The 57,671-nt window shown below is 40.6% G+C and carries 51 protein-coding genes, 2 tRNA genes and 3 pseudogenes (2 of these 56 cut by a window edge); 13 read left to right on the top strand and 43 right to left on the bottom strand.

Annotation, left to right across the window (positions count from 1 at the left end; translation table 11 throughout):
• From glmM to OHT75_RS13350, 30 genes and pseudogenes are all read right to left on the bottom strand, one after another.
• Positions 1-126, bottom strand: a pseudogene (gene glmM / locus OHT75_RS13495) (phosphoglucosamine mutase) (its annotated part extends 234 nt beyond the left edge of the window); the annotation flags it as partial.
• 127 nt (positions 127-253) lie between these two features.
• Entirely contained in the window at positions 254-1,267 is a 1,014-nt protein-coding gene (gene galE, locus OHT75_RS13490) for a UDP-glucose 4-epimerase GalE (RefSeq protein WP_264727439.1), read from the bottom strand.
• On the bottom strand, positions 1,267-2,154 hold the full coding sequence (gene galU, locus OHT75_RS13485; RefSeq protein ID WP_319803639.1) for a UTP--glucose-1-phosphate uridylyltransferase GalU: 888 nt from the start codon (positions 2,152-2,154) through the stop codon (positions 1,267-1,269). The genes galE and galU overlap by 1 nt, the downstream gene beginning before the upstream one ends.
• Positions 2,155-2,218: 64 nt before the next feature.
• Positions 2,219-4,150, bottom strand: a complete 1,932-nt coding sequence (locus tag OHT75_RS13480) for a polysaccharide biosynthesis protein (protein WP_264727437.1) — start codon at positions 4,148-4,150, stop codon at positions 2,219-2,221.
• A gap of 328 nt (positions 4,151-4,478) precedes the next feature.
• Positions 4,479-5,645, bottom strand: a complete 1,167-nt coding sequence (locus OHT75_RS13475; RefSeq protein ID WP_264727435.1) for a nucleotide sugar dehydrogenase — start codon at positions 5,643-5,645, stop codon at positions 4,479-4,481.
• Between the two features lie 24 nt (positions 5,646-5,669).
• Positions 5,670-6,224 carry a sugar transferase gene (locus tag OHT75_RS13470; protein WP_264727433.1) on the bottom strand — a complete coding sequence of 185 codons (555 nt, stop codon included), beginning with the start codon at positions 6,222-6,224 and terminating at the stop codon, positions 5,670-5,672.
• Positions 6,221-7,138, bottom strand: a complete 918-nt coding sequence (locus OHT75_RS13465; RefSeq protein ID WP_264727431.1) for an NAD-dependent epimerase/dehydratase family protein — start codon at positions 7,136-7,138, stop codon at positions 6,221-6,223. Before OHT75_RS13465 ends, OHT75_RS13470 begins: the two co-directional genes overlap by 4 nt.
• On the bottom strand, positions 7,135-7,854 hold the full coding sequence (locus OHT75_RS13460) for a glycosyltransferase family 2 protein (protein WP_264727429.1): 720 nt from the start codon (positions 7,852-7,854) through the stop codon (positions 7,135-7,137). The genes OHT75_RS13465 and OHT75_RS13460 overlap by 4 nt, the downstream gene beginning before the upstream one ends.
• Before the next feature lie 86 nt (positions 7,855-7,940).
• Positions 7,941-9,119, bottom strand: coding sequence for a glycosyltransferase family 4 protein (locus tag OHT75_RS13455; RefSeq protein ID WP_264727427.1), 1,179 nt, complete (start codon positions 9,117-9,119; stop codon positions 7,941-7,943).
• Positions 9,116-10,387, bottom strand: coding sequence for a hypothetical protein (locus OHT75_RS13450; RefSeq protein WP_264727426.1), 1,272 nt, complete (start codon positions 10,385-10,387; stop codon positions 9,116-9,118). The genes OHT75_RS13455 and OHT75_RS13450 overlap by 4 nt, the downstream gene beginning before the upstream one ends.
• A gap of 280 nt (positions 10,388-10,667) precedes the next feature.
• Positions 10,668-11,291, bottom strand: a pseudogene (locus OHT75_RS13445) (ISAs1 family transposase); the annotation flags it as partial.
• Between the two features lie 503 nt (positions 11,292-11,794).
• Positions 11,795-12,970 carry a TDP-N-acetylfucosamine:lipid II N-acetylfucosaminyltransferase gene (locus OHT75_RS13440; RefSeq protein WP_264727425.1) on the bottom strand — a complete coding sequence of 392 codons (1,176 nt, stop codon included), beginning with the start codon at positions 12,968-12,970 and terminating at the stop codon, positions 11,795-11,797.
• A 3-nt stretch (positions 12,971-12,973) separates the two neighbouring features.
• A complete protein-coding gene (locus OHT75_RS13435) occupies positions 12,974-13,540 on the bottom strand; it encodes an acyltransferase (RefSeq protein WP_264727423.1) in 567 nt (188 codons plus the stop codon).
• A 4-nt stretch (positions 13,541-13,544) separates the two neighbouring features.
• Positions 13,545-14,654 carry a dTDP-4-amino-4,6-dideoxy-D-glucose aminotransferase VioA gene (gene vioA / locus OHT75_RS13430; RefSeq protein WP_264727421.1) on the bottom strand — a complete coding sequence of 370 codons (1,110 nt, stop codon included), beginning with the start codon at positions 14,652-14,654 and terminating at the stop codon, positions 13,545-13,547.
• A gap of 31 nt (positions 14,655-14,685) precedes the next feature.
• On the bottom strand, positions 14,686-16,113 hold the full coding sequence (locus tag OHT75_RS13425; RefSeq protein ID WP_264727419.1) for a lipopolysaccharide biosynthesis protein: 1,428 nt from the start codon (positions 16,111-16,113) through the stop codon (positions 14,686-14,688).
• Positions 16,114-16,118: 5 nt separating this feature from the next.
• Positions 16,119-16,994 (bottom strand): glucose-1-phosphate thymidylyltransferase RfbA, encoded by an 876-nt coding sequence (rfbA, locus tag OHT75_RS13420; protein ID WP_264727417.1) that lies wholly within the window; start codon positions 16,992-16,994, stop codon positions 16,119-16,121.
• Positions 16,995-17,059: 65 nt separating this feature from the next.
• On the bottom strand, positions 17,060-18,130 hold the full coding sequence (gene rfbB, locus OHT75_RS13415) for a dTDP-glucose 4,6-dehydratase (protein WP_264727415.1): 1,071 nt from the start codon (positions 18,128-18,130) through the stop codon (positions 17,060-17,062).
• Positions 18,131-18,392: 262 nt separating this feature from the next.
• Positions 18,393-19,355: a Wzz/FepE/Etk N-terminal domain-containing protein gene (locus OHT75_RS13410; RefSeq protein WP_264727413.1), complete on the bottom strand. Its 963-nt coding sequence runs from the start codon at positions 19,353-19,355 to the stop codon at positions 18,393-18,395.
• A 133-nt stretch (positions 19,356-19,488) separates the two neighbouring features.
• Positions 19,489-19,839 carry a four helix bundle protein gene (locus OHT75_RS13405; protein WP_264727411.1) on the bottom strand — a complete coding sequence of 117 codons (351 nt, stop codon included), beginning with the start codon at positions 19,837-19,839 and terminating at the stop codon, positions 19,489-19,491.
• A 99-nt stretch (positions 19,840-19,938) separates the two neighbouring features.
• The gene (locus OHT75_RS13400) at positions 19,939-22,671 is read right to left on the bottom strand and encodes an SLBB domain-containing protein (RefSeq protein WP_406682023.1); all 2,733 of its coding nucleotides are present in this window, start codon (positions 22,669-22,671) and stop codon (positions 19,939-19,941) included.
• Positions 22,672-23,718: 1,047 nt separating this feature from the next.
• Positions 23,719-24,231 carry a transcription/translation regulatory transformer protein RfaH gene (gene rfaH, locus OHT75_RS13395; RefSeq protein ID WP_264727409.1) on the bottom strand — a complete coding sequence of 171 codons (513 nt, stop codon included), beginning with the start codon at positions 24,229-24,231 and terminating at the stop codon, positions 23,719-23,721.
• Between the two features lie 177 nt (positions 24,232-24,408).
• Positions 24,409-24,966, bottom strand: coding sequence for a DUF4136 domain-containing protein (locus tag OHT75_RS13390; RefSeq protein ID WP_264727408.1), 558 nt, complete (start codon positions 24,964-24,966; stop codon positions 24,409-24,411).
• 169 nt (positions 24,967-25,135) lie between these two features.
• The gene (gene ruvX, locus OHT75_RS13385) at positions 25,136-25,558 is read right to left on the bottom strand and encodes a Holliday junction resolvase RuvX (protein ID WP_264727406.1); all 423 of its coding nucleotides are present in this window, start codon (positions 25,556-25,558) and stop codon (positions 25,136-25,138) included.
• A gap of 79 nt (positions 25,559-25,637) precedes the next feature.
• Positions 25,638-26,249, bottom strand: a complete 612-nt coding sequence (locus tag OHT75_RS13380; protein ID WP_264727404.1) for a YqgE/AlgH family protein — start codon at positions 26,247-26,249, stop codon at positions 25,638-25,640.
• Positions 26,250-26,418: 169 nt separating this feature from the next.
• The gene (gene yciH, locus OHT75_RS13375) at positions 26,419-26,748 is read right to left on the bottom strand and encodes a stress response translation initiation inhibitor YciH (RefSeq protein WP_264727402.1); all 330 of its coding nucleotides are present in this window, start codon (positions 26,746-26,748) and stop codon (positions 26,419-26,421) included.
• A gap of 145 nt (positions 26,749-26,893) precedes the next feature.
• A complete protein-coding gene (gene hemH, locus OHT75_RS13370; RefSeq protein ID WP_264727400.1) occupies positions 26,894-27,907 on the bottom strand; it encodes a ferrochelatase in 1,014 nt (337 codons plus the stop codon).
• A gap of 265 nt (positions 27,908-28,172) precedes the next feature.
• Positions 28,173-28,736, bottom strand: a complete 564-nt coding sequence (locus OHT75_RS13365; RefSeq protein ID WP_264727771.1) for a glutathione peroxidase — start codon at positions 28,734-28,736, stop codon at positions 28,173-28,175.
• Between the two features lie 265 nt (positions 28,737-29,001).
• Positions 29,002-30,123: a hypothetical protein gene (locus OHT75_RS13360; RefSeq protein WP_264727398.1), complete on the bottom strand. Its 1,122-nt coding sequence runs from the start codon at positions 30,121-30,123 to the stop codon at positions 29,002-29,004.
• Between the two features lie 170 nt (positions 30,124-30,293).
• Positions 30,294-31,406: a PilT/PilU family type 4a pilus ATPase gene (locus OHT75_RS13355; protein WP_264727396.1), complete on the bottom strand. Its 1,113-nt coding sequence runs from the start codon at positions 31,404-31,406 to the stop codon at positions 30,294-30,296.
• A gap of 11 nt (positions 31,407-31,417) precedes the next feature.
• Complete coding sequence (locus OHT75_RS13350; RefSeq protein WP_264727395.1) at positions 31,418-32,455, bottom strand: type IV pilus twitching motility protein PilT; 1,038 nt, start codon at positions 32,453-32,455, stop codon at positions 31,418-31,420.
• Between the two features lie 24 nt (positions 32,456-32,479).
• Here OHT75_RS13350 and OHT75_RS13345 point away from each other — a divergent pair, with 24 nt between their 5' ends.
• The 7 genes from OHT75_RS13345 (at position 32,480) to OHT75_RS13315 (ending at position 39,783) form a co-directional block, all read left to right on the top strand.
• Positions 32,480-33,172 (top strand): YggS family pyridoxal phosphate-dependent enzyme, encoded by a 693-nt coding sequence (locus tag OHT75_RS13345; RefSeq protein ID WP_264727393.1) that lies wholly within the window; start codon positions 32,480-32,482, stop codon positions 33,170-33,172.
• A 196-nt stretch (positions 33,173-33,368) separates the two neighbouring features.
• Positions 33,369-34,187, top strand: coding sequence for a pyrroline-5-carboxylate reductase (gene proC / locus OHT75_RS13340; protein ID WP_264727391.1), 819 nt, complete (start codon positions 33,369-33,371; stop codon positions 34,185-34,187).
• A 149-nt stretch (positions 34,188-34,336) separates the two neighbouring features.
• The gene (locus OHT75_RS13335; protein WP_264727389.1) at positions 34,337-34,885 is read left to right on the top strand and encodes a YggT family protein; all 549 of its coding nucleotides are present in this window, start codon (positions 34,337-34,339) and stop codon (positions 34,883-34,885) included.
• Positions 34,886-35,107: 222 nt separating this feature from the next.
• On the top strand, positions 35,108-35,548 hold the full coding sequence (locus OHT75_RS13330) for a DUF4426 domain-containing protein (protein WP_264727387.1): 441 nt from the start codon (positions 35,108-35,110) through the stop codon (positions 35,546-35,548).
• Between the two features lie 212 nt (positions 35,549-35,760).
• On the top strand, positions 35,761-36,378 hold the full coding sequence (gene rdgB, locus OHT75_RS13325; RefSeq protein WP_264727386.1) for an RdgB/HAM1 family non-canonical purine NTP pyrophosphatase: 618 nt from the start codon (positions 35,761-35,763) through the stop codon (positions 36,376-36,378).
• A 44-nt stretch (positions 36,379-36,422) separates the two neighbouring features.
• Positions 36,423-37,559 (top strand): radical SAM family heme chaperone HemW, encoded by a 1,137-nt coding sequence (gene hemW, locus OHT75_RS13320; protein ID WP_264727384.1) that lies wholly within the window; start codon positions 36,423-36,425, stop codon positions 37,557-37,559.
• 376 nt (positions 37,560-37,935) lie between these two features.
• A complete protein-coding gene (locus tag OHT75_RS13315; RefSeq protein ID WP_264727382.1) occupies positions 37,936-39,783 on the top strand; it encodes a DUF885 domain-containing protein in 1,848 nt (615 codons plus the stop codon).
• A gap of 688 nt (positions 39,784-40,471) precedes the next feature.
• On the opposite strand, the gene OHT75_RS13310 is transcribed toward OHT75_RS13315, so the two are convergent.
• From OHT75_RS13310 to trmB, 5 genes are all read right to left on the bottom strand, one after another.
• The gene (locus OHT75_RS13310) at positions 40,472-41,413 is read right to left on the bottom strand and encodes a LysR family transcriptional regulator (RefSeq protein WP_188841233.1); all 942 of its coding nucleotides are present in this window, start codon (positions 41,411-41,413) and stop codon (positions 40,472-40,474) included.
• Between the two features lie 702 nt (positions 41,414-42,115).
• A complete protein-coding gene (locus OHT75_RS13305; protein WP_264727379.1) occupies positions 42,116-42,991 on the bottom strand; it encodes a YggN family protein in 876 nt (291 codons plus the stop codon).
• A 289-nt stretch (positions 42,992-43,280) separates the two neighbouring features.
• Complete coding sequence (gene glsB / locus OHT75_RS13300; RefSeq protein ID WP_264727377.1) at positions 43,281-44,195, bottom strand: glutaminase B; 915 nt, start codon at positions 44,193-44,195, stop codon at positions 43,281-43,283.
• Positions 44,196-44,522, bottom strand: a complete 327-nt coding sequence (locus OHT75_RS13295) for a 50S ribosome-binding protein YggL (protein ID WP_264727375.1) — start codon at positions 44,520-44,522, stop codon at positions 44,196-44,198. It lies immediately after the preceding gene.
• Positions 44,523-44,545: 23 nt separating this feature from the next.
• On the bottom strand, positions 44,546-45,262 hold the full coding sequence (trmB, locus tag OHT75_RS13290) for a tRNA (guanosine(46)-N7)-methyltransferase TrmB (RefSeq protein WP_264727373.1): 717 nt from the start codon (positions 45,260-45,262) through the stop codon (positions 44,546-44,548).
• A 154-nt stretch (positions 45,263-45,416) separates the two neighbouring features.
• Here trmB and mutY point away from each other — a divergent pair, with 154 nt between their 5' ends.
• From mutY to OHT75_RS13275, 3 genes and pseudogenes are all read left to right on the top strand, one after another.
• Positions 45,417-46,535, top strand: coding sequence for an A/G-specific adenine glycosylase (gene mutY, locus OHT75_RS13285; RefSeq protein ID WP_264727371.1), 1,119 nt, complete (start codon positions 45,417-45,419; stop codon positions 46,533-46,535).
• Between the two features lie 2 nt (positions 46,536-46,537).
• Positions 46,538-46,813, top strand: a complete 276-nt coding sequence (locus OHT75_RS13280) for an oxidative damage protection protein (protein ID WP_264727369.1) — start codon at positions 46,538-46,540, stop codon at positions 46,811-46,813.
• Between the two features lie 281 nt (positions 46,814-47,094).
• A pseudogene (locus OHT75_RS13275) lies at positions 47,095-47,798 on the top strand (sugar-binding protein).
• 206 nt (positions 47,799-48,004) lie between these two features.
• On the opposite strand, the gene OHT75_RS13270 reads toward OHT75_RS13275, so the two are convergent.
• On the bottom strand, positions 48,005-48,592 hold the full coding sequence (locus OHT75_RS13270) for a YceI family protein (RefSeq protein ID WP_264727365.1): 588 nt from the start codon (positions 48,590-48,592) through the stop codon (positions 48,005-48,007).
• Between the two features lie 127 nt (positions 48,593-48,719).
• Positions 48,720-49,268, bottom strand: coding sequence for a cytochrome b (locus tag OHT75_RS13265; protein WP_264727363.1), 549 nt, complete (start codon positions 49,266-49,268; stop codon positions 48,720-48,722).
• Positions 49,269-49,648: 380 nt separating this feature from the next.
• On the opposite strand from OHT75_RS13265, the gene OHT75_RS13260 reads away from it, so the two are divergent.
• The 3 genes from OHT75_RS13260 (at position 49,649) to OHT75_RS13250 (ending at position 50,724) form a co-directional block, all read left to right on the top strand.
• Positions 49,649-49,724, top strand: a tRNA-Phe gene (locus OHT75_RS13260).
• A 7-nt stretch (positions 49,725-49,731) separates the two neighbouring features.
• Positions 49,732-49,807: transfer RNA gene (locus OHT75_RS13255), tRNA-Thr, on the top strand.
• 398 nt (positions 49,808-50,205) lie between these two features.
• Positions 50,206-50,724: a thioesterase family protein gene (locus OHT75_RS13250; RefSeq protein ID WP_264727362.1), complete on the top strand. Its 519-nt coding sequence runs from the start codon at positions 50,206-50,208 to the stop codon at positions 50,722-50,724.
• An 80-nt stretch (positions 50,725-50,804) separates the two neighbouring features.
• On the opposite strand, the gene nagP is transcribed toward OHT75_RS13250, so the two are convergent.
• The 6 genes from nagP to OHT75_RS13220 all read right to left on the bottom strand — a co-directional run.
• Positions 50,805-52,103: an N-acetylglucosamine MFS transporter NagP gene (gene nagP, locus OHT75_RS13245; RefSeq protein ID WP_264727360.1), complete on the bottom strand. Its 1,299-nt coding sequence runs from the start codon at positions 52,101-52,103 to the stop codon at positions 50,805-50,807.
• Between the two features lie 161 nt (positions 52,104-52,264).
• Positions 52,265-53,425 (bottom strand): transmembrane glucosamine N-acetyltransferase NagX, encoded by a 1,161-nt coding sequence (gene nagX, locus OHT75_RS13240; RefSeq protein ID WP_264727358.1) that lies wholly within the window; start codon positions 53,423-53,425, stop codon positions 52,265-52,267.
• Positions 53,426-53,480: 55 nt separating this feature from the next.
• Positions 53,481-54,632, bottom strand: a complete 1,152-nt coding sequence (gene nagA / locus OHT75_RS13235) for an N-acetylglucosamine-6-phosphate deacetylase (protein WP_264727356.1) — start codon at positions 54,630-54,632, stop codon at positions 53,481-53,483.
• A gap of 36 nt (positions 54,633-54,668) precedes the next feature.
• Positions 54,669-55,079, bottom strand: coding sequence for a hypothetical protein (locus tag OHT75_RS13230; protein WP_264727354.1), 411 nt, complete (start codon positions 55,077-55,079; stop codon positions 54,669-54,671).
• Positions 55,080-55,178: 99 nt separating this feature from the next.
• Entirely contained in the window at positions 55,179-56,084 is a 906-nt protein-coding gene (nagK, locus tag OHT75_RS13225) for an N-acetylglucosamine kinase (RefSeq protein WP_264727352.1), read from the bottom strand.
• Positions 56,085-56,402: 318 nt separating this feature from the next.
• On the bottom strand, positions 56,403-57,671 hold the end of the coding sequence (locus OHT75_RS13220; protein WP_264727350.1) for a family 20 glycosylhydrolase. It continues 1,422 nt past the right edge of the window; the window shows 1,269 of its 2,691 coding nt (coding positions 1,423-2,691); its start codon lies beyond the right edge, outside the window; the stop codon is at positions 56,403-56,405.

The following is a 57,671-nucleotide window of genomic DNA, read 5'->3' as shown; positions in this document are numbered from 1 at the left end:
TTTTGTGCCAGAAGATGCTAATACCTTGCCAGCAGCCCAACCCAATTTCATCGCAAAATCAGGAGTGATAGGAAATGAACCTACTTTGCCGCGAACACCATCGGTGCCGAAATATTTACGAGTCATAAAAAACCTAGTTAAATTATAAATAACAAAATCATTGAAAAAATTAGATTAACGACAAAAATTAGTTTTAAGGTAAATAAATAGGCATTAGGTTTAGCCCATAATGCACTATTACATATAAACTTGATTAATCTTTATAACCATTTGGATTCATTGATTGCCATTTCCAACTGCTATTTACCATATCTTCAAGATTATGTGTCGCTGTCCAATTTAACTCAGCTCTCGCTTTTGTCGGATCGGCATAACAAGCACCAATATCACCGGGTCGGCGAGCAACAACTTCGTAGCTAATCGATTTCTGAGCGGCTTTTTCAAAAGCCTGGACCATATCAAGCACACTGTAACCCACTCCAGTCCCCAGGTTATAAGTCACAAACCCACAGTCTGTTTTAAGTTTGTCTAATGCTTTTAAATGCCCTAAAGCAAGATCGACAACATGGATATAATCCCTGACTCCAGTGCCATCATGGGTTGCATAATCATTACCAAACACCATTAACTTTTCTCTTTTACCTATGGCGACTTGGGCAATAAAAGGCATAAGATTATTGGGAATGTCATTCGGGTCTTCACCAATCAAACCACTTTTATGCGCACCAACTGGATTAAAATAGCGAAGGCATGCAATATTCCAACTAGGATCTGAATGGGCTAAATCGGCAAGAATATGCTCAACCGTTAGCTTAGACTGACCGTAGGGATTCGTTGCTGAAGTCGGGAATGATTCTAAAATAGGTAAACTGGCTGGATCACCATAAACTGTCGCAGAAGAACTAAATACCAAATTTTTAACATCAAAGTGAGCCATCACTTCACATAGCACAATCGTGCCTGTCACGTTATTGGTGTAATAGCGTAAAGGTTGAGCGACAGACTCACCCACGGCTTTTAAACCGGCGAAATGGATCACTGACTCAATCTGGTTTTCACTGAAAAGCGTTACCAATAAAGGTTTGTCTAAAATATCACCTTGATAAAACTTCACACCTTTACCCGTGATAGTTTTTACTCTAGCCAAACTTTCAACACTCGAGTTAGATAGATTGTCTAAAACAATCACCTCTTCACCCGCGTTAAGAAGCTCGACTATGGTGTGGCTACCAATATAACCCGCACCACCTGTAACCAAAACTGCCATTAGATATCCTTAACTAATTGTGTAATATTCTTTAAAAAATCAGCACCCAGTTTCTTATCACGGATGCCATATTCCACAAATGCCGTCATATAACCTAGCTTATCACCACAATCGTGTGATTTACCGGTCATGTTGAAGGCTTCAACAGTATCTTGTTCAATCAACATATCAATGGCATCGGTTAGCTGAATTTCATCACCTGCCCCAGCTGGCGTTTTTGCCAATAATGGCCAGATTTTTTCTGATAGCACATAACGGCCAACCACAGCCAGATTAGAGGGGGCTTCATCTACTGCAGGCTTTTCGACCATAGCGTTAATTTTTGCAGACTCACCAGGGGCAATACTAACGCCAGCACAATCCGCAATACCATACTTGTTAACTTCACTTATCGGTACTGGTGCCACCATAATTTGACTTGCGTGTGATGCTTTATAACGCGCTATCATGGCTGCTAGGTTTTCAGTTTTTTGATTCGCGGTATATTCATCTAAAATCACATCAGGCAACACCACTGCAAATGGGTTATTGCCAATACAAGGTTTGGCACATAAAACCGCATGGCCTAATCCTTTCGCTTCACCTTGGCGGACATGCATAATGGTGACATCTTTAGGGCAAATGGATTGAATTTCATCTAACAACTGACGCTTCACACGCTTTTCTAGTTGCGATTCCAATTCATACGATTTATCAAAGTGGTTTTCAATGGCATTTTTACTGGCATGGGTCACCAGTACGATTTCTTTCACACCAGCTGCAACACATTCATTGACGATATATTGAATAAGCGGCTTGTCGACAATAGGCAACATTTCTTTAGGGATGGCTTTCGTTGCCGGAAGCATACGGGTGCCGAGGCCGGCAACAGGAATAACAACTTTCATCAATAAAATCCTTAAAAAAATAAACCCAACATTGAGTCGGGTTTATAGGTTAACCATATAAAGTTTACGCTAATTTAATTACATTCTTATTTGAAACTAGATTTTTCTCGGTTTGCTGATATAGCAAATCACAAATACCATCGGTAGGTGCAAAACCCGTTGGCGTTTTCAGTAAAATATCGCGGATTGCTTCATGATCAAATTGATGACAAGCGGCATCTAAACGCTCAAGGATTTTAGCGTATTCATTCCAGGTTAAATGTAACTCGTTAGCCGTCATGATGCGTTCGTGTTCAGTGCCAGTGACATCATCACCAATCAGTAATTCTTCGTAAAGCTTTTCGCCTGGGCGAAGACCACTAAATTCAATGGCAATATCCCCTTCAGGATTGGTTTCATCGCGCACTTCGAACCCACTCAAGCGGATCATCTTAGCCGCTAAGTCGACAATTTTTACTGATTTACCCATATCTAATACAAATACATCGCCGCCTTTGCCCATCGCGCCCGCTTGGATGACAAGTTGTGAAGCTTCAGGAATGGTCATAAAGAAACGCGTGATTTCAGGATGGGTGACAGTAACCGGTCCGCCATTGGCAATTTGACTACGAAATAAGGGTACAACCGAGCCTGATGAGCCAAGCACATTACCAAATCGCACCATGCAAAAACGTGTACTGTGCTTTTCTTTAGCAAAGGCTTGTAACACTAATTCAGCCATACGCTTTGTCGTGCCCATCACATTGGTCGGACGAACTGCTTTATCGGTAGACACTAAAACGAATGTTTCCACTTTAGCGGCAATAGCGGCTCGCGCAGTATACAGGGTACCAAACACATTGTTACGCACCCCTTCAACCACGTTATGCTCAACAAGCGGAACATGCTTATAAGCTGCAGCATGATACACCGTCTGAACACCAAAAGATTCCATAATGGCTTGAACACGATTCTCACGCTGTACAGATCCCATCATAGGTAAAATACGCACATTTAAACCGAGTTCCGCAGCCGTGGCGTTTAATTCTCTTTCAATGGCATAGAGCGAATATTCGGACAATTCAAATAGCACTAACTTTTTAGGTGCCTGCTTTAAAATCTGACGACAAAGTTCAGAGCCAATTGAGCCGCCAGCACCAGTCACCATGACCACTTTATCTTTGATATTGGCGGTTAATAAGTCATGACGTGGCGCAACAGGATCACGCCCTAACAAATCATCAATCTCGACTTCTTTAATGTCACTGTAAAGCTTGGTGCCATTAACAAGATCTGCCATCGCAGGAATGGTTAACACCTGAACGGATAAGGGTTCAAGTCGATTGAGAATGTCCTGACGCTTGCTTCTGGTCGCACTAGGAATAGCAAGCAATACTTTGGTCGCTTTTCGCTGTTTGATCAATTTACGAATAATAGAAGGTGAATGAACATGCACACCTTGAATAACCGTGCCATGTAATGCTTCATCATCATCAACAAAAGCAAAGGGATAATATTCATGGCTAAGCACTAAAGAGGTGAGTAGTTGGCGACCACTTACACCAGCACCATAGATAATAACTGGCTCACCAATTCGCTTCACGCCAGAGCCGACAAGCGATCGCACTATCGCACGAGTGCCACCGATGAACACAATGGCAAAAGCTGCATAAATAATAGGAACGGTTCGAGGAAGTAGCGCATCAGTAAAATAAGACGCGATCACTAATGCAATAGTCGATACGACAACGCCTAAAAAGATAGCGCTCAACGCTTGCAGGCTCATATAACGCAATACGGCGCGATATAAACCAAGTTTGGTAAAAGCCACTAGACTAAAAGGCACCACAATAGCCACTAACAGCCAGTAACTCAGATCAGCTAATACGCTGATGTCATCAACTCTCACTAACAATGCCGCCCAAAAAGCAAAACAAAGAAAGATTGAATCAATAACTAAACTGACAACACGTTTATGTGAGCGTTTCAGCCCAAATAATGTTTGCAAAAAATCCATTTTCCGCTCCAAATTGATAAAAATCATAATGTATTACAACTTAAAATACTGACAAGATCAGCGCGTTCATTTTAGACGAACAACGTGATCATTGCACAAATTATGGTTTGTGCATTATACGTGAAACCACAGTGTGATGGTAAATAAAACCGCTAAAAAATGCGACAGAACAGGGAGAATTAAACACTCAGATTAAAAGGCCAGAGACAGTTTTTATCGCCATTTTTAAATATTGAGACAGAAATGAGAAACGCTAAGGCTTGTAAAACAATACCCTAGCGTCACAAAGCGAATAGATAGAACTATTCGGCCAGCATAACGACTAACATTAATCAGAGCCAAATAAATCCCGCGTATAAACTTTATCTGCGACATCACGGATTTCATCCACCATCCGATTTGACACAATCACATCGCAACTTGCTTTAAAGTCTTCGAGTGATTTAATCACTTTAGAGTGGAAAAATTCATCTTCATGTAAAACAGGTTCATAAACAACCACTTCAATGCCTTTCGCTTTCAAGCGCTTCATAATCCCTTGAATACTTGACGCTCTAAAATTATCCGAACCCGACTTCATAATGAGTCGATAAATACCAACACGATTAGGATTGCGCTTTAAAATTGATTCAGCGATAAAGTCTTTACGCGTTGTATTCGATTCAACGATCGCACCAATAATATTATTAGGCACATCGGCATAGTTAGCACGTAATTGCTTAGTATCTTTAGGTAAACAGTAACCACCATACCCAAAAGATGGGTTATTATAGTGATTGCCAATTCGTGGGTCTAAACCCACACCTTCAATAATTTGACGTGAGTCTAAACCATGCGACTCGGCATAAGAATCTAGCTCGTTAAAATAAGCAACACGAAGAGCAAGATAAGTATTGGAAAATAACTTAACAGCTTCTGCTTCTGTAGAGTCTGTAAAAAGGACTTCTATTTTTTCTTTTACAGCCCCTTCAACCAATAGATTAGCGAACACTTTTGCTCGCTGTGAGCGCTCACCGACAATAATACGAGACGGATGCAAGTTATCATATAAGGCACGACCTTCACGTAAAAACTCTGGTGAAAAGATGATGTTATCAGTATTAAATTTCTCACGAACGCTTTTGGTATAACCCACAGGAACGGTAGACTTAATTACCATTACCGCATTAGGGTTTATTAACAAAACATCTGATATAACCGACTCAACAGACTTAGTATTAAAATAATTAGTCTCAGGATCATAATCTGTAGGGGTTGCAATAATGACAAAATCTGCGTCTTTATATGCTACAGTTTTGTCTAATGTAGCTTTGTAGTTTAGAGTCTTATTAGCTAAAAAGTACTCAATTTCAACATCGACAATTGGCGATTTTTTTTCATTAAGCATCTTAATTTTTTCAGGAACGATATCAACCGCGACCACTTCATGGCTCTGGGCCAAAAGCATCGCGTTTGATAAACCTACGTATCCGGTGCCAGCAACAGCAATTTTCATTATTAATTATCTTCCTACTAAGAACTATTTAGGCTTTACCGCATCACCAGAACCACTGCCGGTGACAGTCATCATGATGTACTTGAAGTAATCTTTAACTGTTAAGCTATCAATCATCTGTTTGTCCGTTTTAGCTAACAAAGCCGGTGTAGACATATCGATATTTTGGACCTGAGCTAAACCAGTCACGCCAGGTAAGACATCATATACACCTAACGCATCGCGCTCTTTAATCAATTCTTCTTGATTAAATAAGTTTGGACGTGGGCCAACTAAACTCATTTCGCCCTTAACAACGTTAATTAATTGTGGTAACTCATCAATCTTAGTTTTACGTAAAAATGCACCTAACTTCGTGATTGAAGCATTACTAGCCAAATGACTTGCTACAGATTCTGTTTCAACTGACATAGTACGGAACTTAATCAGTTTAAATGGTTTTTTATTTCGACCTACTCGAGTCTGGATAAAAATCGGTGAGCCGGTGTCAAACAAACCTATAATGGTCACAATTAACAAAATCGGCCATAGAAACAGCAAACCCAAAAATGCTGCCAAAAAATCTATTATACGAATCATTTTCGTCCCTTATTCAGTTGCGACATGGCTTCTTCCATCGAGTGTGGAGGTGTCCAATCCAACAGTTGTTTCAAATTAGAATTATCAACGTGTAGATTACCAACTAGTTGTTCGACTAAGTGTGTCTTACCTGTCAGTCGACCAATAAGCCTAAATAAACTAATAGGGATTGGAAGTTGAATAATTTTACGATTCAAACCACGCGCAATTTGGTTAGTAAACTCGCCTATCGATACTGTCTCGCCTTCACTCGCTAAAAACACCTGACCACTGGCGTTTGGATGCGTAGCACAACGAACCAGAAGGTCAGCTAAGTTCTGAGCTGCGATAAAATCACGCTTATTCTTAATTATACCAAACGGAAGGAAAGGTGCTCTTTCTATGAGTTTGCTTAATAAGCCGAAATTACCCGGGGCATTTGACCCGTATACAAGCGTCGGTCTAACTATAACAACTTCAAGCCCAGTCTCGGTTGCAATTTGCTTCAACCCTTGCTCAGCAGAGAACTTAGAACGCGTATAATCATTATCTGGTATAAGTGGGCTATTTGGGGTCAATGGGGCTTCAAATGTGTTCGAACCATGCACACCAATCGAGCTGACAAAGACAAACCTTTTGACGCCATTCAGTGCAGCTTCCCGAGCTAAATGTAATGTACCATCCACATTTACCTGCTGGTAATCATCACTGGTGGATGCTCTTGAATGAGCGAGCGCTGCAAGATGAATTACGGCATCAATACTACTAAAAGCATCAGACCAATCCGTTTTCCCGTTAAGCGCGCTAATCGTAAACAGCTCACAATCCCAATGGTCACAGTTATCATTTTCACGTACGACAATACGCTTTATGTTGGTGGTGCCCCTGAGGTGGTTTCCTAAGAATCCACTACTACCTGTAAGTAATATCTTCATTTATATTTAAACCAAAGCACGTTGATCAGATATCTAATACAATAATACAGACTTACTGTTCTTGATAATGCTTCCTCATTCCTATAAATGTTCCAAAAATAACCTACTAGCTTTTTTTTATTTGATGATACAGACCCCTTCATTAGCCGATAGCAAGCCAATTTTTGCGGCAAACCTTCTACTGATTTGGATTCCTTGATCAACTTAAGCCAAAAAGAAAAGTCCTCATGCCCGCACACAGGAAATCTCATATCAGCCACCAATCTCCTATGAACAACGGCCGTTAAACATCCAACTGAGTTGTTCAAAAGTAATTGCCTATAACTTACTTTGGCAGGTGGTGTATATGATGATATGGGGACTAGATCACTATTGGCAATATCGTATCCAGTACACGAAAACAGACTACCGGAAGAAACCATGAACTCTATCTGAATTTCTAGTTTTTTTGAGTACCAAATATCATCGGAATCTAAAAAGGCCAAATATTCTCCCTTGGATTGTTCAATTCCAATATTTCTAGGAATTGCTGGCGACCCTGTATTTTTACTAAATGAGATGGTTTTGATCCTTGAATCTTTAAAATTGGAGACGACCTCAAGCGTTTTGTCTGATGATTTATCATCAACTACTATAAGCTCCCAGTTAACATAAGTCTGCTCACAAACTGACTTTATGGAGTCTAATATCGTATCTTCACTATTATAAGCCGGCATAATTATAGACACTAACGGCTTTTTGCTCTTTCTCACTTATCACATTGACCTATGCTGTTAATAATTTATAAATACATAATCTCATACTAACTAAGCAAATCATCTACCAAATTTCTCCATTCAAATTTCAGTGACCGCAAGTAAGATTGGTTCGACTTTTCGGCATACAATTTAGACTGAGGGCCAGGTAAAGCAGAAAATAAACTAGCCATGTCATCTGGCGATGTGCTATCAATTAGAAACAGTCCTTCCCCCTCAGTGATCTCTTTTGTTGCTGTGATTACACCATGCTCAAAAGCTAAAACAGGCAAACCACAAGAGATTGCTTCTAGTATAGTTTGACCAAGTGGCTCATACACTGAAGACATAAAAAAATAGTCTGAAGCTTGATAGAAATTATTTACATCATGCCTAGCACCAAAAAAAGATACTCTGTCAATGACACCAAGTTTAATTGCTAGGTCATTTAAGCTTTCATACTCAGGCCCATCTCCTACGATAACCAGATAATATGCGTCTTGTTGACATAAAGAGCGGATAGCCAGGTCAAAACCCTTTGCTTTGACGAACCGCCCAACACAAAGTAAGACTATTTTATCCTTTGGTATTTTAAGCTTATCTTTGACTGTGTTTTTCGTATCTTGGTCTACAGGATAAAATATTTCTTTATCAACTCCCGGTTTTACAATCTTTATTTCACTCAACGACCATTTACTTGAAAACTTTGAAGCAACCTCCTGTGCTTGAATCAGCATATTTTTTGAAAAAACAAACACACCACAGCTAAATCTTAAAGCGGCATAGTCAAAGTTCATATGGATGTAGCGTCGAAAAGTTAGCATACGACTATGGCTTGACATATTCTCACTTGATGACTGCCTATGACTAAAACCAGGAGCAAGGTAAAAATTTACTTTCGAGAAAAAAAGATTAACAAAAAAGCAAATAAACTGGTTTCGAGTAATGGATCTATCGACAGTATAATTCTTCTTTATCATGTACAAAGAAAACATCAGATCGAACACAACTAATGGAAAACAAAATAGGTTAATTAACCTATTTCGTGAAAACTCCCTTCTAAAGCTAACAAGCGTTAATTTATCCTTATTTATAACACGCTTGAATATTTTACCAGATGGCGATGCAGCAAGAATAATTACATTCATCCCTTGGCGAACCATTTCATTAGACATAAAGCGCAGGGAGTTCTCAACCCCCCCATAACGTCCTTCATAAGATAATGATGACAATAAAACAGTTTTCATAATAAATCTCTTTTACTCGAACGAGCGTCAAACATAGCAAAAACTATTCCGACGCAACCAAAAAATACAAATGGGATTCTAGATTGGTCAATAACGTTATTACCAAATCCGGAAGGAACAACGGAAATAAAAAAAACTAGCAAAATCAGACATAAAAACCGGTTTGATTCACTAAACCTGTAAACCAACATTACTATAGGCACCAAAACCCAACAAAGTAAAATTGGAATTGCAAACAATCCATATCGAAAAAAATAAAGGGGGTATAATGATTCAAATTTTAACGCTGAGTATTTATATGAACCGAAGCCGAAAAAAAGATTAAAATAACTAGAATCTAACATTGAAATTGCCAATTGAGCTTGTTCAAGCCTGATGCGACTTGACGTATCACCACTGCCGGAGAACAATCTTTCCAGACCATTAAAAAGATAAGAAAACGAATCAAAATAAAAAAGGAAAACAACAGAAGCAAAAAATATAATCATCGTTGGAAAAAAAAGCAATCTTCTGTAAAACGCCAGGTCAAATTTTAATTGAGATCGCTTAACTACAAAAACACACAGCAGCAACGAACAGGTTACGCCCAACGAAAAACTAGCAAATCCTGATTTACTTTGCCCAAAAAGGATTGTGATTAGCAAGATTGTAATGCCAATTAATTTCGAAAAACCACCATCTCTAACAAAGCTTGTCGTGAGGTAAACTAGCGGTAAAACTGCAATAAATGCGAAATCATAAGGGTTTTGGAAAGTACCTGTGAAGCGCCTAGCAGATAAAAGAGATGGCTTTGCATAAAATGACATCATCCATCGACCACCGTATTGATAAAAAATCAAACAAGCTAGACTAAATATAGCAGTACAAAGAATTACTTTCGAGAGGAATATAACTACCTCTTCAGGTTCAACTATTTCTTTAGTAACAAGTAAATAAAATAACAAAAAAGACATGGTGTAAAATGCAGGCCTAAACAGCTCAAACAAATCAGAAAAAATCAAATTTCGGTTACTCAAATTACCCAAAATAGTAGAAGCCAAGAACAAAAATGATACTAAAAGAAACATTTTTGCACTAGTGCCTATTATCACGCCCCCTTGATAATACAACGCTCCAACAAATAAAAAGGTTAAGGTAAACATTATTAGGTTTATAATAACTACACCAGTATCACCAGTCGCTTCGAAGTAATTATTAAATGTAGGGAAGAAGAAGTTAAAAATAACCATCAACTTAAGCAGGCTAGTATAATTTATCCTCGCACACATACTTACTCCAGAATGAGACGCGTATAATTTTCAACAAATTACGACAAACAAAAGTAACAAGTAGACAACTTACGGGTAAGTTCTACACATAAAAGCTCATAAAGTAACATCACAAGCACAACAGGCACTAAGTAATACAATCACAAAACAATTTCAAACTATAAAGTAAAGATATCAAACTTACTGATACTCAATGCAAGTACCAAAAGTATTAAAACTTTTCGAAATACCATCAATATAGTCACATATCATTCTATTGCCATATCCAAAATAATCTTCAGAAATAAGTCAGGAACAGCATGAAGATTTCAGCGAGTAATGTCGGTTGATTCAGCTTTATCTGTACCAACATATCACCGCTTTTATCGACTACTTTTGAAGCGTTTAAACCTGACAATGCTGAGCATCAGCGGTCAGCAAACAGCCCGTGATTCCAAAGTATCAAGCATATTTCTGATGGCTTCAATCTCCATCCCTTTTCCTTCAAGGGGGCGATGGGTAAGAACCAGACCTTGTTCAACATCAAAGGCGGATACCATATAGAGCGGATTATCGAGTTTACTAGCTTTGACACCTTTGAGGACTTTCCAACCCACACTGATGATGGGAACATTATTGTTTTCCCGATGCTCGTTGAACCAACCATTTCCTCTAAGAGTGCTTCAGGGACGGCGGTCCTCATGATATCTGCGATGTTGTGACGGGTTGGGCTCCCGTTTTCGTAGAGTAGATGTTGACGTAGCCAGTCCATATTACCCTCACCAAAATCTTTGATATCGGTCCATTTGTTTTGTCCGCAGATCATGGCAGATATGGCAAGGAAAGCGACTTCAATAACGGGGTATAACTGATTGATATGTGAGCGGGTATCGCGTACTTTGTCCAGGTGTACAATGAGGAGCATTTTGGTTTCCTGTAGTTCAGACTGAAAGATCTGATCGACATAATGCAAAAAGTTCACCGGATATTAAAATTTCTTTTTTCAGTAACTAAAGTTCGAATCAGCCCTAATTAGGTGAGGTTGGATGCTATTATTTTCTACAAAAATAATTTCCAAGTGCTTAATAAGTCTGATGACGAACACTTATAAATGTGTTACTGAACCCGATCACAAATAGGAATTACAACACTAATCTAATCTTGCGTTCATTTATTCACTAAATCATTCAAATAAAATGACACAAAAAAATAGATAAATATTGGAGTTATTACCACCCCTTTCAAACACTAATAATGAACATAAAAAAACAGTATATTTATTCACTCAACCACGAATTCAACATCTTAAACTAAGTCATCAATATATTACATATCAGTACACACCGCCATGGTTAACATTTGGGAATGATAATTACAAAACAAAAACATGTTATCAAAAACTTAATTGCATTAACATTAAATTAAAAGCTAGATAGTTGCCGTTTTTATCAGATTTTTCGTTCGTTGTAATATCACATCTTTAGACCATGTAGCTTTTAATATTTTTCGATTATGCTCGATCTGCTTATCAGTGAGATGTTCATCAAGTAAGCTTGAATCATTTTCTAATTCCTGCACAGAATAAATATAGGCATTTAAACTTTTATAATGTGCATAAAGCATTGACTCTTCACGTAAAAATATCTTAGAACCTCGATACATCATAGCAACGACATTACCCAAAGCTTGCTGACGTACATGATTCATGATCACAAAACCACAGTTATTAATAATTGCATTGTAATCAGTCAATGGCATGAATGTGTCCAACACTTGAGTACAACGTGCAAGTTTCTGGTTGTTATTTATGTAATCTTTAACCAGCTTAGCATATTCCATATCACCATAGCTTAGAGGCACATAAATAGTTCTTTCCGTCGTTGATTTTAGGATTGTGTCTAACGCTTCAAGGTGATTGTTCGTTGATGTAGCACTATTACCAAGCAGGATTGAGTTCGCTGAGTTTATTTCACCCAATTGCATATTTTTAATAATATGCCTCTCCAAAATTCCGTAGTTCCAAGGTGAATATTTTGTAAATTGTCCTAGCCCATATTTATGCTTAACTAAGTCATATTCTTGTGGCAGAACTGGCGAAAATACTTTTAAATTTTTCATCGCCAAGTTGTAAAAAAATTTACTGCCAACTAATCGTTTTACAAAACTTTTCATTATTCGGGATAAAATGCCAAATAGTGAAGTTGTTGCTTTTTTTCCGCTTATTTTTTTTATCTGTGCACTTGTTTTAGGTAAAGTCAGTGATTCACCTAATAAATCAGTATCGAAGGGACGACTGTAATAATCAAACCCCCAACCTAGCCATACATAGTTTTGCTTTAATAGCACCATTGGAATCAAATAAAAACTTGGTAAACTATGAAAAATGACCACATCATAGGCTTTTAACTCTTCACGTTGAGTAAAAAGCAATTGCAGCCATTTTTTTTTACTTAGCTGATGATATATTTTTTTGTCTTTTATAAAAGACCATGGTTTTGGCGTTGTAATATAAAAAGTGTTTTGCTCAGGATATGCCAATTCAAATATATCGACAGCAGTGTCTATAAATTTCTCATCTGCTGCAATGTGTGCAATTTTTAACATTAGTTATTCTTCACCATTAATCAGTTTTTCCTCAAGCATCAACAACTCCCGCTTGCGGTTTTTAATTTTCTTAGCGGGTGCGCCAATATACACTCCAAAAGGTTCACAATTTTTAGTTATAAGGGAAAGTGCACCAACGGCAGTCCCTTCAAATATAGAGACTCCAGGCAATATAACAGAACCACTTCCTATAATTGCATGCTTACCTATATATACATCTGCATGTGTAACGTTTGTATATTTGGTTGGTACAGTAGGATTTGTTAGAAAATTTCCAGAATAATCATCGTTACTAGAATAAATAGCAACTCTAGAAGATACTCCAGCGAAATCTGAAATTAAAATTTCACCAGCTCCAATAAGTAATGCATATACAGCGATGTGAACATAATTTCCAATATTTATTCCACCTTCACCAGCAGACAAGACGCAAAAATCATCAATTCGAACATTGTTACCAAGTTTGATACGTTGTGCACCATAAATTGAAGCTTTATCAGATATCAATACATTGTGGCCCAGTGCTGCAAACCCCATTTCATTTAACTGCTTTTCTGTTAAAAATGCCATCTAACTAATTTCCTTTAATTAATGCAATAACTTGTTGTTGCTGTTCAACTGTTAACTCATTGAAAATCGGCAAACACAATACCTTTTCAGCTAGGGCATTGGCCAGAGGTAAATGCGCAGTATCTGCAGATGCTACCCCCCGATACATAGGCATATTACTAATAATCGGGTAAAAATAACGGCGCGATAAAATACCATTAGCTTTTAGCTTTTCATAAAGCTCATCGCGGCTTAGTGGGTATTCTGCCTCCACTAATATTGGGAAGTAAGAGAAGTTGCTATTAGCATTGATATCATGCTGATACAGGGTAATGCCGGTAACCTCAGCAAGCTCTCTGCGATAACGCGAATCGACGGCTTGGCGCTGCGCCATTGCATCATCAATATGTTTAAGCTGCACTAAACCAAAAGCGGCATTGATTTCACTCATTTTACCGTTAATACCAGGCGCTGTTACAGTTAGCTCATCGGCTATACCAAAGTTTTTTAAGCGATCAATACGCTGCTTGGTTTTGGCATCGGGGCTAATAATAGCTCCACCTTCAAAGGTATTAAATACCTTAGTTGCGTGGAAACTTAAAATCGACAAATCACCCCACTTAAGTAAACTCTCACCTTTATATTTGACCCCAAAAGCATGAGCCGCATCATAAATTACCTTAAGGCCATAGTTATCAGCAATTTTTTGAATGGCTTCAACATCGCAAGGGTTAGAGTAGCAATGTACCGGCATAATGGCAGTGGTGCGTGGAGTAATCGCAGCTTCTATCTTGGCAGGATCAATATTAAAAGTGGTTGGATCAATATCGACAAACACCGGCTCTAAACCATTCCACATGATTGAATGGCTGGTTGCCACAAACGAATAGGGTGTGGTAATTACCTCGCCGTGAATGCGCATCGCCTGCAAGGCTGTTATAAGCGCAATGGTGGCATTATTAAATAAAGAGACATGCTCAACACCCAAATATTCTGCCAACTTGGCTTCTAGTTCTTGATGAAACGGGCCATTATTAGTTAACCAACGGTTATCCCAAATTTGTTCAAGATAAGGCACAAATTCACTTAATTCTGGCAAAAATGGCTGAGTGACGGGGATTGTTTTATTCGTCATATTTACATCCAAAGTAAAAATAATTAAACCATTAACGGTATAAGGTATCGCGCAGTTGCAGCAGCAGTGGCTTTTGCGCCAACACTAAATACATTCCATACGCTAATAAAGCCACACTCAAGTTAACCACTATTTGCGACCAAGCTTGCGAAAAATATAAACCAGCGCCATACCCCAATGCAGCGGCCACTAATACGGCAAACCAAATAGGTAAAATATCTTTACATTGTTGCCATTGGCTTAAATGCGTTAACTTGCCGGTGTAATAGGTGTTAAGTAATAAGGCTAAATAGGAAGTCAAGGTAAAACCGAGGCACATCGCTAGTACACCATAAGGAATGCTCAACAGTAGCACAGAAACGCCAATAATTTTTTTCATCACCTCAAGCTTTAAAAACAGATCACTGCGGCCAGTGACTTGCAATAAATTTAAATTAATGGAATGGATCGGGTATAGCATATAACCCAAACACAACACACTAAGCAGCGCTGCGGCACCCTGCCACTGCTCGCCTAAAAAATTAGTCAACAATGGCTTGGCAATTAACCCCAAACCAACTATTAATGGGAAGATCACTATCGATGATAATATTAAGGTTTGACGATAGGCGTTTGCCATTTTATCTGGATCATCTTGTAACTGACTAAACAACGGGAAAGTAACGCGCTGAATAATGCCCGTTAAGGTAGTCACTGGTACACTGGCTAATTGATTGGCTTGAGTATATTGCCCCACTACGGCAGGGCTAAATTTTTTGCCTATAATGATTTGATACAAATTGTTGTAGATGGCATCCAATAAGCCAGATAATAACAATTTGCTGCCATAACCAAATAGATAATTAAAAGCGTGCCTAGTAATATTGCCCCGGGGTAACCAAGGGACAAAAATATTAAATAACAATGTAGTACAAATAGCATTAAGCAAGGCTTGCACTACCAACGACCATACTCCATAACCGTTAATTGCTAATATTATCGCTGTTGGCCCACTAATGATCACGCTCAGTACTGATATTTTAGCTTGGGTCTTAAAGTCCATCGCCACATTAAGTTTAACGCGCGGAATTAACGTAAATGCGTTTATTAGCACCGCTAAACCTAAGACCCGCAACAGAGTTTGCAGCTCGGCTTGTTGATAAAAATCTGCTACGAATGGTGCACAGATAAACAAAGCAATGTAGCAGAATCCCGCCATTGCAATGTTGTAATAAAAGGCAGTTACCAAATCACTTTCTGTACGCTCGTTTTTACGAATTAACGCCGATGTAAAACCACTATCAACAAATACATTAGCAATAGCAATAAACACTGCCAACATCCCCACCAAGCCAAAAGCAGTTGGCCCTAATAATCGCGCCAAATATAAGGTGATTGCGAGTTGTATACCTTGGGTTAAAAAGCGTTCCAAGGCGCTCCATTGCAGACCTTTTTTAGTTTTGCTTGCAAGATCACTCATGTAAATTAGGGCTTAGTTAAGGTTAACAGATATTGGCCATAACTGTTTTTGCTCATCAAATCACCGCGCGCTATTAATTGTTCCTCTGTTAGCCAATGCTGTAAATAAGCAATTTCCTCTAAACAGGCTATTTTATAACCTTGGCGTTTTTCTAGCGTTTCCACAAACTGTGCTGCTTCTAAGAGGCTTTCATGGGTACCGGTATCTAGCCAAGCAAATCCTCGACCTAACATTTCTACATGTAAATTGTCGTCATTAAGATACATTTCATTCAATGTGGTAATTTCAAGCTCTCCACGTGACGAAGGTGTAACTAATTTCGCTTGTTTTACTACATTATTTGGATAGAAATATAGGCCAGTCACTGCGTAATGGCTTTTCGGTTTCTTAGGTTTTTCTTCTATTGATATCGCTTTTTGATTAATATCAAATTCTACAACACCGAAACGTTCAGGATCCTTTACTTGATAACCAAATACAGTTGCTCCTGAATGGTTATTCGCTATATCAACTGCTTTTTTAAGTTTAGAGCTAAAGCCTTGACCATAGAAAATATTATCACCCAACACTAAACAAACAGCATCATCACCAATAAAATCTTCACCAATAAGAAAGGCTTGAGCCAACCCATCAGGACTTGGTTGCACCGCATACTCTAGCTTAATGCCGAAACTAGTGCCATCACCTAACAAACGTTGGAATGAGGATTGATCTTCAGGTGTAGTAATAATTAATATTTCACGAATACCTGCAAGCATTAACACTGATATGGGGTAGTAAATCATTGGCTTGTCATAAACTGGTAATAACTGTTTTGAAACGCCCATGGTAATAGGATACAAGCGTGTACCTGATCCGCCGGCTAAAATAATGCCTTTCATATGTAAATAAATCCCTAAATTAATAAGCCCTAGGTTGTAGAGAAATAGGGCACAAAAACAAAATGCTAAATCCCTAAACGTTCGCGATGGTAGCTACCATCTTGCACATGTTGGCACCATGTTTTGTTAGCTAAATACCATTCAACTGTTTTGCTTAGGCCGGTTTCGAATGTTTCTTCAGGTTGCCAGTTGAGTTCTTTACTCATTTTACTTGCGTCAATCGCATAACGACGGTCATGACCAGGACGGTCAGTTACATAAGTGATTTGTTCCGCGTATGGCGTAGTTTTAGGTACTAGGGCATCTAAAATACTACAAATGGTGTTTACCACTTCAATATTTTGTTTTTCGTTATGGCCACCAATGTTATAGGTTTCACCTACTTTCCCCTCAGTAACCACTTTGTAGAGTGCTCGTGCGTGATCTTCTACATATAGCCAATCTCGAATTTGATCACCTTTACCATAAATTGGTAATGCCTTACCTTCTAATGCATTTAAGATAACTAAAGGGATTAACTTTTCAGGGAAGTGATATGGGCCATAGTTATTAGAGCAGTTGGTTATTATCGTTGGTAAAGCATAAGTACGTAACCAGGCTCTCACCAAATGGTCGCTTGATGCTTTAGATGCAGAATATGGGCTGCTTGGTGCGTATGAAGTAGTTTCAGTAAAAAGAGTTAACTCTTCAGCACTTTGTACTTCATCTGGATGAGGTAAATCACCGTATACTTCGTCAGTTGAGATATGGTGAAAACGAAATGCTTTTTTAGCATCATCCGCTAACGTGTTCCAGTAAGCTCTAGTTGCTTCAAGAAGTGTGTAAGTGCCAACGATATTGGTTTGGATGAAATCTGCAGGGCCTGTAATTGAACGGTCAACGTGAGACTCTGCAGCAAGGTGCATTACAGCATCTGGTTTATGGGTACTAAATACTCTGTCTAATTCTGACCGATTACAAATATCAACTTGCTCAAAAGAATAGCGCTCGTTTGATTCAACACTTACTAATGATTCTAAATTACCTGCGTAGGTCAATTTATCTAGATTGATCACACTGTCATTGGTGTTGTTAATAATATGACGAACGACAGCAGAGCCAATAAACCCTGCTCCACCTGTAACTAAAATCTTCATTTTGATGTTTCCGAGACGTGTAGAGTTGTCTATTTACGAGTAGAAATAGACTAAATGAATTGAATATTGTCATTTTTGTACCTCAGCCTTACAAACCAAGCTGAGACACTTTTTATCCATTTTGAGACAGGTCAACATTCGCTAACCTGCATAGAGCCTCGGTTTTATGGTTTTCTTTAAAACCGTCCCAATAGGCTCTTAAAAGAGTTGATTCTAGATTGCTAGAGCGCTTCGCTACTAGAAACTATAAAACCAAAGACTCTTAATTCTCTTTCCTAACAAAATGTCTGATTAATACCAACATAATTGCCAACATGCCGCCAAGCATGGTGCCTAATACACAGATGAGTGCGCGTTTAGGGCCTGCTTTTTCTTCTGGTACTAATGCTGGATCGATGGTTTTAAAGACATATTCTTCACGAACCTCGGCAAACATAATGGTTTTAGCTTGCTCTTCGATTAACTTGTAAAGAATTGAGCGGATATCGGCTACGTTGGTTTGTTCAATTTTACTTTCTAAAAACGCTGTGCTTTTAATGGCTTCTGCCACATCACGTTCTTTCATTACTTTATTGATGTCTAGAATTAACCAGTTAACCCATTGCTGGGCAATGAATGGCGATAAATGCTCAACTGTAATTTTCACCATGCCGGTTTCTTTGTCGGTATTCACTGCAACAATTTTACTGAATTCTTTGAAAGCTTCTTGCATTGAAGGTTCAGGTTTGAATGGTGCTTGTACTTCACGGATCCATTTATTGTCTGCAGCAAGGTACATTTCGTCATCATACGTTATGGTATTGTCTGCCATATTCCAGCTTTTAATCGCCATCAAATCAGGTAGTAGGTTATGACTTTGAATAAAAGCGCTAGTGAATTGACGTGACTTCATCACTTCGATGGCCATCTGGGTTTTATCAACACCACCTTTACCACCAAGGTTGATACCTGCCATTGATGCTAAACCGCCAAATTGCCCCGCTAACGCGGCTAAACCACCGCCACCTTGCTCTGCATCAGCTGGTGCCAATAAAGCTTCAGATTTGTAAGTGTTTGGTTGGCTAAGTGCAAAAAGGACTGAGCCAATGGCGAATACTCCGGTGATAGCAATGATGAGCCACTTGCCCTTCCAGATAACGGAAAAAAGTTCGCGGAGATCGATTTCATCGTCTTGATGTTGTGGAAATGTAACATCTTGTTGGTATTTTGTAACTTCTATAGACATTTATCTTTTGTCTCTTTTTTGTTCTGAAAAATAGAATGCTGCGCTTACGGAACGCTTCGCTAACAGATTATGGATAACGGATAACGGGTTACGGTAAAAATAGGAATAATACAATCTTGTAAATCTGAGCTTTTCATCGACTTCGGCTTTTTATGCTGTTAATCAAACCAGCAAGCATTGCAGATATTCGCTCAGCAATTTGTAGTTTTTCATCAACAAAGACTGCATCAAGATAACCAATCTCTGTCCCGATCATTAGCTGAGTCATTAACTCTGCAAGTGAAGCTTTAGCTATATACAAAAATTGAATTTGCTCTTTGGCACCTTGTCTCTCAATTCCCTCGGCAATATTGGAAGGTACCGATAACCCTGAACGTGTGATCTGATCCCTAAAGCCCCAATCTCGCATATCTTTAGTCTGCTGATAGATTGAGCAAGATAATCCATAACTCAGTTGCCAAACTTCTAAAGTTTGAAATTTCATAACCATCCTTGGTTGTAACATCGAACACTTAGCTTACGGTAAAAGCCTTGGGAGCGTAGCGTCCGTAGCGCAGCGTTCCGTCAGCGTAGCGTTCGCTTTTTAAAGTCCAGAAATAGCGGAGATGGCTACTGCGGTGTTGTAGATTATGCCTGTTACTTGTGTCCATAGCGTTAGGTTATCTTTGTATTCTGTATCCAGTGGCACGATGATAGTGTCGCCTGGTGATAGCGTGGCATTACCGCTGAACCATAAACTGGCAACGGGTAGCATGACTGAGCCATCAGCTTTAATGATATAGGTGCGGTCATCATCTGCACGCTCTCTTGGGCCGCCTGACATATCTAAATAGTTGTCTAACGTTAGACCCTCTTTGAATCGATGGGTTGCCTGATGCTGTACTTCACCCATAACTGCAACCGTTTGCTTAACCGTTGGCACATATAAAATATCGCTATTTTCTAATTGAATATCAGCTTCAGGAATGCCTAAACTAATGGCGTTGAGATCGACAACCAAACGGCCCACTGCTTTGATACTTTCTAAATCAGTTAACATCAATTGTGCATCAGCGTAGTTAACTACTGTGCCATCTTTTGATACACCACGGGTGGCGATGTCTCGACGTAATTGATCGGCGAGCTTTTTAATCTCTATTTGTTCTTGGTTTTTAATTGATTCACGAACAAATACTGCGGCACTTGGGAAAGCATAATCAGTAAAGCCGCCCGCTCGTGCTAGTACATCAGATAGGCGCTCACCGCGACGAATATTGTAGGTACCTGGGAATTTAACTTCACCACGAATTTCAATCACTTTACGCTCTTGCCACTCTGGGGTTGTCAGTACGGTTAACATATCGCGCGGTTGTAACATGACATTATCTTCCGGCATGCCGAGTAAAACACCATTAATGTTTACATTGGTGTGCGCAATATCGGCTAGTGCATCGGTGTCATTCGCTCTGGTGAGTTCAGCGCGTTCCACATAAGCGCCTTCAACTAATCCCCCTGCTGCAACAATCAAATCCGCCACGTGGGCATTTTGAGTGAGTGGGTATATACCTGGGTGTCGCACTTTGCCACCAATCGCGACAATATTTAGGCCTTGGTTTACTTTACGCTGCTGTGAAAGTTGGTTAAGTATCGGATAAAGCAATTCTGTTCTGCGCATGGATGAACTGAGCTTTATCAAATCACGGTCATCAAACAGGTTTGTCAGCATTTTTTCGACTTCGTTTCTAACCACGTCGTCTTTTTCTTCAATACTGCCCGTAATGGCTACACCCGCAATTGAACTTTTGTAACGGTTATCCAATGAGGTGTTCAAGGAGTTAAATCCACTTTCAAACGTGTCATCACTGACTAACGCTTCACCTTTTAATGACGAGATTTTTTTGATACGAGTTTGAACTAGTTTATTTAACTCATAACGATTCAATGTTTTATCATTGAAATTAAATACAATCACTTTATCGCGCGGTTGGAGTGACAAGTTTTCAGTAGATTGTGGCTCATTAAGTGCTTTACCTAATGAAAATTGAAACACTTTTATTTCACCATAATTATTGATTTCACGCACCACTAGCGCATATTCTAAATCAACATTTGCGGATAAATCACCCCAAATAGATGGTAATAAATGGCTAACCTTTTGCCCCGCGTGCCATTGATATTTGCCTGGGCGCACAACCGCACCAACAACCGTTACTGCATCTTCATATTGTAGTGAAGCATTTTTGACTCTCACAAAGTCGCCAGCTTTAGCCTTAACTTGGGCACCTTTACTGGTGGTTAAATCTACGTTTAAAATGGTTTTTAGGCCATTAGCGTTATATCGTTCAATGCTAGTTGACTTTGAATATGCCGCTTGAGTCACACCCGCTGCCATTTTTACAATATCAGCAATGGTTTCACCGGTTTTTAATTCATAAATAGCAGGACGACGGACTTCACCCGTTACCGAAACTAAACCACCCACGGATGGAATAAATACAACGTCACCAGAGCGAAGACCGATATCACCCGAGGCATCGCCCCTAAGTAATAAGTCATACATATCAAACGTACCAACTAGTTTGCCGCTACGCTTGACTTGAATGTTTCTGAGGCTACCAATTTCATTCACGCCACCGGCTACAAATAAAGCTTGGGTGATAGTTGATAAGCTGGAGACCGTATATGAACCAGATTTATACGCATCGCCTGCGACAAATATTCTTATGGTACGTAATTCACCCATAGAAATATTCGATTCAATACCAATCATTTGTTGCTTGATACGTTGCTGTAACTGTTCGCGCAGTTCAGAAAAACTTAACCCATTAACCGAAATGGGTCCTAATTCAGGAAATTGAATGGTGCCATCACGGTTAATACTCAGAGTATATTCTTTATTATCTTTACCAAATAATTGCACCTTAATGGTATCGCCAGGGCCAACCTTATAATCACTTGGTACTGGTACATCGGTCACAGGTGCAAAAGTAGATGGTTCACCGGCAAACATGTCATAACCAAAACGCTTTAACTCAGCTTTTTGGCTGTCATCAGAAAAATCAAAGTCGTTAGCTTGTTTTTTCGCATTGGCGATATCTTGCTCGGCATTGCGTTGAGCAACTACTTCAGGATTGGTGACTGGCGCCACTTGTTGACCACCAGCAAGCACTGCTGGGTCAATTCCGTATTGCTTAGCAATTCGCTGCTGCTCAGATTTTGGCAGTTGCTTGAACTGCTCGATCATTTGTGGGGATGGGGTAATAGCCAAGGCTGGCGAGCTTATGATAATAAGGGCAGATAAGCCTGCAATGAACATGTTTTTGGTTTTATGGAACACCAGGTCTCTCCGATATTATTGGTTTGAATTAGGTTGTAAAGCTTAGAGTCTAGAAGCTAGAGGCTAGAGGCTAAGCGCTTCGCTTATGGATTACGGTATACGGAATACGGAATACGGATAACGGATAACGGAATACGGATAACGGAATACGGATAACGGAATACGGATAACGGAATACGGAATACGGATAACGGAATACGGATTACAGATAACGGAATACGGATTACAGATAACGGAACGCTTCGCTTACGGTGATATTGGTTCTGGTTTGATTCAGCCCGTTTTCGTGTGTTTTAACATTTCGTCATGCTAAAGCTGTTATTAGAGTCTATTCATGTTATTGATAAATTTTAATTAGGTAATAAATTCTAATCAAATAATCAGGTCGTAAGGTTTGCCTAGCGTTGAAGATCTTTGCTACCGATCCGCGTGGCGGGCGAGACGCCCTGAGGAAATAAGTCCTGTATTTTCCCCTTAGGGCCAGCTGAAGCTGTTAATAATTGTTCTTGACAATTATTTTCGGCGTCCACTAAAAGACTAAAGACCTAAATTATCTGAAAGGTCACGACCTTGCTTTCAAGATCTTTGCTACCGATCCGCGTGGCGGGCGAGACGCCCTTCGGCTTATAGCTAAACGAATGAAACTGTTCATTCGATGTCCTGCGGACACGCTACCGCCCATAGATTTCGGCTTCTATATTGCCCTTCGCGCTGCGAAATTCTGATTTTGTTAACAAATTAATAGAATGATTAGTCTAAAACTGAACCAATCCTAAAAGTGCGCCGTATTATAGCTTAACTTTGTGCTTAAATATGCACATAATTCAGCCATTCAATATAAAATGACTAATTTGTTACAAATGCGATAAAGTAAATAGCGGCAAGTATGCTTCAAAAAACCTAAACACATGATTTTAAGAAACTATTATTTCACACCCTGTTAAACTCTGCTTTATATTGTAACAAGCCAATAAACAAAAATGGACAATGTCTTACACGATTGTGAGTGAATGTCTAACATGTGATTATTTTTCAAACAACGATAAATTACTTACCTTCACCATTTTCAGTAGTTCTTTTTATGCTGGTTTCATCAACTAAAATGCGCTTTTGTTGGCCCATTATATTGAACAACACATAGCAACGTTTTTCGGCATTGCGTTCTTCAAAAATGGCTTCTAAATCAATAAATGGGCCTTCAGTAAACTTCACTTTATCGCCCTTTTGTATGCCTTTTTCCTGTTTGGGAATGTGTTCATTCACGCGGCGTTTAATCTCATTGATCAAACGATCGTCAATAGGTGTCATGACCTCTTTGCAACCAATAATACGGCTTGCACCGCGGGTTGAATGGATCTTACTGACACTGAACTCTGTTGGGTCAAAATGAATAAATAGATAATTAGGGAATAAAGGCGTTTCAACCATTTTTGTGATTGATTTAACTTTTTTAGACTCTTTAATCATTGGCAAGTAGCTTTCAACTTGTTGAAGCGCTAGGTTTTGTTGCGCACGTAACTCTTCGCGCGGCTTACAGTACAAAAGATACCAAGATTTCATTGGGGCTCACTTAACTAAAGATGTGAAGGTCCTTATCACGGCCGAGGATTTTAGCAAACAGGGTATGGGGGGTAAAGCAAAAATGCATTAAAAATAGGGCTAGAGGCTAGGAGCTAGAGTCGAGAGGCAGGATAAATAAGCATGCTGCGCGGTGAAGCGCAGCACCTGATAAACGCTTTATTGTTTAGGTTGTGGTGGATACGCCAGCATCACCTGACCAATGGCGTTGTTGATTGCTTCAACTCGCTCTTGTGGGGTATTTTTGTCGCGGATAGTATCTGCAACACTGCCACGCCAAACTAATTTATCGGTTTTGTTGTCCACTAAATCGATGATCAAGGTACCAACCTCATATTCACGCACAGTGGTTTGAGTTTGCATAGTACCTGCCCATCCCCAACCTGGTCCGTAATAAGGGTTGTAGCCAAAATTATTATTAAAAGTGTCTATATTGATTTTCTTATCGACTTTAGTGAGATAATTAATCAATAAATCTGCATTTTCTGCAGAGGCTTTAGTTAATCCTTTAGCCGTCATTTGGCTATCAACGGCATCTCTTACGCGCTGATCAAGTAAACCATCTAAATGATAACCTTCATCTGTCGCTTTAGCTTCTACCCAAGCAAACGTTTTAAACTGGCTAAACGATACCGCAGGATCAAAATCAGTATCGGTTTTTAATGTGCTGCACGCACTTAAGGCTAATACCGCTGCGGCTAAGAACAACTTCTTCATAAAGACTCCAAATACAACACGTTAATTCATTGTAAGCTTATAGACAGCTAAATGATTGTCAAGTTCGATTTGAAAACTGATATATGAGGCGAGAATCTAGAAGCTAGAAGCTAGAAGCTAGAAGCTAGAAGCTAGAAGCTAGAAGCTAGAGGTTAGAATCTAAAGACTCTTATGAAAACTGGTTTTCAAAATAGCTTTCAATAATTAATACTGCTGATACTGCATCAACCTGCCCTTTTGTCAGCGCTTTAAAGCCGCCGAGTTCAAACAAGCGTGCTTTGGCATCTGCTGTTGTTAAACGTTCATCTTGGGTTGCCACCTTAACACCAAAACGTCCACTAATGCGGTTTGCAAATTTACGTGCACGTTGGGTCATTTCTTGTTCGGTACCGTCCATATTCAGCGGTAGGCCTACCACAACAAGATCGGGCTGCCACTCTTTCAGTAACTTTTCGATGTCATCCCAATTAGGAATACCGTCAACCGCTTTAATCGACATCAGTGGGTTGGCGCTGCCAGTGACCGCTTGACCAATCGCAATGCCGATACTTTTGGTACCATAATCAAAACCTAATACGGTTTGTGGGTGCATACTTTTCTCGTTATAAAATAGAAGCTAGATGCTAGATGCTAGATTCTAGATTCTAGATTCTGAATATTAGATGCCTTCATTAAGCATGGCCAATTTGTGATGATATTTGCCACATATCAAATCCGAGCTGCTTTGAGGCGATCTCCCATAATTGCTCAGGATTTTTAGAGTAAAGTAACTCTGGCGTGGCTTTAATGGTTAGCCAGGTATTATCGGCTAATTCCTGTTCTAACTGGTTTTTACCCCATCCGGCGTAGCCTAATGCTACGATGTAATCGTCTGGAGATTTAGCCGTACCAATAGCTGACAATACATCGCGAGAAGATGTCAGCATGCAATAATCGCTGATCTGATGGCTATTGATCCAATTGGATTGCGGACTATGCAGCACAAAACCTCTGTCTGGTGAAACTGGACCACCGATTAATACCTGTGAATTGATATGAAACGCCGCTTCAGGTGGTGGATTTAGGCCCATTTGATCTAACAAGTCTTCAAGTTCAATCCCAATAGGACGATTAATAATTAATCCCATTGCCCCTTTTTCGTCATGCTCACAAACGTAAATCACGCTACGTTCAAAAAATGTTTCCTCAAGTGAGGGCATCGCAACCAGCAGATAACCTTGTAAGTTATCGCCTTTTGAACGGCTTTTGTCTGTTTGTTTTAGATTCGTTTTAGATTCATCCATAATGCGCTTCTCTTGTTAGTAATGAGTCTAAATGCATCATTTTTAGCTGTTGGAACCAGATACCCCTTAGCAACCTTAATTTGCAAGATACAGTGCATCACCTGAAAGGCAATCAATTCTCGCTGAAGACGCAGCTTGAGGTTCTTTGGGTATATAACCAACCAGGCTTTTAACCGCCGGCTAACTTTACCGTATAATTCATTTTTTCTAGCAAGGTTTTTAATTGTTCGCGATTGTCGGTTTGAACTTCAATATTGAAGTCTTTGACAGTTCCACCGCAGCCGCATTGCTTTTTCAGTTTTTGTGCTAATGCTTTTAGCTCAGTTTGATCTAAACCTAAGCCCTTAATCACACTTACGCCTTTACCTTTGCGGCCTTTAGAATCTTTATGAATGCGCACAATGCCATCACCTTCAGGTATGGCTTTTTGCGTTTTTTCTGGCTCAATTCTGCCTTTATCGGTACTGAAAACTAAGGCTATGTTGGGATCTATTCTCATAACTTATATGCGTTAACCATTGTTATGTTGAGTCTAACAAATTGATATAAATGAAGCGAGATAAGAGCAAGAATCTAGAAACTAGAAACTAGAAACTAGAAACTAGAAACTAGAAACTAGTCTCTAGATTCGTCATTACATCGCTTTATAAATAAGGTTTAACAATATTAGCCATCATTTTTATATGGTCATCGTTGGCGTTTAGGCATTCGATGTATCTGAAGTTTTTGCCACCTGCCCCTTCAAACACATGCCTATTTTCACCTTGAATTTCTTCTAAGGTTTCTAAACAGTCGGCACTGAAGGCGGGGCAAATAACCGCAATGTCATTGATCCCTTTTGCAGGTAATGCCTCAATGGTCGCATCGGTATAAGGTTGTAACCATTTAGCTTTGCCAAAACGCGATTGGAATGTGTTGATGTAATCGTCTTCAGTTAATCCCAGTTTTTCAACCACTAAACGGGTGGTTTTCATACAAAAGCAGTAATACGGATCGCCAAGGTGTAAATTGCGTTCTGGCATGCCGTGATATGACAACACTAACTTTTGCGGCTTACCATTTTTATCAAAATCTTGCTGAATTGAGTTGGCTAATGCACTAATCAAATCGGGGTGATCGTGATAAGTGTTAATAAAGTGCAGTGCTGGCAGATAACGCCATTTGCATAACTCTTTGGCTATTGCATCAAAAGCAGAAGCCGTTGTTGGCGCGGCGTACTGAGGATAAAGCGGCAATACCACTAACTTATCAATACCTTGCTTATGCATATCCTGTAAGGTTGAGGCAACCGATGGCGAACCATAGCGCATTGCAAGATGGACTGACGCATCGATGCCCGATGTCGATAACAACTCAGACAACTTTGATTGCTGTTGTCTGCTAATGGCTAATAACGGTGAGCCTTCATCTGTCCAGATTTCTTTGTAAAGCGCGGCGGATTTGGCCGGACGAACACGTAAAATAATGCCATGGAGTATCATCATCCAAATTAATTTTGGAATTTCTACTACACGCGGATCCGCTAAAAACTCTGCCAAATAGCGCCTAACCGCAGATGCTGTTGGCTCATCTGGTGTGCCTAAGTTAACCAATAAAACGCCTGTTTTACCACGTGCGCTATGACCTGTTGCTTTGTCTAACCCTGAAAATCGCGCCAAAACTCGCTCCTAGTTATTATTGTTTTGTATCGTGTTTTTTAATGTAAAAAGCATATTATTTTTACGTCTGGTTGTCCCAATATCTTGCTAAAAATGCGACTTAACTGGCCAAAATTATCACTACAGGCGAATAAATGGCCTATCAAATACTCTTTTACCTTAAAAACGGCTTTTGCTTAACCTGTAAAATAACAGTAATGAAGGTTTGAATGAGCTGAAAAACCACTTATCCGGTTTTGATAATATGACAATTAAGCTATAGACGTTATAGGCTTAACTGTTTTTCAATCGCATTTTTAAGCTCTTCGCTGTCAGGTTTGACTCGAGAATTAAACTGAGTCACGGTTTCACCGTCACCTGACACTAGGTATTTGTAGAAATTCCATTTTGGCGCGCTTGTTTTGGCGTTTAAATGTTCGAAAACTGAATTAGCATCGCTGCCTCGAACGGGGGAAGTGGCAACCATAGTAAAAGTAACGCCATAATTTAAAAAGCAAACGTCGGCAGTTTTCGCTTCATCTTTTTCTTCTTGAAAAAAGTCATCCGATGGAAAACCAATTACCACTAAGCCTTTATCTTTGTATTCTTGATGCAAAGCTTCAAGCGCTTTAAATTGCGGCGTGAAGCCACAATTGGAAGCGGTGTTGACAATTAACACCGATTTACCTTGGGTAAGTTCGCACAGGTTTACATTTTCTTCAGAGTGTAATTTGCGCGCCTCAACATTTAAGTAATCCGGACAACTTGCCGCTGTCGCCGTGGCGCTGAACAACGCCGCGCCCACAAATAGGCTAGATATTACCCCAGCGCCTTTGATAAATGGTCCCATACCTACGAGATTCACGCTTTTTGCAGTCACAGTCATGATCAATCCTTAGTTTATAGCAGTCGTAATAAATAACTGTTCAGTCTAGCTGGTAAAACCCTCGATAACTGCGTTAAATTTTTAGATTTTAAAATAACTACTTATCATAAAAATCTGTTTTGTTATCGTGTATTTTCCTTTCGCTATTTCTGTTCACTTATTTACTGTGATTGGTATTAAATGATATTTATTCAGCTGTATACGAACACAGACTGCCGTTCGATCACGATTAAAAATACCAGCCAATGTTGATATTGAGTCGAGAATGCCACGCGGTATCGCCATTATCAATGCCAACGCCCTCGCCGCCTGCAAAATACATATTTTTTCCGGCAATCCAATCAACATACGAATAAAACTTGCCCGCGGTGACCGCGCATCCCGTCACGTTTTGTACCGAATCAGCCAGGCCATCGCCTGAGGCAATCACCGTACTGTAGTCGTTGTAACAGGTTAAGTTTGAAATCGGCCCCCAATCAACATCCATCGACTTTGAAATGTTTGCTGTCACCACATCAGCTTGTGCGGCGATGTCAAAGGGATATGAAAATGCGGATAAGGCAATGCGATTGCTATTGTTAAGGTCATAATCATAATGCAAGTATTGCAGTTGAAGTTGCCACTTTTGCCAATCCGCTTGCCAATGCGCCGCGCCTGCAAAGGTATTAATATCATCCGTATTTGCAATAGGATCTCGCCCTGACACATTAGCCACAAAATCTAACTGGCCATATTGAAATGAGCCCCCTATTTTATGGCTAAACTCGCCCTGCTTGAGATCGTATTCGATTCTGGCATTTAACTGGCCAGCTTCTTCATAGGGTGATTGTGCGGTTGTTGCCACATCAAATGAGTAACGGTCAAAACGAGTGCCTTTGCCATATTCATCATTGGCAAAATAGGCTAAATCAACCCGCAAGTTGTCGCGCTGATATTGATAATGAATGCCGGCATCATAATCATCTTCAAAGCCAATGTAGTAAGTTGCCCCAAACCAGAAGGAGTGCGCAGCGTAGGGTAATAGTCCAAATGGTACCTGAGTCACGCCCACTTTGATTGATTGTGCATCATCAAACTGATATCCCATGTAGGCATGGTGAATAACGTCCATGTCTTGATACCAGCGATATTGGGCTGAAGCAAATAAACCATCTTCGCTTTTGTAATTAACATCGGCACGAAAGAGTTCAAACTCTAATTTGGCATTATTATCATAATCTTTCCAAGCGTAATTCACACGAACAGCGCCGCCAATATCGAGTTCGTCGGTCACTTCTACTGCTTGAGTTTGAAAACTACAAAGGGGAATAATCAGTAATGCGGGTAGTGAGGCTTTCTTGAGGAAAGACATGAAAAAATCCTTAGGGTAAACAGAATGGCTTCTCTATCGTTGAACACAATATCCAATTTATCGATACGCACTGATCGTTACAATTAAGACACGAACAAAAGAGTTGATTAACAAGTATAACAAAAAGCCGCAACGATTGTTGCGGCTTGACAAGGTCAATGGCGATCGGGTTAATCTAAATCTAAAGTAACGCCTTCCATGAACCCTGAGCTTGAAGTGTCATTGGTTTTAAGCTTGATCATTAGACGTAAATCGTTCGGCGAGTCAGCATGGTGAAGTGCATCGGCGTAGCTGATTTCGCCGGCTGAATATAACCCCAATAATGCTTGGTCAAATGTTTGCATCCCTTGCTCATTCGACTTTGCCATGGTTTCTTTTAGCAAATGCAGTTCATTTTTAGCAATCAAACTACTGACCCGTGGCGTATTAATTAATACTTCAATTGCCGCTCGTCGCCCTGTGCCATCTGATTTAGCGATAAGCTGCTGCGCCACAATACCGCGTAAATTAAGTGACAAATCGAACAACAACTGGCCATGTTTACTTTCTGGTACCAAGTGCATGATGCGATCGAGTGCTTGGTTAGCGTTGTTAGCATGCAGCGTTGCCATACAGAGGTGGCCCGTTTCAGCAAACGATAACGCAAATTCCATGGTTTCTTGGGTACGAATTTCACCAATCAGAATGACATCTGGCGCCTGACGTAATGAGCTTTTTAATGCTGCATCAAAGGATTCGGTATCAATTCCCACTTCTCGTTGGGTCACAATACTTTGGCGATGGTTATGCACAAACTCGACCGGATCTTCAATGGTAAGAATATGACCGCGGGCATGCTGATTACGATAACCAATTAAGGCGGCAAGTGACGTTGATTTACCCGTACCGGTTCCCCCTACCATAATGATCAAGCCACGTTTACTCATGACCAAATCTTTTAAAATGGGTGGCAGCTTTAAATCATCGACTTCAGGAATGGTGGTTTCAATGCGGCGCATCACGCAACCTGCTGAATCTCGCTGCCAAAAGGCACTCACACGAAAACGTCCTAGACCTGATACGGCATAAGCAAAGTTACATTCGCGAGATTCTCTGAACTCCTTTTTTTGCGCATCTGTCATTAATGTTTCAACAAACTCTAATGACTGCGCCGGGGTTAACTTGGCCTCCGTCAGTGGCCTAAGCTCGCCATCAATTTTGGCACTGGGCGGAAACATCGCAGTAATGAATAAGTCTGAGGCTTTTTTTTCAACCATCGTGGCTAAAAAAGGGCGAACATCCATTTTAATATTCCTTAGAAGTTAGCTTGTTTGTTCGAGCTTTTTTGCATTGCATCTTCACGGGTAATTAATCCGCGGTTAACCAGTGTTTGTAAGCACTGTTCTAGCGTTTGCATACCATGCGCCATGCCCGTTTGAATGGCTGAGTACATTTGTGCAACCTTGTCTTCACGAATAAGGTTTCGAATTGCTGGCGTACCCATCATAATTTCATGGGCGGCAACACGGCCACCGCCAATCTTTTTAATCAAAGTTTGCGAAATAACGGCTTGCAGTGACTCAGATAGCATAGTACGCACCATACTTTTCTCACCGGCTGGAAATACGTCAACAACACGGTCAATGGTTTTAGCGGCTGAGGTGGTGTGCAGGGTACCAAACACTAAGTGGCCCGTTTCTGCTGCTGTCATCGCAAGGCGAATGGTTTCTAGGTCACGCATCTCACCAACAAGAATCACGTCAGGGTCTTCACGCAGTGCACTTCGCAGTGCGGCGTTAAAACTGTGGGTGTGTTTGTGTACTTCACGTTGGTTGACCAAACATTGCTTGTTTTGGTGAACGAATTCAATTGGGTCTTCAATGGTTAAAATATGGTCGTGGCGGTTTTCGTTAATATAATCGACCATTGCTGCCAACGTTGTTGATTTACCTGAACCCGTTGGCCCTGTTACTAGGACTAATCCGCGTGGAAAACTGGATATTTTTTTGAAAATATCAGGTGCGCCCAATTGTTCAAGTGACAAAATATCTGAAGGAATGGTACGAAAAACCGCGCCAGCCCCTCGAGATTGGTTAAATGCGTTAACACGAAAACGTGCTAAATTAGGCACCTCAAACGAGAAGTCAATTTCAAGATGTTCTTCATAATCTTTACGCTGCTTATCGTTCATAATGTCGTACACTAAACTGTGTACGCCAGCATGGTCTAGCGGCGGTAAGTTAATTTTTCTGACTTCACCGTCAACACGGATCATAGGTGAAACACCTGCAGAAAGATGTAGATCTGATGCTTTATGTTTTACACTAAAGGCCAGTAATTCAGTGATTTCCATTATAGAGATGTCCATTTTATCAACATGAATACAACAATAGCAGACAGATTATCAATCGCCCAGAGTAGAATTAATCAAGCGGCGCAAAAATGTTCACGCATGCCTGATGAGATAAAGCTGCTTGCGGTGAGTAAAACCAAACCTATTAGCGATATTATAGAAGCCTATCGCGCAGGGCAGCGTCTTTTTGGCGAAAACTATGTTCAAGAAGGCGAGCAAAAAATTACCACGCTGCGTGCCGAGTACTCTGACATTGAGTGGCACTTTATTGGCCCATTACAGTCAAATAAAACCAAAATTGTTGCGCAGCACTTTGATTGGATGCACACATTAAGTCGTGAAAAAATTGCCCAGCGTTTAAATGATCAACGCCCCGCCCATCAAGCCCCCTTGCAGGTATGTATTCAGGTTAATATTAGCCAAGAAGATACAAAATCCGGTATAGATGCTGAAGACGTGATAGCGCTGGCAACAAAAATTAACCAAATGCCTCAACTGACCTTACGCGGCGTGATGGCAATTCCCACTGCAACTGATGATATCCAGGTGCAACAAGACGAGTTCGGTAAATTGCAACGCATTTATCAACAGTTACAACAACACTTTGATAATATCGACACGCTTTCGATGGGGATGAGTGCTGATTTAGATGTAGCGATAGCAAATGGTTCGACCATGGTTCGAATTGGTAGCGCCATATTTGGTGAAAGGTCATAGGGTATGGATATCACCTCGATGGCAATTTACGGATAAGCGAACACTCACTTATTTGCCCAAATGATTGGATTTACACTTTTTGGCCTTATATCTATCGGTATAATGCAGTTTAGGTACCCACGGGCAGAGCGGATTTTAAGATTCTAGATTCTAGATTCTAGATTCTAGATAATGACAAATTAAATGGATTAATAGCATGACACAAGCAAAAGTATGTTTTATTGGCGCAGGTAATATGACCCGTAGCATCGTCAGTGGGTTAATTAACAATGGTTACCCCACTGAGCTGGTACACGCAACCAATCCAAGCCAAGCCAAACTTGATGCCTTGCATGCCGACTTTGGTATTGTGGTGTCTAATGATAACGTCAAAGCGGCTGAGCAAGCAGATGTGATTGTACTCAGTGTCAAACCACAATTAATGCAGCAAGTATGCGAGCAGATGCAGTCGTTAAATTTATCGAATAAGTTAGTCATTACTATTGCTGCAGGTATTCCTGCTGCGCGTTACAGTGAGTACTTTAACCAATCGATAAACCTTATCCGCACTATGCCTAACACGCCAACACAATTAGGTTTTGGTATGACAGGCCTATATGCCGATAACAATATTAGTGAAGTCCATAAAGCAATTTGCCAACAGTTGATGCAAAGCGGCGGAAAAGTCGTTTGGGTTGAAAAAGAAGAAGAATTAAATCAAGTTATTGCGCTTGCTGGCAGCTCACCTGCCTATTTTTTCTTGTTTATTGAATCAATGATAGAAACAGGTAAAAAGATGGGCATGGATGAAGCCAAAGCCCGTGCTTTAGCCGAGCAGGCCGCATTAGGCGCTGCGCAAATGGTGATTCAAAACCAAGACTTATCTTTGGCAGAGTTACGTAATAATGTAACCTCAAAAGGTGGCACTACTGCACAGGCTATTGAAACATTTGAGCAAGGCGATTTACGGGGTTTAGTTGATAAGGCCATGAATAACTGTGTCGCTCGCGCCGAAGAAATGGCAAAAACATTTTAAACAGAGAAATTAAGTGTGTTATCAGTATGGGATGCTAAAATCAGCCTGATTAATCTTTACTTCATCAGTCACCTTGATTGATTCAACCCAATAAAGCTGAACCACATTAAGTTCAACCCCCTGAACAAGCAAAAGAGAAAGGCATAATCATGAATGCGATGAGTTTTTTAGTTAGCACGGTATTTGATTTATATTTAATGGTAGTCATTCTACGTTTTTGGCTGCAGTTAGTGCGCGCTGACTTTTATAATCCGTTTAGCCAGTTTGTGGTTAAAGCGACCCAACCGATTGTTGCCCCTATGCGCAGAATACTACCGTCAATGGGCAGTATTGATACTGCTTCAGTGTTACTCGCATTTTTAGTCGTACTGGCAAAAATGTTAGTCCTGACGCTTATTGCAGGCGCGGGTATTGATATCGGTATTTTATTGTTGTTCTGCGTGGTTGCTGTGATAAAAAATGCGGGCGTATTATTGTTTTGGATGTTGTTAATCCGTGCAGTACTAAGCTGGTTCAATCAAGGTTATAACCCTGTGGTGATGATTATGACCCAGCTCACTGAGCCTATTCTGGCCCCTATTCGTCGTATTATCCCAGCGATTGGCGGATTAGATTTATCTGTTTTAGTGTTGTTTATCGCGATGAACTTCATCAATATTTTATTCTCTCAGTACATCCCATTCTGGGCGAACATCTAATCTCAAATTCGTTTTAAAGGCAGGCAAATTTAAGCCTGCCTTTTTTACATCTCATGCCGTTGAGAACATAACTAGCACCTAACAACATACTCTAAAAATGCCGTTACATTAATAAGCGTCTTAACACTGACAATTAATCTTCAGCTCATTGATATCAGGTTATACTTATCAATACAGCGCAGCAACAAACCACGCTGAGATGATTTTAAAAGGATAATTAACATGTTACGTAAAATACTTTCACTTACGTTAATGGCAAGCTTTATGCTGTTTACAAGTAGTGCCAATGCTGAACAAAAACAACAAGTTGGCAATTATGATATCCATTACATGGCCCTTGGCAGTACTTTTATTACTCCTGCAATAGCTAAAACCTACGGTATTGAACGTAGCCGTTTTAATGGCATTGTTAATATCGCGGTTTTAGACACAAGTCAGGAAGGAAACCCCGCAGTGGCTGTCGACATTTCAGGTATTGCGAATAACTTATTAGATGCCAGAAAGGATCTAAATTTCAAAGAAATACGTGAAGGTGATGCAATCTACTATATCGCACAGGTGCCCTATCGCGATAATCAGGAAATTAACTTCAACATTGCCATCAAACATGCGAAAAAGCTGAATACCACATTAAAGTTTAAACAAAAATTTTATGTCGACTAGGGCGTGCTAGTTAGTAATGGCTATAAGCTTCGCAAGCAATGGCATTGTTATGGCATTGTTTATGGCATTTCAGCGCAGTTTCATCCTTTGAAAATGCGCACAAACCTTGCCAAATGGCCTGACTGTTAATCCAACAGCTTTAGCTGCCCTTCTTTTACCTCGTGCATCAGGTATAATGCCCGCCTTTATAAATGATGATATAAGGTCGTTTCATGCAAACCTCACTTTTACAGCAAATTGTCTTAGCCAGTGGCAACAAAGGCAAACTGAATGAGTTTGACCAGATGCTGGCTCAGTTTAATATTCAGGTACTTGCACAAAGCCAGTTTGAGGTGCCCGAAGTAGCAGAAACGGGCACCACGTTTGTCGAAAACGCCATCATTAAAGCTCGCCATGCCGCAAGTATTACAGGCAAGCCAGCGATTGCTGATGATTCTGGTATTGAAGTCGATGCGTTAGCCGGTGAGCCAGGAATTTATTCTGCACGATATTCTGGTGCGGGTGCGACCGAGCTAAGTAATTATCAAAAACTGTTAGCCGAAATGACAACAAAGCAAGATCGTGCAGCTCGATTTCAGTGTGTGTTAGTGTATATGCGCCATGCAAAAGACCCGACACCTATTATTTGTCAGGCGGCATGGGAAGGTACCATTGCGCATGCTCCACAGGGTGAGCAAGGTCATGGCTACGACCCTATTTTCATTCCTCAGGGATTTGATAAAACTGCGGCAGAATTAACCAGTGATGAAAAAAATGCCCACAGCCATCGGGGTAAAGCCCTCGAGCTGTTAATTGCGGCCATGAAAGCCAAAGGCATTATTCATGGTTAATCTTGCATCTAAACGCACGCTATTCATTACAAGGTGATTTATCCATGCTGTCATTACCACCACTAAGCTTGTACATCCATATTCCGTGGTGCGTGCAAAAATGCCCTTATTGCGATTTTAACTCCCATGGTCAACATGGCGAGTTACCTCAACAAGCCTATGTTGATGCGTTACTTGCCGACCTGAAAAATGATTTAGCTTACGTCCAACAACGCTCCATACACACTATATTTATTGGCGGTGGTACGCCTTCTTTATTTGATGCCAGCCAAATTGAGCGCTTATTAAAGGGTGTGGAAGCCTTAATTCCTTTTGAAAAGGAGATTGAGATCACCATGGAGGCTAACCCCGGCACACTAGAGCATGATGATTTTGCGGCCTATCGTGCCGCCGGTGTCACTCGCCTTTCAATTGGGGTACAAAGCTTTTCAAAAGAAAAGCTTAATCTTCTTGGGCGTATTCATGATCAAAATGAAGCGAAAACTGCGGCCGAAAAAGCCAAACAAGCGCAATACTTGAGTTTTAACCTCGATCTCATGCACGGTTTACCCAATCAAAGTTTTGATGAAGCAATGCATGACATTGACACTGCCGCAGCGCTTTTACCACCGCACTTATCTTGGTACCAATTGACCATTGAGCCTAATACACTGTTTTACTCTAAGCCACCGCAATTACCAGATGATGAAAACCTCTGGCATATTTATGAGCAAGGTCAAAAAAAGTTAGCCGAGTTAGGTTATGAACAATACGAGATTTCTGCCTATGCCAAACCAGGATTTCAATGCAGACACAATCTAAACTATTGGCAGTTTGGTGATTATTTAGGTATTGGTTGCGGAGCCCATGGCAAAATCACCTTGCCAGATACCGACAACATTATACGTACCGTAAAAATTAAACATCCAAAAGGCTATTTGGCGGCCAGTGACTATACCTTTGAAACAACAGAGGTGATTGCGCAAGACAGACCATTAGAGTATTTAATGAATCGCTTACGCCTAATGACACCGATCCCCAAAACTGAATTTGAATTACGCACAGGGCAAAAAGCGACCGTTGTTAAAGAGGGCATGGAAAAGTCGATTGCCCGTGGCTTAGTTACCGAAACAGATACCCATTGGCAACTTACCCCTAAAGGGCATATGTTTGTCAACGACCTTTTATCTCAGTTTATTTAAATGACGTTTATCATTGCCCCGAAGCCAACTCGGGGCATTCGTCATGCTTGTAAGTATCCCCAACGCAATATCACATGTCGTGGCTTTACAAAAGTGGATAGACTAAACGCCATCATTTCACCCATTAAATATAGCAAGCAGGCGCTGTAACTTTTAACCTCACCTGCGATACTCAGAAAATATTGATTCAACGTTTACTCAAGATCACAGCAAAACGCTGTCATTTAGTAATGTTCATAAAAATTGATATCACCCTATGTATCAGAACCCTTTCATTTTTATTACAACACCGAAACACTTACTAACACTTCCTTTTATACTTTTGCTTAAAGCTTTATTAGGATAGCGGCTTTTAAAATACTATTGGATGCGTGCGATGCTAACAAAAACAAAAGCCACCTTAATTGCTCTAACCCTTTCTAGCTTATTAAGCGGTGCGGTTTATGCTCATTCTACTCAAGTTTTTAGTGCCCAAGAGAGTGTTAAAACCGTTAGCGCAACCCAAACAGCATCAGAAAAAGCCAACGCGCTATTTGATGAATTTTTTATGCAAAGCGTGATGGCTAATCCTGTTAATCAAACCTATTTAGGCATTAAGCAAGACTATGATAAATGGAACGATATTTCAGATGCGGGTTTAGATAGTGATTTAGCCTTAACTAAAGCCCAGCTAGCTAAGTTATTAACCCTAGATGTTAGCCAACTTGATGAGCAAACCACCCTTAGCTATGAACTGTTAAAAGCCAGTTTTGAGCAGCGCATAGCCGATGATAAATGGCGTTATCATACTTATCCGATTAATCAAATGTATGGCCTGCATTCAATGGTGCCATCCTTCATGATTAACCAGCATCAGATCACCGATTTAAGTGATGCTAAGGCTTATATTAGCCGTTTAGTGGGTATTCAGCCTTTACTCAAACAGCTGGAAGTTGAATTAACCGTTCGCGCCAATAAACAGATTATTGCGCCCAAATTTGTATTTCCATACGTTATTTCAGACAGCCAAAATATCATTACTGGTGCCCCATTTGATGACAGCGACAAAGACAGTGCGTTGTGGGCTGACTTTAAGCGCAAAGTGGCTAAATTAGCGATAACTGATAATGAGAAAAGCACCCTATTAGCTGAGGCAAAATCAGCATTAATCGAGCATGTTGAACCCGGTTATCAAAGCCTAATTAGCTATGTCACTGAGTTAGAGACCAAAGCAGACACCCGCGATGGTGCTTGGAAGTTTCCTGATGGCGAAGCTTACTTCAACAATGCCTTAGCCCGCACCACCACGACTGATATGACCTCAGATCAAATCCATGAACTAGGCTTGTCTGAAGTGGCTCGTATCCATGGGGAAATGCGCGACATTATGAAAAAAGTCGGCTTTAAGGGTGATTTACAAGCTTTCTTTGCTTTTATGCGCGATGACAAACAATTTTATTACCCAGATACCCAAGCTGGCCGTGATGCATACATTACTGAAGCCAAAGCCTTAATCGATAACATGGAATCGCGTTTAGACGAAGTCTTTAAAATTAAACCTAAGGCGAAACTGGTGGTGCGTCCGGTTGAAGCCTTCCGAGAGCAATCTGCAGGAAAAGCATTTTATGATCAACCTGCGCCAGATGGTTCACGCCCTGGCACTTACTATGCAAACCTGTATGAAATGAATGCAATGCCCAAATATCAAATGGAAGCACTGGCTTATCATGAAGGTGTACCGGGTCATCACATGCAAATTGCTATCGCACAAGAGTTAGAGGGACTGCCTCAGTTCCGTAAGTTTGGTGGCTACACCGCCTATATTGAAGGCTGGGGATTATATACCGAATACTTCCCTAAGGAGATGGGCTTATATGCCGACCCGTACTCTGACTTTGGCCGTCTTGCTATGGAGCTATGGCGTGCCTGCCGTTTAGTGGTAGACACAGGGATCCACACTAAAAAATGGACCCGTGAACAAGGCATTGCCTATTACGTTAAAAACACACCTAACGCGGAGTCTGATGCGATAAAAATGGTAGAGCGTCATATCGTTATGCCATCTCAAGCAACCGCGTATAAAATTGGTATGATTAAGATTCTTGCGCTGCGTGAAAAGGCTAAAAAGCAGCTGGGTGATAAATTTGATATTCGCGATTTTCATACGCTGATATTAAAAAATGGCCCATTGCCTTTAGACGTGTTAGAAACCAAAGTTAACCAATGGGTTGATTCGGTTAAATAAACGATATTTATACCTATCCCAGTCAAAAGTGATCAAAATATAGTAAAGAAAAGTGCTTGATAACAAGATAGATTTTTATGATAAGTCGTTATCCTACAGTCTAAAAATCGAACACCGTTGTCGAGCATTTTCACATCTGACCCATAGGGATATGGGAAATGTCAGTATAATGTCGACAACATCACTGGCCTTGTGATCGCGACATTCCGTTCATCCTGAACATCCCAGCAGCAGGCAATTAATTAAACTGAAGCTATGTACTTCTATGCCTGAGCAAAGATAGATGGATTACAAAATAGATAGTCGGTAGAAAAAAATAACCCCAGACAAAGTCTGGGGTAAACCAATTAAACTAGGATGATGGTTTCAAAGCTGATACCGTTTAGTTTGCAATTAGATATCAGCCGTGATTCAAAACTTGCTTGTTAGCGGATTTGTACACATCATTGAAAAGGGGTCATTTTTCAATAACATGCTTTGGTCAAATCATCTCGAATCAACTAACACCTATTGTATTCAAATAAGAACGAACTGCAACACAAACAAATTCATACAAACATAAGCCATTGATTACCGACATAACAGCACCCACAGCATAAGCGAAACAAACACATGATTAATAAGAGAAAATAAAAAACCGCATACTAAGATGCGGTTTTATTCACTTTGGCGAACAATGTTTTCAAAATTACTTACGTAATTTATACAAGTGTTCGAATTTAGTATCCCAGTAGGGTGATGTACCAATGTGACCTTTGATGAAATCAATAAAGGCACTGACCTTAGGTGCAAGGTGTTTACGACGAGGATAAACAGCTTGTAATGGCAAGTTATTGGTTAATTGCCAATCGGGTAATAATGGTACCAGTGTGCCATTTTCAATTTCGTCTTCCATTAAGTAACTGGCAAGATAAGCAATCCCTAAACCGCTTACAGCTGCTGACTTTAACGCTGGCGCATTATCAACACGGAAATTTCCTGAAACACCAATCTCACAGTAATCTTCACCTTTTTTGAACTGCCACATACTGTGTTCATGCCATTCTCCCTGATACACCAAACAGTTGTGATCAACCAGTTGTTCTGGGCGTGAAATATTGCCATGTTTAGCGATGTATTTAGGTGATGCCGCTAACAAGAACTGACACTTCATTAGCGGACGAGCAACCATGCCTAATGGCAATTGCTCTGACATGGTTAACAAAAGGTCTAACCCTTCACTCACAACATCGACTTTGTGATCAAGCAAACTTACCTGCAACTCTAACTCTGGGTGTTTAGCCATAAACTCAGGTAGGGCTGGTATGATATGCATGGTACCGAACGATTGTGAAATACCTACCTTCAATACACCACGGGTGGCATCATTTAAATTATGCACACTGGCGACAGCTTGTTCAGCATCACGCAGTAACTCCTCACCTTGCAAATAAAGTAAGTTTCCTGCTTCAGTCAAACTTAAGCTTCGTGTGGTTCGCTGAATAAGTTGAACACCCAGTTTATGTTCTAAATCAGCAACCTGAGTACTCACTTTTGACTTGGATATACCAAGACGTCTAGCCGCAGCACTGAAACTGCCTGCGCGTGCGACATGGGTAAAAATTGCAATAGGTTCTAACAGTTCTAACATGAAAGTCGCCTTAAGCTGTTTACGACATTGAAAACGATTTTCGGCAATTTCTTTACTGACCTTGTCACCTGTGAATGTCATATCACAGGGTAATCAACTGGCTAGTTCTTTATTTTTACTAAAAAACAGCTAGATTAGGCGGTAAAGTTACGCCAATTATCCGAAAAACTAACAAAAATTGAAATAGAGTGCATTTTTCTTATAATTTTTATGAGTATAACAAAAAACTATCCTATTGCTCTATAATTATAATTGTCAATTTTTTTATCAGAACAAACTTGGCATTAAACAAGATGATATGAAGTTTTCATCCGCGCAAAAAGTAAAAGATCCACCTTCTTAAAAAGCTGGCTTTGATATCACGCCCGAAAAGAGAGCTTTCCTACCCTGCGTTAACAAGACGCCGTAAATATATCCCTATAGGCTCTACTAAATCATCCCTGATTTAGAAGCTTGTACCGCACAATTAGCAAAGCTCACCTATCACTTGAGTTAATAAGCTATGTTCAAATGAACTTATATGAGGCAAATACTAATTGATGATAACCCCCTACTGAAATAGGTGGTTTAGGGCTGAAAACAAAAAGCCCCTGCACGATTAAACATGCAGGGGAAAGTCAGGTGACAAGCATAAAACTAACAGTAAAGCGTTTAAAATGTGTCGCTAAACCTCTTTGAAGCGAATAGAACCTACTGGCTAACTTATTCTGCTAAAGGTTTATCTTGTAAAACAGCCAGTGGATAGGGTGCTAATTGCGGGATAGATTTTCTCAGCTGATTTTCTAACACCATTAACTGCTCGAAATCACCACACACTTTATTCGCTCTGGTTTCTAACGCTTGAGATTGTGATTCCATTTGGGTTTCGATGTCTTTACCTACATTTTCCATTTTAGCGGCAAAGGTATTCATTTTTTCTTCAAATGACCCGCCTTCTGCGGACATAATCTGGCTTCCCATGCTCATCATTAAGCTGCCAATTGAATTTGAAATAATATTTTCCATTTCTTGTTCAAACTCTTCATTAAAGGTTTCCTCTAATGAAGCGTCAGTTGAACCAATAAAGAATTTATCGCCATGTTGATATGCCATGGTGTCTACTCGTTTTTCAATACCCGCCATTAATTTATCAATTTGGCTACCCGCAGCATCACCTAACAGCGGCGTTAAAGCCATACTCACGGCTTGTGTCGCTACGCTAACAACCTCACCGACTAAATCAATCACTTCTGGCACTTGGCGAGAAACTTCATCAGAGTATTGTGTCAGTAGTTTTTGCTGGCTAGCGTTCAACTGAACGGCTTTACCCTCAACGAATAACTGCCCTACTTCAACACGGTATTTTTCAGTCCCTTTTTCACTTATCTTTACAGATTTAGGCTCGACGGTTACATCGTAGTTTAAGGTGACATTGCAGTTTTGATCATTCAAAGACATTTTTGCCATTGCAGGCGTTAATGCTCCAGCGGTAAAAATCAATCCCGATAAGGCAATGCCCGTCAGCAATTTTTGCCCTAATAAAGGGGATTGAATTGTGCTGTTTGATTGTGTTGTGGTTACTTTATTGTTGTTAGCCATGAGGTAAATCCTTTTTTAAATCAATATATTTAACTGCCAAAGGTGAAATTTTGCCTTAAAAAACTAGCGCTACACTATTTCCCTCTCAATCTTGACAATGATAAAGCACTTAGCGTGCCAAAATTAAAAATAAACAATAATACAACAACTTAATCGATACCCCGTAATGTAACTTAATATTCATCGACAACAAATTAGCTAAATAAACCACTTATTAAGTAATTTAATCAACTCAATATTTAACGCAATGAATTTAGGAAGGGTTGATGATTAGTAGAGATATAAATAGTTAGAAGATAGAGCGCCCTAATTGCTGGCAAAGGTGCTCTAACATTGCTGTACCCGCTAATGAATTGCCATTAGCATCTAATTCTGGCGACCAAACACACACTGACATATCACCTGGGATCACTGCAATAATACCGCCACCAACACCACTTTTACCCGGCATGCCCACTCGATAAGCAAATTCACCCGCGCCATCATACAAACCAGATGTCGCCAATAACGCATTTAATTGCCGAGTTTGAACTGGCGTGACAAGTTGCTCACCCGTTAAAGTTTTACCTCGGTTTGCCAAATACAGCATCGACTTAGATAAATCGGCACAATTCATTCTTAACGCGCAATAATGAAAATAACTTTTCAGTACGGTTTCAACAACCCCATCAAAATTGCCAAATGATTTCATTAAATAAGCTATCGCAGCATTACGGGCACTAAAAGCAAATTCAGAATCAGCAACCACTTTGTCATAGGCGATAGTGGGATTCATACTGAGTTTACGCACAACCTCTAACATGCGCTGTTTTGGCGCGCCGCTTCTGGCCTGCAGTAAATCTGCTATCACTAACGCACCAGCATTGATAAATGGGTTTCGGGGCTTACCACGCTCTAGCTCAACTTGGACTAATGAATTAAAAGAATGGCCTGAAGGCTCTTTGCCTACACGGCTCCAAATTTCATCTTCACGGTAAAGATTGAGTGCTAAGGTAAGACTAAAAACTTTAGAGATAGATTGAATAGAGAAAGGTTCAAGATAATCACCTGCACCAATTGTTTGCCCGTCAACGGTGGTGACGGCAATGGCAAGCTTAGTGTTATCTACGTTTGCTAATGCGGGAATATAATCGGCAACTTTGCCTTTACCTAAAAGCGGCCTGACACTGTCGACCGCTTGTTGTAGTAATGCTTGGTTTAGCAATTAGCCCCACCAAATATCATATAAAGTAGAGGCTTGCACTTCTTTTACCGGTTTGCCTTGCCAAAAACCAGTGACTGCAGCGATATCTTCATCGGTACATTTGCCAATGTGCTGAGTGGCAATAATGCCTTGCCATTCTTTATGACCACCGCCGTGAAAACCTAATTGGCGAGGTTCAATCACTTCATCGATAAACTGATCCACCAAACTGTCAATGTCTTGCTCCGACACAGACTCTTCAAACGTCCACTGGATGTCAAAACCAAACTCTTGAAACTCATCTACACGTAACTTTTTACGTAAACGACGGCTACGATTTTTTGCCATGATTTGTCTCCTAATAGACGTTATTAATCAATACGTTCGAACATTATATCCCAAACACCATGACCTAATCGATGGCCACGAGCCTCAAATTTTGTCAATGGGCGATGGTCGGGTCTTTCCACCACTGTACCTGTTGCGGATTGGTTTTTATATCCTGGAGCGGCTTGCATAACTTCTAGCATATGCTCGCTGTAGTTTTCCCAATCTGTGGCCATGTGGAATACGCCGCCCACTTTTAGTTTACGGCGAATAAGTTGCACAAATTCAGGCTGAACAATACGGCGCTTGTGGTGACGTTTTTTATGCCAAGGATCAGGAAAAAATAACTGCACACGCGCCAAAGCACCGTCGGCAATACTGTGCTCTAATACTTCCATGGCATCATGGTGATATACACGTAAGTTAGTCACTTGGGCTTCACCGGCATCGGCCAAACACGCCCCCACGCCAGGCTTATGTACTTCAATACCAATGTAGTTTAGCTCAGGAGCGGCTTTCGCCATTTGCACTAAAGATGCCCCCATGCCGAAACCGATTTCTAAAACCGTGTCGGCATCGCGGCCAAATACCTGGGTTAAATCCAAAGCTTCAGGACTGTAATCAAGCCCCATTGTTGACCAATGTGATTCAATAGCTTGTGATTGACCTTTTGTTAAACGGCCTTCACGTAGTACAAAGCTTCTGATTTTACGAAGGTACTTACCTTCTTCATTAAATTCAGCTGTGGTAACGTCGCTCATTTTCGCCTCTTTACTACAATTATGCGTTTAAAAAACAGCAGTACTTGTAATAGTTAATCTTAAATTTTTATTTCAGCCCCATAGTATACCTAATCCGCTAACAATTGTTTATATAAACCTTGTTTGATTAATTACCTATCGCTACACTGCGACGATGAAAAAAGTATCCTCTTTCGCTGAGCGCATCATCGCTTGGTATGACATCCACGGCCGTAAAAAGTTGCCGTGGCAACTAGATAAAACCCCTTATAGTGTGTGGGTTTCAGAGATTATGTTGCAACAAACCCAAGTTGCAACCGTGATCCCTTATTACCAAAAATTTATGGCACGTTTTCCAACGGTAGTTGATTTGGCTAATGCACACCAAGATGAAGTATTACACCTTTGGACTGGATTAGGTTATTACGCCAGAGCACGTAATCTTCACAAAGCGGCAATTGATATCAGAGATAAGTTTGATGGTGTTTTTCCAACCGAGTTTGAACAGGTATTAGCGCTATCCGGCATAGGCCGTTCGACGGCTGGCGCGGTGTTATCTTTATCTCTTGGTCAACATCACCCTATTTTAGATGGTAACGTTAAACGAGTGCTTGCCCGCCATGGTGCCATTGATGGCTGGCCTGGCCAAAAGGCTGTTGAGCAAACGTTATGGGATTTAACCCATGAGCTAACCCCGATAAAGGATGTACAAAAATATAATCAAGCCATGATGGATTTGGGTGCCAGTATTTGCAGTCGAAGTAAACCACAATGCTCAAACTGTCCCGTGGCAATTGATTGCAAAGCGCAGCTAAGCGGTAACCAAAGCCATTATCCCGGTAAAAAACCCAAAAAAACCATCCCATCTAAGCAAGCCTGGATGCTTGTGATGTTATATCAAGGACAAGTGCAATTAATTCAGCGCCCACCCGCTGGAATTTGGGGGGGACTATGGTGTTTTCCTCAATTTGATTCTCAAGCCTTGATTGAGCAGTATGTTAATCAACACCAGATGAGTAAATCTGATATTGAATTAGCGGGGTTTAGGCATACGTTTAGTCATTTTCATTTAGATATCAGCCCTATTTTAGTGGATGTTGAAAATCAAGATTTGTGCTTTTCAACAGCGGATATTGATGGGGTGATGGAACAAACGCCTCCACTCTGGTATAACATCACCCATCCAGCCAAAGTCGGCTTAGCCGCTGCAACTGAAAAGATTTTAGCCAATCTTGCTGCAGAACTCGCTAATCAACCCGATGATGTCGCTGCCCTAATACACGTTAAGGAGTAAACATGGCTCGCACTGTAGAATGCGTTCATTTAAATAAATCAGCTGACGGCTTAGACTTTCAACTTTATCCAGGTGCCTTAGGTAAACGTATTTTTGACAATATCAGTAAAGAAGCATGGGGTTTGTGGCAGAAAAAACAAACAATGCTGATTAACGAGAAAAAACTTAACATGATGAATGTTGAGGATCGTCAGTTTCTTGAACAGCAGATGACTCAATTCTTATTTGAAGGTAAAGATGTAGAAATTGAAGGCTACGTTCCCCCTTCAGAAGATTAATCATCATATATCTAGGCCGTTAATAGCTAAGTTTTGCTAAAAGGATAAGTTAATCACTTATCCTTTTTTGTTTGTCATAATGGTTATGGACAGCGCAAGTTTACCGACTAGGGTTAATACCATCAATTTATCTTCAGGCTAAATTAGCCTAGACTGAGCATCAACTTAAATTATCGATTAACACTAGGGGCAGTATGTTTAGCTTGGCTAATCTACCAAAAACTATAATAAAACTAGGTTATTTAACTATTTCATTATGCAGTTTTTCGGCACTTGCCGAAATGCCCACAGACCTTCATCCCAATGAGGTCAAATATGCTCATACCCCCATTACTATCGATGGCAAACCCGATAGTTTGTGGGACAGCGCACCTTGGCAAGCAATTGATCAGCTTATTTTAGGGGTACAACCTACTGCAGCTGACTTTAGTGGACGCTATAAACTATTGTGGCGCGAAGATAAATTGTATTTGCTAGCAGAAATCGTTGACGATGTATTGTTCGACAAAACCGCCGTTCCCACAAGCTTGTATTGGGATGATGATTGCCTTGAAGTATTTATTGATCAAGACGCTTCGGGCGGTGAGCATCAATTTAATCACAATGCGTTTGCATATCATGTAGCCCTAGACAATCAAGTTGCTGACTTTAATCGCTCCCAACAGGCACAAACCTTTAACCAACATGTGCAAAGCCGATGGCAGCGAGACACTGCGCGCCCAGAGGTTATCTATTGGGAACTGGCCATCAGTATCTTCCCTGATGATTACAATGACAAACTGGCTGCAGACGATGCACAACAAGTATCTGCTGTTAACTTAAAAGTGGGAGATATTATCGGATTTATGGTGGCCTATTGTGATAACGATGGCTCAAATGAACGTGAAATGTTGTTGGCTCCCATCACATTAGTCCAATTAATGGTGACAAAAACCTTGGCTACAAAACAGCAGACGTGTTCGGGAACATTAAACTGGTTAAATAACCTCAGCTCGGGTTAATAAACGCTTAGTAAACAGCCCTTTATTTTGCTAACTGCGTTTCATTAACGTGCAATAGACAAGCTATTGACGTGTTAATGCGCCTTGTTTTCAAAACAAATGACAAGTTTGCTACAAAATAAGCTCAATCTATTGAATTGTGCTTATTGAGTTCGTCTCTTGACCCGAGTTGAAGCTTGCAAATTGCGACTTATTTTTTAATACCCTCGACAACCAACTCAAGCTCAACATTCGCTGAGGCTGGGCCGAGATCCATTTTCATACCATAGTCTTTCATTTTAAACGTGGTTGTACCGGTAAAACCTGCGCGGTATCCGCCCCAAGGGTCATCACCTTCACCAATCAATACCGCATCAATAGCCAACGGTTTCGTCACGCCATTGAAGGTAAAATCACCATTAACAACAAACTTACCCTCACCTTTGTCTTCTACCGAAGTCGATTTAAAGCTCGCTTTTGGAAATTTTGCTGTGTTTAAAAAATCTGGACTACGTAAATGCTTGTCACGTTCAGCGTGATTAGAATCAACGCTATCTGTGTTGATATCAACATTAATACTCGCCTGACTCACTTTACTGGCATCAAAGCTAAAGTCTCCTGAAAAGTCATTAAAGCGACCCATTACAAAACTATAGCCTAAATGACTGACTTTAAATTGAATAAACGCATGGGCACCCTGGGTGTCGATAACGTAGTCCGCTGCGTTGGCCGTATTGGCAACCAACATTGGCGCTAACATGGCAGAACTGATTACGGCTGCAATTAAGTGTTTTTTCATGGTTAATCCTTCCTATAGGTTAATGGCTTTTATGTAGTAAATAAGTGTGCTTGTTTCACACAGTGTAAACGGCATCATCAAGCAGTGATCATTGCTGGTTAACCGATTAAACGTGTTATTTAGTTAACTAACGCTTAACTCGGAACATTCGCGTTAAGGTTGAATCTTTGTCTATAAAATGATGCTTAAGTGCACCTGCGGCATGGATAACCACTAAACCCATCAGGCTGTATGCCGCATACTGATGAAACAAACCAGCAAGATCAGCTTGATCATCAAATAACTCCCCCACGGCTGGGAATTGAAACCAATCAAATACCCAAATTCCACGGCCATCTGCTGTCGAGATTAAAATACCCGACACCATAATGGACAGCATCAAAAGATAAATCACTCTATGGGCCCAATAGGCACTCTTTTGCTCCCATTGCTTATGCGTTGATACCGGTGCCGGCTTGGTTGCGATAAATCGCCATAAAAGCCTGAATGTGGTTAATAGCAATAGCAATATTCCAACACTTCTATGAATATCGGGGGCAGTTTTATACCAGCTACTGTAATAGGTTAAATCAACCATCCAAAAACCAAGCGCAAATAAGCCTATGACGATGACGGCTGATACCCAATGAATAAAAATGGTTATTAACCCGTATCCAGCAGGACTATTGTTAAACATGGCTCCCCCTTAAATGTGCCTTTTGATGCGTTAACATCATGTGAAACAGTTTACTTACTATTTAATAAATATAAATCAGTAAAAATAGCCAATATCTTTCTAAAAATTAGAATAATTAATCATTTCAGCCTTAATACTGGCTACTAATAAGCTTTAGCGACTTCCACAGTTTAAAAAAATGTCGCTTTTTGGTCTAAAAAGCAGCAACCCCACTAAAAAATCGCCATCCTGACTACAATGTGAGCGAACGAGTAAAAAGTTTTTAAAAACTACTTGCACGATAAAAACCATCCCTATATTATGTGCGCACTCCAGACGAGACAGGCATTTCACAGTAAGCCAATTGAATCTGAAGTAGATGACTAACACTTAGTTTAGTTGCCCGAATAGCTCAGTCGGTAGAGCAGAGGATTGAAAATCCTCGTGTCCCTGGTTCGATTCCGGGTTCGGGCACCACAATTTAGCCGGCATAGCTCAGTTGGTAGAGCAACTGACTTGTAATCAGTAGGTCCCGAGTTCGACTCTTGGTGCCGGCACCATAAAAAACAAAAAAGCCACTCAATGAGTGGCTTTTTTGTATCTACAATTTGTCTTCATATTCAAATCTATTTCAGCCTTGTGATGATTAAAGGCATCACTCAAGTGCAGAGCCATCTTCTTAGCGTTGCCATTGGTACAATGATGGCCACTGCTAATTTGCATACTTAAATTCGATAAAACCTTATATTTAGCTCGTTTAATACGAAAGTGTTCTAAAATGCTTAACAATCAATGCTCATTTAGGCTGTGCTTATCTTTGTTTATTTATCAACAAAGATAAGCACAGCCTAGCTAAATGAACATCACAACACAAGGTCGTACAGGGTATTAGCAAGGCTAATCTGAACTTGGCTTGTTCTCACTGATAAAGGCTTTTACTCAATCACAAGGAATTATAATGATTCTCAGATTTCGATTTTTGTTCTTGATATTTATTCATTATTTCAAACGTTCTATCGGGGTATTGGATGAAAACACCTTACACTTTCGCGTTTTCATCAATGATGTTGATGTAAAAAGAATGAGCAGCGATAGATATTTACCGATCATGGATCTTGGTCGGATAAATATTATTCTTCAGGCTGGTCTGCTAAATGCTTTCCTAAAAAACAAATGGGTACCTGTGGCTAGAATTGCCACGGTCAGATACCGCTATCCCCTTAAAATTTTTGAAAGGTATCTACTGAAATCAAGCATTATTTATTGGGATGATGAATGGGTCTGGACTGAGCACAAATTTGAAAGGAATGGCAAAGTAACAGCTGTAGGAATAACCAAAATTACATTTGTGGGAGCAAATGGCATGGTGCCAATCACTGAGGTAATAGAAGCGTATGGCTATCCTGTGGCTAAATTAGCGATGCCAGAGGCGATCAAAGAACTGATGAGAGTTGAGTTAAACATGAGAAAAGAATAAATCACCCTCCCAACATACTTTAACAGACATAAAAAAGAGAGCATAAGCTCTCTTTATTGTGTCTGCTGAAGTAACAAACGTTACTTCCAACTTTTCATTTTATGCCCTTTTACCGCATAAAATAGAATGAACAGATAACAGGGGAACATCACCATGTAGCCACCTTGCATACCAAGAGAAGTGGCTGAGCTGGTTAATCCCCAAAATAGTGGTCCGAAAGCACCGCCAGCAATACCCATAATCAATAACGCTGAGCCCGTACTGGTTAACTTACCCATACCAGACAATGCGAGAGGCCACACAGCAGGCCATACAATAGCATTGGCTAAACCTAAGAAAGCAATCATTAATAAAGTATCAGGTAGCTGTGCACCGCCAAATGGGACTAATAGCAAATCTGCTATCGCATATGATTGACTATCACCAAATACGATACCCGCGGTTAATAATAAGCCTAAAACCGCGCTGACCATGAGTGCATTTGGCTGCGAAATAAATCGAGGAATACAGATAATACCCAGAGTGTAACCCAGTACCATACAAAGCATGGTGTAAGAGGTCATCACGCCATAATTTTCAACACCCAAGGTTAGTGCAAAGGTACCAATGGTATCACCGGCAATGACCTCTACAGCAACGTATACAAATAACGCCACTACACCTAAAGCAAGGTTAGGATGAGATAAAGCTTGTTTAATTTGACCTTTGTCAGAGTCCTGTTCTTGTTGCTCTTTTTCTAATTCTGGTAATGGTGATTTTTTAACAGCAAAAGCTAAAATGCCAATAAAGATAGCCATACCAAGATAAGGATAAATAAGGCTATTTGCCATTTCATCAATTTGGATCTGAGTCAGTTCAGTACCGACACGGTCTTTAAAGCTATCTAGAATTAATGCGGTAAACACCATTGGCGCGATAACACCTGCACCTTTATTCAAAATCCCCATCACACTCACACGTGCGGCAGCAGACTCTTCAGGCCCTAAGCGCACCACATAGGGATTTACTGCGGTTTGCAGTAGCGTTTGCCCGGTACCCATCACTAACTGCGCCAGTAGAAACAGCACAAAAATTTGGGTTTGCGCTGCAGGAATAAATAGCAGGCCGGCTAGCATCATAATGCCCATACCTAACGCCATACCATTTTTATAACCGACTTTGCGGATCACCCAAGCCGAGGGTAACGCAGTAAAGGTCACAGCAATGTAAAATGAAAATAGGATGAGTGACGCTTGGAAAGGCGTTAGTTGAAGAATTTGTTTCAGATACGGCATCAACGAGCCATTCAGCCATGTTGCGAAGCCGAGAATAAAAAACAGAACCGCGACAATTGCCATCGGTACTAAGCTACTTTTAGATTGTTCTTTCGTTGCTGTCATTTCCATAAACCTGCTCATTATTTTATTTATAGGGTCTTTGCGGTTTGTTAGGCGAAATGTGAATTGAGTCACATTAACCAACTTATTCGATAGTAGAACAATTCAACCACTAAGACAACGCTGTCATTTACAACTAAAGCCTAAATATCTCTGCCTTTAATTTAAATTCGAATAAATATTTTACGACGATACATCCATAACAAAATTAGCCATTGCACTGTGATAAAGCCTATTACACTGATAAGTTGCTGAGCTGAATCAGGAAAAGCTTGTATCACTCCACCAAACACACTGCGAGTAATATAGTGCCAATCAATTAAGCTCGAGCCTAAATAAACAATGATGGCGTTTGTACCAATCACCACGAATACAAAAGCCCACTTTTGCCATTTAAGCACATCAATCACAGCATAAAATAAGGCTAAAAACAGTAAACTCCATCCCGACGTTACCAGCACAAAGCTGCTGCTCCAAAGATCTTTATTAACCGGGATAATTGGATTTAATAACCAGCCAAGTGCCAACAACACCAGACCGCTTAGCGTCATAATCAATACTTTTGCCCAATCCCCTTTAGGGTGCGACTTGACAATGAATTGGCCAACAAACACGCCAATTAATGCATTGACCACGGCGGGAATGGTTGAAAGCACACCTTCTGGATCTAACGGTCTATTTTGATAAGCGATACCTGGACGTAATAACCCATCAATGTAAGCATTAATACTGCCGTCCATGGTAAATATCCCCGCTTGACCGCCAGGAAATGGCATAAAGCACAGTAGTAGAGAATATCCCACTAACAGCCCAATAGTGGTGATAATTTGAGTGCGTAACGACGTGTGCCATACCAAAAATGCGGCAAAGAACCATGCAAAACCAATACGTGCTAATACACTAGAAAAACGTATCTGTTCAGGATCAACCGGCACCCCAGAGCCCCAACCATGGTTATAAAGCACGCCAAGGCCAATCAATAATGCTAACCGTTTGATAGCATGACGATACAAAGGCATTCGTTGTGGCAATGGCAGTTTATCTAATCGTTTAGGAGATAAACCTAGTGCGACACCTGAAAGAAATATAAACAAGGGGAAAATAAGATCATACAATGTAAAACCATGCCACTGACTATGCAGCATTTGCCCTGCAGCAATTTGCCATCCCGCCCATCCGGTCAAAACAAACATGGCAGCAAACAGCCCTTCCCCACCAATAATCCAGAACATGTCAAAGCCACGTAAAGCATCAAGTGACATTAATCTTGGCTTATTGGGTTTATCTTGCTTCAATTCAGTGTTTGCGGTGGCGTTGGCAGACATTACGGCCCCTATTGTTATTATATTTTTGACTCATTCACTAGCTTAAATTGGTAAGCTATTGTGCAAATACTATTTTGCCACCTATGTAGGTTCTGCTGACTTGATTGGCGCTATTTAACAGCACCAAGTCAGCTTTAAATCCTGGTTTAATCACCCCTAAGGATTTTTCTAAACCAAGAAATTGTGCTGGATACATTGATGCCATACGCAGCGCTTCATCGTGGGCGAGTCCTAACATGGTGACGCTATTATTTACCGCGCCAACCATATCAAGCACACAACCGGCTAACTCACCCGTAGATGCATTAAGACGATCTCCCTGACGAACCACTTTAATTCCAAATAATTCAAAACTGGCGTCTTCACTCATACCCACAGGTGGCATGGCATCGGTCACTAACATCATTTTGCCACGAGGTTTAGCATTGATTGCCACTTTTGCGGCAGCGCTGTGAACATGGTGTCCATCAACAATCAAACCACACCATGAATCTTGGTTTTCAAGTGCTGCACCAACCATACCTGGTTCACGAGAGCCCAAAGGTGACATTGCATTGAACAAATGAGTGAACCCACTAGCACCAGCATCTAATGCCGCAACCACAGTGTCATAGTCAGCATTAGAATGGCCAAGGCAGACGCGCACGCCAGCTTTCACTAATGACTTAATCACCTGAGTGGAAACATTTTCTGGCGCTAAAGTGACCACTTTTATCCCCAAATCTTGACGACTGAAGATTGCTAATTCTTCATCACTGATTTTGCGAATAAACTGCTGTGGATGAACACCTTTTTTAGGCACACTTAAATGCGGGCCTTCAAAATGCACGCCTAATACACCGGCTTTATTATGTTTAATCGCATCAGCAACGGCGTCAGCGGCCTTAGCCATTACCGAAACATCATCGGTAATCAAGGTAGGTAAAAATCCCGTTGTACCAAAGCGGGCGTGGGCACGACCGATTGTTTCAATACATTCAACGCTCGGTTGGTCGTTAAATAAGGCGCCACCGCCACCATTGACTTGAACATCAACAAACCCTGGCACAAGGGTCCCTGCAAGGTGATGCACTATGCTAGGGTCTGCATCGATAACGTTAGCCGCCGCGGTGATCGCTGTAATCTTGCCAGCATCAATAGTTACTGCCATGTTTTGATGAAAAGCTTCACCGTCAAATAATCGTTCAACAATCAGGATTTGTTTCATAATATTCTCGTTTTGATTCTTAGTTTTTCGTCGACGTTACAGGGTTCTGGTCACTTTTTTCAAGCCTGCTGGCTGGTCAGGCGTTGTGCCATGGTCATTGTTACATCGAGATAAAACATTGCAATAAAGTAATGGCGCAACACCAGGGCGTAAGTCACTGGCGATGTGATTAAAATGGACAATATCTGCACCGCACTGCTTAACATTGTTAACTTGTTCTAGATAACGATGATGTGATTCATCATTCATGTCACAGATATACTTGGCAAATGCACTCGGATGCTTCGATGCCCAACATTCAAGCATCATAACAAACTGAGGTTGCAAGGCGGTTGATATTTCATCAACACCGAGTTGTTCAATAAACCCGTCATTAGCGATTAATGGCTGCGCAATATTAACAGGAGCAGTGCGAGCGTCTTGCCCCTTGATGGTATGTGTTGTCAAAATCACCCTCGCAACAGAATAATAATCCAATGCCCTATACGCTATAAGCTATACGCTATATCGCGAAAGGGTAAGTTGAAAAACTTACCCTGGGTGTGATTAAGCGACTGACTCAGCAGCATATTGTTGTTGAGCAAACAAACAGGCACCGAATTCAGGTGGCGATAATGAAGGAGACACTTTTGAGGCAACGTCTTCATCTAACCAAGTCAATAAGGGCTCTGCTAGACCACCTATCATCGAAAAACGACTAGGGTTAATGGTAAATAATCTTCTGGCAAGCTCACTGATATAAGCAGCACCTTCTTCGACAATAGCAATCGCAACCTTATCGCCTTCGTGTGCGGTAGCTAATACAATTCGTGCAAGTTTGGCATACACACTCGATGATTTGCCCGCTAAATTTTCAACGATACCAATTGCATCATTAACTTCAAAGTAGGCGAGTAATTTATCTGTAAGTGCAGTTTCACAAGCAAAACCGTCAAGTGTTAATAACACATGCTCAGCAGCTTTAAGGCCTAACCATGCACCACTGCCTTTATCACCTAAAGCAAAACCATGCCCACCTAAACTGATACTTTGATGACCAACATGCGCATATCCGCATGAACCTGTTCCGGTAATAATGACTGCCCCATCGGCACCATTGTGCGCACCAATGCAAGCGGTATGCAGATCAGTTGTTAAATACATCGATTTAAATGGATGCTGCCAATTTGAAATTTGATCGTAAAAATGACCTACATTGACGCCAGCAAGACCCAGTCCAGCAACAAGTTGGTTACAAGCCTCAGCAGGTAAACCAGCATCGGCTAGCGCAAGCTGAGTTGATTCAGTGATTGATTGAAAAGTTTGTTCTAAACCATGTAATGGATTTGCTCGGCCAGAAACACCGGTGCCAATTTGCTTATGGTCTTGAGTATAAATGGTTGCGCGGCATTTACTGCCACCGCCATCGATGCCAATGTAAAGCTGCGAATTGCTAAGCTGATTCTGACCCATGACTTTCCCCTCGGTATTCAGTTTAAGGTCGCTATTTTATTGATTGTATTTGCGCCTATGAATAAGTTAAGGCTATGTTACACCCAAAATGACAGCGTTGTCATTTGTTTTTTAACTCAAAATGGTTCATCAAATTTCAACTACAAATTAACCATTTAAAAACAATCTGATAGCTAAGGCATAGTTATCTTTGTTTATTTTTTATATCGACAAAGATAAACACGCCTGCGTAGCTGATGACTAAAAACTTAACGCTTTGAAACAAAAAGCCGTCAACAATATCGTTATTGACGGCTTTAAAACGGCTCTAAGCAACAACTAATTTACAACTAATGTGCGACCTTTTCGCTTGCCATCTGGTGTGATAGCTCGCACTTCTACCTGACCTTTAACTTCAACAGGACTCAGATAAGGCTGCCAAGCTTTACCTTGCTCTTTATATTCTATTTGTAATCCTGGAAAAGCGATATTTGCCGTAAGCACACCTTTATCATCAATGATTGCTCCTACGGTAGGCACCCGATATTCAATGCCCGCTTTGTCTAGTTTAGCCAGCTCTTTATGGCCTAAATGATTGGCCATTTTTTGCCATTCGCTCGCCTGCTGCTGTCTCATTTGTGCAGTAAAGTGCTGAGTCGATTGATTATAAACCGCGCCATTATACTGATATGGCACTTCCCATTCAGGCTTGTTCCATGCTCTTTCTGCCAGCATTAGCAATCTTGGGTAAATCATGTATTCAACCGTTTGATCGCTGCGTAAGGTTTCGCTCCAGAGTTGCCCCTGAATACCATCGAAGGTTTTACCCGCAACAATTGGACCACTGGTTTGTTGACCATTTTCGTCAACTTGAGGACGATCATCGGCCTCAAATGGATTACCTTCAATATCTAACCACTGTTCAGCATTAGCAGGTAAATTACCTGGCATAAAACTGAATATGTGTTTGCTGTTCAGCCCCCTAGATGCCCAGTAATAACCGTGCTCTTTTGGGTCAGCTTCATAAGGGAAGTCGAAATAAAGCACTTCTGGATTAGAAAGAATCGTTGTCCAACCATTATTAACTTGTTGGTGAGCACGCTGATAACCTTTATGGGATATCACATCCCAAACATTCGTTTGAGAGTTAGCAGGCATATTGGCTGGATTAGTATGGCTCATACCATCGCTCCAACCGGCTGGTTGAATGCCTTTTTCAGCTAACATATTGGCAACGCGTTCAATAAAGTAAGGGCCCACTAGCTTGATATCGGTTACGCCATATTGGTTATTAGCAATAAAGTCATGACAAATAGGAGATTCTAACCAAGCACCTGCGGTTTCATCTGCACCAATGTGATAAGTTGTTAAAGGCTGTCCCGCTTGGGTGTGTAATGCTGCGATTTCGGTAATCACTTTGTCGACAAAATGATAAGTCGATTCCATACACACATTTAAGGTGTTGTCGTCATAATACTGTACGGATGAATATAGCGTTGTGTCATTCGCGTCGGTAAGTAAAAACTCTTTTGCAGCCTGCTCATCACCCTTAGCCATAAGGTTACGATAACGAGCATCCATTGATTTAATCGCAGCGCGAGAATGCCC

The sequence above is a fragment of the Shewanella subflava genome (genome assembly GCF_025971955.1).
Classification (GTDB): Bacteria; Pseudomonadota; Gammaproteobacteria; order Enterobacterales; family Shewanellaceae; genus Shewanella; species Shewanella subflava.
Note: the sequence above shows the minus strand (reverse complement) of the source record. Positions and strands in the feature narration are given on the sequence as shown.

What these genes read in the sequence shown, in the direction of transcription:
- galE (WP_264727439.1), bottom strand. Translation starts at nt 1,267, where the DNA reads ATGGCAGTTTTGGTTACAGGTGGTGCGGGTTATATTGGTAGCCACACC.
- galU (WP_319803639.1), bottom strand. Translation starts at nt 2,154, where the DNA reads ATGAAAGTTGTTATTCCTGTTGCCGGCCTCGGCACCCGTATGCTTCCG.
- OHT75_RS13480 (WP_264727437.1), bottom strand. Translation starts at nt 4,150, where the DNA reads ATGGATTTTTTGCAAACATTATTTGGGCTGAAACGCTCACATAAACGT.
- OHT75_RS13475 (WP_264727435.1), bottom strand. Translation starts at nt 5,645, where the DNA reads ATGAAAATTGCTGTTGCTGGCACCGGATACGTAGGTTTATCAAACGCG.
- OHT75_RS13470 (WP_264727433.1), bottom strand. Translation starts at nt 6,224, where the DNA reads ATGATTCGTATAATAGATTTTTTGGCAGCATTTTTGGGTTTGCTGTTT.
- OHT75_RS13465 (WP_264727431.1), bottom strand. Translation starts at nt 7,138, where the DNA reads ATGAAGATATTACTTACAGGTAGTAGTGGATTCTTAGGAAACCACCTC.
- OHT75_RS13460 (WP_264727429.1), bottom strand. Translation starts at nt 7,854, where the DNA reads ATGCCGGCTTATAATAGTGAAGATACGATATTAGACTCCATAAAGTCA.
- OHT75_RS13455 (WP_264727427.1), bottom strand. Translation starts at nt 9,119, where the DNA reads ATGAAAACTGTTTTATTGTCATCATTATCTTATGAAGGACGTTATGGG.
- OHT75_RS13450 (WP_264727426.1), bottom strand. Translation starts at nt 10,387, where the DNA reads ATGTGTGCGAGGATAAATTATACTAGCCTGCTTAAGTTGATGGTTATT.
- OHT75_RS13440 (WP_264727425.1), bottom strand. Translation starts at nt 12,970, where the DNA reads ATGTTAAAAATTGCACACATTGCAGCAGATGAGAAATTTATAGACACT.
- OHT75_RS13435 (WP_264727423.1), bottom strand. Translation starts at nt 13,540, where the DNA reads ATGGCATTTTTAACAGAAAAGCAGTTAAATGAAATGGGGTTTGCAGCA.
- vioA (WP_264727421.1), bottom strand. Translation starts at nt 14,654, where the DNA reads ATGACGAATAAAACAATCCCCGTCACTCAGCCATTTTTGCCAGAATTA.
- OHT75_RS13425 (WP_264727419.1), bottom strand. Translation starts at nt 16,113, where the DNA reads ATGAGTGATCTTGCAAGCAAAACTAAAAAAGGTCTGCAATGGAGCGCC.
- rfbA (WP_264727417.1), bottom strand. Translation starts at nt 16,994, where the DNA reads ATGAAAGGCATTATTTTAGCCGGCGGATCAGGTACACGCTTGTATCCT.
- rfbB (WP_264727415.1), bottom strand. Translation starts at nt 18,130, where the DNA reads ATGAAGATTTTAGTTACAGGTGGAGCAGGGTTTATTGGCTCTGCTGTC.
- OHT75_RS13410 (WP_264727413.1), bottom strand. Translation starts at nt 19,355, where the DNA reads ATGTCTATAGAAGTTACAAAATACCAACAAGATGTTACATTTCCACAA.
- OHT75_RS13405 (WP_264727411.1), bottom strand. Translation starts at nt 19,839, where the DNA reads ATGAAATTTCAAACTTTAGAAGTTTGGCAACTGAGTTATGGATTATCT.
- rfaH (WP_264727409.1), bottom strand. Translation starts at nt 24,231, where the DNA reads ATGAAATCTTGGTATCTTTTGTACTGTAAGCCGCGCGAAGAGTTACGT.
- OHT75_RS13390 (WP_264727408.1), bottom strand. Translation starts at nt 24,966, where the DNA reads ATGAAGAAGTTGTTCTTAGCCGCAGCGGTATTAGCCTTAAGTGCGTGC.
- ruvX (WP_264727406.1), bottom strand. Translation starts at nt 25,558, where the DNA reads ATGCACCCACAAACCGTATTAGGTTTTGATTATGGTACCAAAAGTATC.
- OHT75_RS13380 (WP_264727404.1), bottom strand. Translation starts at nt 26,249, where the DNA reads ATGGATGAATCTAAAACGAATCTAAAACAAACAGACAAAAGCCGTTCA.
- yciH (WP_264727402.1), bottom strand. Translation starts at nt 26,748, where the DNA reads ATGAGAATAGATCCCAACATAGCCTTAGTTTTCAGTACCGATAAAGGC.
- OHT75_RS13365 (WP_264727771.1), bottom strand. Translation starts at nt 28,736, where the DNA reads ATGGGACCATTTATCAAAGGCGCTGGGGTAATATCTAGCCTATTTGTG.
- OHT75_RS13360 (WP_264727398.1), bottom strand. Translation starts at nt 30,123, where the DNA reads ATGTCTTTCCTCAAGAAAGCCTCACTACCCGCATTACTGATTATTCCC.
- OHT75_RS13355 (WP_264727396.1), bottom strand. Translation starts at nt 31,406, where the DNA reads ATGGATGTTCGCCCTTTTTTAGCCACGATGGTTGAAAAAAAAGCCTCA.
- OHT75_RS13350 (WP_264727395.1), bottom strand. Translation starts at nt 32,455, where the DNA reads ATGGAAATCACTGAATTACTGGCCTTTAGTGTAAAACATAAAGCATCA.
- OHT75_RS13345 (WP_264727393.1), top strand. Translation starts at nt 32,480, where the DNA reads ATGAATACAACAATAGCAGACAGATTATCAATCGCCCAGAGTAGAATT.
- proC (WP_264727391.1), top strand. Translation starts at nt 33,369, where the DNA reads ATGACACAAGCAAAAGTATGTTTTATTGGCGCAGGTAATATGACCCGT.
- OHT75_RS13335 (WP_264727389.1), top strand. Translation starts at nt 34,337, where the DNA reads ATGAATGCGATGAGTTTTTTAGTTAGCACGGTATTTGATTTATATTTA.
- OHT75_RS13330 (WP_264727387.1), top strand. Translation starts at nt 35,108, where the DNA reads ATGTTACGTAAAATACTTTCACTTACGTTAATGGCAAGCTTTATGCTG.
- rdgB (WP_264727386.1), top strand. Translation starts at nt 35,761, where the DNA reads ATGCAAACCTCACTTTTACAGCAAATTGTCTTAGCCAGTGGCAACAAA.
- hemW (WP_264727384.1), top strand. Translation starts at nt 36,423, where the DNA reads ATGCTGTCATTACCACCACTAAGCTTGTACATCCATATTCCGTGGTGC.
- OHT75_RS13315 (WP_264727382.1), top strand. Translation starts at nt 37,936, where the DNA reads ATGCTAACAAAAACAAAAGCCACCTTAATTGCTCTAACCCTTTCTAGC.
- OHT75_RS13310 (WP_188841233.1), bottom strand. Translation starts at nt 41,413, where the DNA reads ATGTTAGAACTGTTAGAACCTATTGCAATTTTTACCCATGTCGCACGC.
- OHT75_RS13305 (WP_264727379.1), bottom strand. Translation starts at nt 42,991, where the DNA reads ATGGCTAACAACAATAAAGTAACCACAACACAATCAAACAGCACAATT.
- OHT75_RS13295 (WP_264727375.1), bottom strand. Translation starts at nt 44,522, where the DNA reads ATGGCAAAAAATCGTAGCCGTCGTTTACGTAAAAAGTTACGTGTAGAT.
- trmB (WP_264727373.1), bottom strand. Translation starts at nt 45,262, where the DNA reads ATGAGCGACGTTACCACAGCTGAATTTAATGAAGAAGGTAAGTACCTT.
- mutY (WP_264727371.1), top strand. Translation starts at nt 45,417, where the DNA reads ATGAAAAAAGTATCCTCTTTCGCTGAGCGCATCATCGCTTGGTATGAC.
- OHT75_RS13280 (WP_264727369.1), top strand. Translation starts at nt 46,538, where the DNA reads ATGGCTCGCACTGTAGAATGCGTTCATTTAAATAAATCAGCTGACGGC.
- OHT75_RS13270 (WP_264727365.1), bottom strand. Translation starts at nt 48,592, where the DNA reads ATGAAAAAACACTTAATTGCAGCCGTAATCAGTTCTGCCATGTTAGCG.
- OHT75_RS13265 (WP_264727363.1), bottom strand. Translation starts at nt 49,268, where the DNA reads ATGTTTAACAATAGTCCTGCTGGATACGGGTTAATAACCATTTTTATT.
- OHT75_RS13250 (WP_264727362.1), top strand. Translation starts at nt 50,206, where the DNA reads ATGATTCTCAGATTTCGATTTTTGTTCTTGATATTTATTCATTATTTC.
- nagP (WP_264727360.1), bottom strand. Translation starts at nt 52,103, where the DNA reads ATGACAGCAACGAAAGAACAATCTAAAAGTAGCTTAGTACCGATGGCA.
- nagX (WP_264727358.1), bottom strand. Translation starts at nt 53,425, where the DNA reads ATGTCTGCCAACGCCACCGCAAACACTGAATTGAAGCAAGATAAACCC.
- nagA (WP_264727356.1), bottom strand. Translation starts at nt 54,632, where the DNA reads ATGAAACAAATCCTGATTGTTGAACGATTATTTGACGGTGAAGCTTTT.
- nagK (WP_264727352.1), bottom strand. Translation starts at nt 56,084, where the DNA reads ATGGGTCAGAATCAGCTTAGCAATTCGCAGCTTTACATTGGCATCGAT.